The sequence below is a fragment of the Pseudomonas sp. Pse79 genome (genome assembly GCF_024519615.1).
Lineage (GTDB): Bacteria > Pseudomonadota > Gammaproteobacteria > Pseudomonadales > Pseudomonadaceae > Aquipseudomonas > Aquipseudomonas veronii.
This window is the reverse complement of sequence record NZ_JALJRR010000015.1, coordinates 1-56,542: the sequence shown is the minus strand read 5'-3', so window position 1 is coordinate 56,542 and position 56,542 is coordinate 1. Positions and strand designations below refer to the sequence as shown.

Annotated in this window: 57 protein-coding genes (1 of these 57 cut by a window edge); 31 read left to right on the top strand and 26 right to left on the bottom strand. The window is 60.8% G+C overall.

Features of this window, described 5'->3' with window-relative positions; translation table 11 throughout:
* The 3 genes from mpl to NR164_RS19340 all read right to left on the bottom strand — a co-directional run.
* Window positions 1-1,272: the 5' portion of a UDP-N-acetylmuramate:L-alanyl-gamma-D-glutamyl-meso-diaminopimelate ligase gene (gene mpl, locus NR164_RS19350; protein WP_017848358.1), read on the bottom strand. Its footprint begins 78 nt before the window's first position; only the first 1,272 of its 1,350 coding nucleotides appear in the window; the start codon lies at window positions 1,270-1,272; the stop codon falls past the left edge of the window.
* Window positions 1,273-1,481: 209 nt separating this feature from the next.
* Entirely contained in the window at window positions 1,482-2,558 is a 1,077-nt protein-coding gene (locus NR164_RS19345; protein ID WP_128191675.1) for a hypothetical protein, read from the bottom strand.
* Between the two features lie 211 nt (window positions 2,559-2,769).
* Window positions 2,770-4,695: a sigma-54-dependent Fis family transcriptional regulator gene (locus NR164_RS19340; protein ID WP_177032036.1), complete on the bottom strand. Its 1,926-nt coding sequence runs from the start codon at window positions 4,693-4,695 to the stop codon at window positions 2,770-2,772.
* 274 nt (window positions 4,696-4,969) lie between these two features.
* Between NR164_RS19340 and NR164_RS19335 the strand changes: the two genes are divergently transcribed.
* The 9 genes from NR164_RS19335 (at window position 4,970) to NR164_RS19290 (ending at window position 14,358) form a co-directional block, all read left to right on the top strand.
* Window positions 4,970-6,490, top strand: a complete 1,521-nt coding sequence (locus NR164_RS19335; protein WP_017848361.1) for an aldehyde dehydrogenase family protein — start codon at window positions 4,970-4,972, stop codon at window positions 6,488-6,490.
* Window positions 6,491-6,674: 184 nt separating this feature from the next.
* Complete coding sequence (eat, locus tag NR164_RS19325) at window positions 6,675-8,108, top strand: ethanolamine permease (protein ID WP_232590919.1); 1,434 nt, start codon at window positions 6,675-6,677, stop codon at window positions 8,106-8,108.
* Window positions 8,109-8,171: 63 nt separating this feature from the next.
* Window positions 8,172-9,566, top strand: coding sequence for an ethanolamine ammonia-lyase subunit EutB (locus tag NR164_RS19320; RefSeq protein WP_017848363.1), 1,395 nt, complete (start codon window positions 8,172-8,174; stop codon window positions 9,564-9,566).
* Entirely contained in the window at window positions 9,563-10,396 is an 834-nt protein-coding gene (gene eutC, locus NR164_RS19315) for an ethanolamine ammonia-lyase subunit EutC (protein ID WP_017848364.1), read from the top strand. Before NR164_RS19320 ends, eutC begins: the two co-directional genes overlap by 4 nt.
* Before the next feature lie 92 nt (window positions 10,397-10,488).
* Window positions 10,489-10,947: an N-acetyltransferase gene (locus tag NR164_RS19310; RefSeq protein WP_017848365.1), complete on the top strand. Its 459-nt coding sequence runs from the start codon at window positions 10,489-10,491 to the stop codon at window positions 10,945-10,947.
* A 309-nt stretch (window positions 10,948-11,256) separates the two neighbouring features.
* A complete protein-coding gene (locus tag NR164_RS19305; protein WP_079444784.1) occupies window positions 11,257-11,913 on the top strand; it encodes a DedA family protein in 657 nt (218 codons plus the stop codon).
* A 6-nt stretch (window positions 11,914-11,919) separates the two neighbouring features.
* Window positions 11,920-12,735, top strand: a complete 816-nt coding sequence (locus tag NR164_RS19300; RefSeq protein ID WP_256823130.1) for a zinc-dependent peptidase — start codon at window positions 11,920-11,922, stop codon at window positions 12,733-12,735.
* 107 nt (window positions 12,736-12,842) lie between these two features.
* Complete coding sequence (gene ppa, locus NR164_RS19295) at window positions 12,843-13,370, top strand: inorganic diphosphatase (protein WP_003176323.1); 528 nt, start codon at window positions 12,843-12,845, stop codon at window positions 13,368-13,370.
* A gap of 214 nt (window positions 13,371-13,584) precedes the next feature.
* The gene (locus NR164_RS19290; protein WP_046381915.1) at window positions 13,585-14,358 is read left to right on the top strand and encodes a S24 family peptidase; all 774 of its coding nucleotides are present in this window, start codon (window positions 13,585-13,587) and stop codon (window positions 14,356-14,358) included.
* Between the two features lie 340 nt (window positions 14,359-14,698).
* Here NR164_RS19290 and NR164_RS19285 read toward each other — a convergent pair whose 3' ends face one another.
* The 7 genes from NR164_RS19285 to NR164_RS19255 all read right to left on the bottom strand — a co-directional run bounded on the left by NR164_RS19285 (window position 14,699) and on the right by NR164_RS19255 (window position 24,330).
* Window positions 14,699-15,832 carry an ABC transporter permease gene (locus NR164_RS19285; RefSeq protein ID WP_046381914.1) on the bottom strand — a complete coding sequence of 378 codons (1,134 nt, stop codon included), beginning with the start codon at window positions 15,830-15,832 and terminating at the stop codon, window positions 14,699-14,701.
* A gap of 1 nt (window position 15,833) precedes the next feature.
* Window positions 15,834-18,569, bottom strand: coding sequence for a ribosome-associated ATPase/putative transporter RbbA (gene rbbA, locus NR164_RS19280; RefSeq protein WP_057005493.1), 2,736 nt, complete (start codon window positions 18,567-18,569; stop codon window positions 15,834-15,836).
* On the bottom strand, window positions 18,566-19,639 hold the full coding sequence (locus NR164_RS19275; RefSeq protein ID WP_046381912.1) for an HlyD family secretion protein: 1,074 nt from the start codon (window positions 19,637-19,639) through the stop codon (window positions 18,566-18,568). The genes rbbA and NR164_RS19275 overlap by 4 nt, the downstream gene beginning before the upstream one ends.
* Window positions 19,640-19,646: 7 nt before the next feature.
* On the bottom strand, window positions 19,647-21,119 hold the full coding sequence (locus NR164_RS19270) for an efflux transporter outer membrane subunit (RefSeq protein ID WP_256823129.1): 1,473 nt from the start codon (window positions 21,117-21,119) through the stop codon (window positions 19,647-19,649).
* A gap of 342 nt (window positions 21,120-21,461) precedes the next feature.
* The gene (locus tag NR164_RS19265; protein WP_079444793.1) at window positions 21,462-22,313 is read right to left on the bottom strand and encodes a MipA/OmpV family protein; all 852 of its coding nucleotides are present in this window, start codon (window positions 22,311-22,313) and stop codon (window positions 21,462-21,464) included.
* Window positions 22,314-22,459: 146 nt separating this feature from the next.
* Window positions 22,460-23,635: a cell wall metabolism sensor histidine kinase WalK gene (locus NR164_RS19260; protein WP_046381910.1), complete on the bottom strand. Its 1,176-nt coding sequence runs from the start codon at window positions 23,633-23,635 to the stop codon at window positions 22,460-22,462.
* The gene (locus tag NR164_RS19255) at window positions 23,632-24,330 is read right to left on the bottom strand and encodes a response regulator (protein ID WP_046381909.1); all 699 of its coding nucleotides are present in this window, start codon (window positions 24,328-24,330) and stop codon (window positions 23,632-23,634) included. Before NR164_RS19255 ends, NR164_RS19260 begins: the two co-directional genes overlap by 4 nt.
* Before the next feature lie 202 nt (window positions 24,331-24,532).
* Here NR164_RS19255 and NR164_RS19250 point away from each other — a divergent pair, with 202 nt between their 5' ends.
* The 4 genes from NR164_RS19250 (at window position 24,533) to ycaC (ending at window position 29,035) form a co-directional block, all read left to right on the top strand.
* Window positions 24,533-25,798 (top strand): pyridoxal phosphate-dependent aminotransferase family protein, encoded by a 1,266-nt coding sequence (locus tag NR164_RS19250; RefSeq protein WP_046381908.1) that lies wholly within the window; start codon window positions 24,533-24,535, stop codon window positions 25,796-25,798.
* Window positions 25,799-25,813: 15 nt separating this feature from the next.
* Complete coding sequence (locus NR164_RS19245; RefSeq protein ID WP_079444794.1) at window positions 25,814-26,938, top strand: GNAT family N-acetyltransferase; 1,125 nt, start codon at window positions 25,814-25,816, stop codon at window positions 26,936-26,938.
* Window positions 26,935-28,155, top strand: coding sequence for an MFS transporter (locus tag NR164_RS19240; protein WP_169865502.1), 1,221 nt, complete (start codon window positions 26,935-26,937; stop codon window positions 28,153-28,155). Before NR164_RS19245 ends, NR164_RS19240 begins: the two co-directional genes overlap by 4 nt.
* 247 nt (window positions 28,156-28,402) lie before the next feature.
* Window positions 28,403-29,035: an isochorismate family cysteine hydrolase YcaC gene (gene ycaC / locus NR164_RS19235; RefSeq protein ID WP_046381905.1), complete on the top strand. Its 633-nt coding sequence runs from the start codon at window positions 28,403-28,405 to the stop codon at window positions 29,033-29,035.
* An 88-nt stretch (window positions 29,036-29,123) separates the two neighbouring features.
* Here ycaC and NR164_RS19230 read toward each other — a convergent pair whose 3' ends face one another.
* The 5 genes from NR164_RS19230 to NR164_RS19210 all read right to left on the bottom strand — a co-directional run bounded on the left by NR164_RS19230 (window position 29,124) and on the right by NR164_RS19210 (window position 33,000).
* Window positions 29,124-29,843 carry a hypothetical protein gene (locus NR164_RS19230; protein WP_046381904.1) on the bottom strand — a complete coding sequence of 240 codons (720 nt, stop codon included), beginning with the start codon at window positions 29,841-29,843 and terminating at the stop codon, window positions 29,124-29,126.
* Between the two features lie 68 nt (window positions 29,844-29,911).
* Window positions 29,912-30,139 carry a GTPase gene (locus tag NR164_RS19225; protein WP_177029857.1) on the bottom strand — a complete coding sequence of 76 codons (228 nt, stop codon included), beginning with the start codon at window positions 30,137-30,139 and terminating at the stop codon, window positions 29,912-29,914.
* Window positions 30,140-30,180: 41 nt separating this feature from the next.
* Window positions 30,181-31,308, bottom strand: coding sequence for a GTPase (locus NR164_RS19220; RefSeq protein ID WP_079444797.1), 1,128 nt, complete (start codon window positions 31,306-31,308; stop codon window positions 30,181-30,183).
* 94 nt (window positions 31,309-31,402) lie between these two features.
* Window positions 31,403-32,533, bottom strand: coding sequence for a YcjF family protein (locus NR164_RS19215; protein WP_256823128.1), 1,131 nt, complete (start codon window positions 32,531-32,533; stop codon window positions 31,403-31,405).
* 206 nt (window positions 32,534-32,739) lie between these two features.
* Complete coding sequence (locus NR164_RS19210; protein ID WP_046381900.1) at window positions 32,740-33,000, bottom strand: hypothetical protein; 261 nt, start codon at window positions 32,998-33,000, stop codon at window positions 32,740-32,742.
* Window positions 33,001-33,128: 128 nt separating this feature from the next.
* Here NR164_RS19210 and NR164_RS19205 point away from each other — a divergent pair, with 128 nt between their 5' ends.
* The 9 genes from NR164_RS19205 to NR164_RS19160 all read left to right on the top strand — a co-directional run bounded on the left by NR164_RS19205 (window position 33,129) and on the right by NR164_RS19160 (window position 41,457).
* Window positions 33,129-33,407, top strand: a complete 279-nt coding sequence (locus NR164_RS19205; RefSeq protein WP_256823127.1) for a hypothetical protein — start codon at window positions 33,129-33,131, stop codon at window positions 33,405-33,407.
* Window positions 33,408-33,509: 102 nt separating this feature from the next.
* On the top strand, window positions 33,510-34,154 hold the full coding sequence (locus NR164_RS19200) for an NAD(P)H-dependent oxidoreductase (RefSeq protein WP_046381898.1): 645 nt from the start codon (window positions 33,510-33,512) through the stop codon (window positions 34,152-34,154).
* A complete protein-coding gene (locus tag NR164_RS19195; RefSeq protein WP_057005484.1) occupies window positions 34,093-34,464 on the top strand; it encodes a MerR family transcriptional regulator in 372 nt (123 codons plus the stop codon). The genes NR164_RS19200 and NR164_RS19195 overlap by 62 nt, the downstream gene beginning before the upstream one ends.
* Before the next feature lie 120 nt (window positions 34,465-34,584).
* Window positions 34,585-35,553 carry an ornithine cyclodeaminase gene (locus NR164_RS19190; protein ID WP_256823126.1) on the top strand — a complete coding sequence of 323 codons (969 nt, stop codon included), beginning with the start codon at window positions 34,585-34,587 and terminating at the stop codon, window positions 35,551-35,553.
* 58 nt (window positions 35,554-35,611) lie between these two features.
* Window positions 35,612-36,223 carry a transcriptional regulator gene (locus tag NR164_RS19185; protein WP_017849568.1) on the top strand — a complete coding sequence of 204 codons (612 nt, stop codon included), beginning with the start codon at window positions 35,612-35,614 and terminating at the stop codon, window positions 36,221-36,223.
* A 99-nt stretch (window positions 36,224-36,322) separates the two neighbouring features.
* Entirely contained in the window at window positions 36,323-36,565 is a 243-nt protein-coding gene (locus tag NR164_RS19180) for an exodeoxyribonuclease VII small subunit (RefSeq protein ID WP_003176346.1), read from the top strand.
* Window positions 36,562-37,449 (top strand): (2E,6E)-farnesyl diphosphate synthase, encoded by an 888-nt coding sequence (gene ispA / locus NR164_RS19175; RefSeq protein WP_017849569.1) that lies wholly within the window; start codon window positions 36,562-36,564, stop codon window positions 37,447-37,449. Before NR164_RS19180 ends, ispA begins: the two co-directional genes overlap by 4 nt.
* Before the next feature lie 110 nt (window positions 37,450-37,559).
* The gene (dxs, locus tag NR164_RS19170; RefSeq protein ID WP_046381896.1) at window positions 37,560-39,458 is read left to right on the top strand and encodes a 1-deoxy-D-xylulose-5-phosphate synthase; all 1,899 of its coding nucleotides are present in this window, start codon (window positions 37,560-37,562) and stop codon (window positions 39,456-39,458) included.
* Between the two features lie 133 nt (window positions 39,459-39,591).
* Window positions 39,592-41,457: a TonB-dependent receptor domain-containing protein gene (locus NR164_RS19160; protein ID WP_256823125.1), complete on the top strand. Its 1,866-nt coding sequence runs from the start codon at window positions 39,592-39,594 to the stop codon at window positions 41,455-41,457.
* A 28-nt stretch (window positions 41,458-41,485) separates the two neighbouring features.
* Here the strand turns inward: NR164_RS19160 and NR164_RS19155 are convergent, their stop codons facing one another.
* The 10 genes from NR164_RS19155 to nrdR all read right to left on the bottom strand — a co-directional run bounded on the left by NR164_RS19155 (window position 41,486) and on the right by nrdR (window position 48,934).
* Entirely contained in the window at window positions 41,486-42,286 is an 801-nt protein-coding gene (locus tag NR164_RS19155; protein WP_256823124.1) for a cobalamin-binding protein, read from the bottom strand.
* Entirely contained in the window at window positions 42,283-42,702 is a 420-nt protein-coding gene (locus NR164_RS19150) for a nuclear fragile X mental retardation-interacting protein 1 (protein ID WP_026140360.1), read from the bottom strand. Before NR164_RS19150 ends, NR164_RS19155 begins: the two co-directional genes overlap by 4 nt.
* Window positions 42,699-43,316: a GTP cyclohydrolase II gene (gene ribA / locus NR164_RS19145; RefSeq protein ID WP_017849574.1), complete on the bottom strand. Its 618-nt coding sequence runs from the start codon at window positions 43,314-43,316 to the stop codon at window positions 42,699-42,701. Before ribA ends, NR164_RS19150 begins: the two co-directional genes overlap by 4 nt.
* A 142-nt stretch (window positions 43,317-43,458) precedes the next feature.
* Window positions 43,459-44,424, bottom strand: coding sequence for a thiamine-phosphate kinase (gene thiL, locus NR164_RS19140; RefSeq protein ID WP_079444802.1), 966 nt, complete (start codon window positions 44,422-44,424; stop codon window positions 43,459-43,461).
* An 18-nt stretch (window positions 44,425-44,442) separates the two neighbouring features.
* Entirely contained in the window at window positions 44,443-44,943 is a 501-nt protein-coding gene (gene nusB / locus NR164_RS19135) for a transcription antitermination factor NusB (RefSeq protein WP_017849576.1), read from the bottom strand.
* Entirely contained in the window at window positions 44,940-45,416 is a 477-nt protein-coding gene (ribE, locus tag NR164_RS19130; protein ID WP_017849577.1) for a 6,7-dimethyl-8-ribityllumazine synthase, read from the bottom strand. The genes nusB and ribE overlap by 4 nt, the downstream gene beginning before the upstream one ends.
* An 88-nt stretch (window positions 45,417-45,504) precedes the next feature.
* The gene (ribBA, locus tag NR164_RS19125) at window positions 45,505-46,596 is read right to left on the bottom strand and encodes a bifunctional 3,4-dihydroxy-2-butanone-4-phosphate synthase/GTP cyclohydrolase II (RefSeq protein ID WP_017849578.1); all 1,092 of its coding nucleotides are present in this window, start codon (window positions 46,594-46,596) and stop codon (window positions 45,505-45,507) included.
* 15 nt (window positions 46,597-46,611) lie between these two features.
* Window positions 46,612-47,289 carry a riboflavin synthase gene (locus NR164_RS19120; protein ID WP_017849579.1) on the bottom strand — a complete coding sequence of 226 codons (678 nt, stop codon included), beginning with the start codon at window positions 47,287-47,289 and terminating at the stop codon, window positions 46,612-46,614.
* A gap of 47 nt (window positions 47,290-47,336) precedes the next feature.
* Window positions 47,337-48,473, bottom strand: coding sequence for a bifunctional diaminohydroxyphosphoribosylaminopyrimidine deaminase/5-amino-6-(5-phosphoribosylamino)uracil reductase RibD (gene ribD, locus NR164_RS19115; protein WP_046381891.1), 1,137 nt, complete (start codon window positions 48,471-48,473; stop codon window positions 47,337-47,339).
* Window positions 48,470-48,934, bottom strand: a complete 465-nt coding sequence (nrdR, locus tag NR164_RS19110; protein WP_026140361.1) for a transcriptional regulator NrdR — start codon at window positions 48,932-48,934, stop codon at window positions 48,470-48,472. Before nrdR ends, ribD begins: the two co-directional genes overlap by 4 nt.
* A 139-nt stretch (window positions 48,935-49,073) precedes the next feature.
* On the opposite strand from nrdR, the gene NR164_RS19105 reads away from it, so the two are divergent.
* The 4 genes from NR164_RS19105 to trxA all read left to right on the top strand — a co-directional run bounded on the left by NR164_RS19105 (window position 49,074) and on the right by trxA (window position 51,889).
* Window positions 49,074-49,529, top strand: a complete 456-nt coding sequence (locus NR164_RS19105) for a YbaY family lipoprotein (protein WP_017849582.1) — start codon at window positions 49,074-49,076, stop codon at window positions 49,527-49,529.
* Complete coding sequence (locus tag NR164_RS19100) at window positions 49,526-50,179, top strand: methyltransferase (protein WP_256823123.1); 654 nt, start codon at window positions 49,526-49,528, stop codon at window positions 50,177-50,179. The genes NR164_RS19105 and NR164_RS19100 overlap by 4 nt, the downstream gene beginning before the upstream one ends.
* A gap of 345 nt (window positions 50,180-50,524) precedes the next feature.
* Entirely contained in the window at window positions 50,525-50,965 is a 441-nt protein-coding gene (locus NR164_RS19095; RefSeq protein WP_256823122.1) for an Abi family protein, read from the top strand.
* A 51-nt stretch (window positions 50,966-51,016) separates the two neighbouring features.
* Window positions 51,017-51,889 (top strand): thioredoxin, encoded by an 873-nt coding sequence (gene trxA, locus NR164_RS19090; protein WP_177029849.1) that lies wholly within the window; start codon window positions 51,017-51,019, stop codon window positions 51,887-51,889.
* 101 nt (window positions 51,890-51,990) lie between these two features.
* Here the strand turns inward: trxA and NR164_RS19085 are convergent, their stop codons facing one another.
* Entirely contained in the window at window positions 51,991-52,341 is a 351-nt protein-coding gene (locus NR164_RS19085) for a hypothetical protein (RefSeq protein ID WP_256823121.1), read from the bottom strand.
* A 132-nt stretch (window positions 52,342-52,473) separates the two neighbouring features.
* Between NR164_RS19085 and NR164_RS19080 the strand changes: the two genes are divergently transcribed.
* From NR164_RS19080 to NR164_RS19060, 5 genes are all read left to right on the top strand, one after another.
* Window positions 52,474-53,079, top strand: coding sequence for a DUF2796 domain-containing protein (locus NR164_RS19080; protein WP_079444804.1), 606 nt, complete (start codon window positions 52,474-52,476; stop codon window positions 53,077-53,079).
* A 6-nt stretch (window positions 53,080-53,085) separates the two neighbouring features.
* Window positions 53,086-53,796: an ABC transporter ATP-binding protein gene (locus NR164_RS19075; protein WP_256823120.1), complete on the top strand. Its 711-nt coding sequence runs from the start codon at window positions 53,086-53,088 to the stop codon at window positions 53,794-53,796.
* A gap of 1 nt (window position 53,797) precedes the next feature.
* Window positions 53,798-55,063, top strand: a complete 1,266-nt coding sequence (locus NR164_RS19070; protein ID WP_256823119.1) for an ABC transporter permease — start codon at window positions 53,798-53,800, stop codon at window positions 55,061-55,063.
* Between the two features lie 11 nt (window positions 55,064-55,074).
* Window positions 55,075-55,596, top strand: a complete 522-nt coding sequence (locus NR164_RS19065; RefSeq protein WP_046482555.1) for a DUF3299 domain-containing protein — start codon at window positions 55,075-55,077, stop codon at window positions 55,594-55,596.
* 94 nt (window positions 55,597-55,690) lie between these two features.
* Entirely contained in the window at window positions 55,691-56,392 is a 702-nt protein-coding gene (locus tag NR164_RS19060; RefSeq protein ID WP_079444805.1) for an OmpW family protein, read from the top strand.
* Window positions 56,393-56,542: the final 150 nt, after the last annotated feature.

The window sequence follows — 56,542 nt, the reverse complement described above, 5'->3', positions numbered from 1 at the left end:
CGTGGCCTGTTGCTTGACGTGTTCAATGATGCCTTCGATCGAATCGCAGACCGTCGACGGCACGTGACACAGCGCCGCAATGGCGGGCAGGTCCCAGCCCAGGTTGGCCGGTGCGTACCAGACCACTTGGTCCGCATCATTGACGCTCTCCGGCAAGCCATCGCGGTGCGCGCCGAGCTTCATGGAGTTGGAGCGCGGTTCGATAATCGCAATGATCGGCGCATCACCGACCCGCTTGCGCAGGCCATCAAGGGTGGTGGCAATCGCCGTCGGGTGGTGGGCAAAGTCGTCGTAGATGGTAATCCCATTCACATCGGCAACCTTTTCCATGCGTCGTTTCACACTTTTGAACGCACTCAGGGCCGCGATGCCCATGGAAGGCACCACGCCAACATGCCGTGCCGCCGCCAAGGTGACCAGGGCGTTGGCAACGTTGTGCTGGCCGGTCATGTCCCAGTCGACCACACCCTGGGCCTCGCCTTCGAACAGCACTTCAAATGTCGAACCGTCTTCACTGAGCAACCTGACCTGCCACTGCCCGCCCGCGCCGGTGGTTTGCACCGGCGTCCAGCAGCCCATGTCGATGACGCGCTGCAAGGCCGGCTCGGTGGTCGGGTGGATCACCAGGCCCTCACTCGGGATGGTGCGTACCAAATGGTGGAACTGCCGCTCGATGGCCGCCAGATCGGGGAAGATATCCGCGTGATCGAACTCCAGGTTATTCAGGATCGCCGTGCGCGGGCGGTAGTGGACAAACTTGGAGCGTTTGTCGAAGAACGCGCTGTCGTATTCATCGGCTTCGATCACGAAGAACGGCGTATCGCCCAGGCGCGCCGACACCGAGAAGTTCTGCGGTACGCCGCCGATCAGGAAACCCGGGCTCATGCCCGCGTGCTCCAGCACCCAGGCCAGCATGCTGCTGGTGGTGGTCTTGCCGTGCGTACCAGCCACCGCCAGCACCCAGCGCCCTTGCAGCACATGGTCGGCCAGCCATTGGGGGCCGGACACATACGGCAAACCTTTGTTCAGTACGTATTCGACCGCCGGGTTGCCCCGAGACATGGCGTTGCCGATCACCACCAGGTCGGGGACCGGATCGAATTGGGATGGATCATAGCCCTGGGTCAATTCGATGCCCTGGGCTTGCAGTTGCGTACTCATGGGCGGATAGACGTTGGCATCGGAACCCGTCACATGGTGGCCCAACTCCTTGGCCAGAACCGCCATCGAGCCCATGAAAGTACCGCAAATACCGAGAATATGAATGTGCATGGTCGACCTCGTAAAACATCGAGGCAGGTTAGCGCAGGGAGGGGGAAATCGCACTCTTTTAGCGGTACACGCCAGTTCAATCGTCTGAATTCGGCCGGCAGTGCGGTCGTTGAGCCCGGTGCCGGCACCCGCCGTGACTGCACCGGACTCAGCGTATACGAGGGGTCACTATGGGGTGTCAATTAACGGCCTCCCCTGCATAACCCGCATCAGACAAACTGCATCGAGGATGGCGGCCCCTTCGGCTCCAACACCGTATTGATACGGGAGATCTGGTTTAAAACAGCCTGATTGCGTCGATCCAATGTTTCAAGGCGGCGCACAGGGTCTTTCTCGGTGGCGGCGGTATCACTTTTAAAGGGCCTGAATATAAAATCATTTTCCTTAGCGATTAATTCCAAGTTCGACTCGACGGTGTTGTATTGCTTTTCCAACATATCAAGTCGGGCAGTTGTCTCGGTTGGCCAATCGGGGCTTTTATCCAAGGCTTGACCCTCGCTCCCTTCGGTATAGGCCTGGATCGTATTACTGACCAAGAGCAGTTTTAATTCTGCATTGTCCAAGTGCAACGCCAGGTCTTGCGGCGATGAAGGACTCGGCGCCGATCCCGCCACACCGTTCTGTTGACTCGGCGCGGGCTGGTGCGCGGGAGGAAGTAAGGGGGTATTGGCGCTGAACGCCCCCTTGATCTGCTCGCCACTCCATACGGAGCCTGCGTAAGTACCAATACTCAATGGCGTACTGACCAAGCCGTTGACTGCGGCATTCACGAAAGCGTCCCGTGTCACGGTTTTCAGATCTGGCCCGGTCTTGAACACGCCAGCCTTGACCAGGCGATCGGCAGTGACGAGGTTTTGCGCCACCTCGCCAAACGTCTTGGGAACGGGGTGAGACCTGGAAGGAAGGGTAGAGCCCCCGAACCGGTTGTTATTAATCAGATCTCGAAAGGGCTTATTAGATGCATGAGTGGAAGGTGGGTTTGAGAAAAACGGTCCCTTATTAACCTGATTATATTGACCGGGCGTCCCAGACGGCACGCGGGAAGTGCTATGCGTCGGCCTGCGGAAAAAACGTCCGAAATCAATTCCCCTTTTGCTACGAACCTGCGTGTCCGAGTTCAAACGTTCAGCATCATAAGTAAGCTCGGAGCGATCATTTTGCCAAGTAGCCGAAGCGGCGTTGCGCGGGTTACCGGTCGATCCAGTATTATTGGCAGCTTGAGTAACATCAGCTGAAACGTCACTGGACGGTACTGTAGTATAAGTTGGAACACCTGTAACATTCATAATCATCACCTTAGTCAGTCAATAAAAACTTGCATTCACTGGGTGACAAAAATATCTATCTCAGTTCCACCGAAACAACATTACATGCATTTACTTCCGCGCCAGCCAGGACATACTTTTTCAACAATTAACCCACAAAAGTAAAAACAGTAAATCCCCCTACAACCAACAATTAAAAACCGCCCCCACACACTCGACAACAACTTACGAATTACAACGCCGAACGCAGTTCAATGCCATGTTTGCGTAACTTTCGATATAACGTATTGCGGCTCACCCCCAACCGTTCAGCCACAAGGGTCATATGCCAGCGCTGCTGCGTCAGGACCTTCAACAATGCCAGGCGCTCGGCATCCTCAAGCAGCGACAGCGGGGGGACATCCGCAGCAGGCGTAGTCAAGGACGCCGGGCGGATCATCGGCGGCAAATCATCGACACCGATCAACGCGCCGTCACACAGTGCAACCAGGGTACGCAACACCGTGCGCAACTGCCGCACATTGCCCGGCCAGGCGAACGCCAGCAATGCCTGACGCGCGCCGGCATCGAGCGTTATCGTCTGCTCCCCGGCTTCCTGGGCCAGCAGAAAATCCAGCAATTGCGGCTTATCACTGCGCTCGCGCAACGGCGGCAAGCCGATTTCGAGGCCATTGAGTCGGTAGTACAAATCTTCACGAAAGCTGCCGGCCTGCACACGCTGCAACAAATCACGGTGGGTGGCGCTGATGACTCTAACGTTTACCGCCTGGGGCTCGCCGCCGATGGGCACCACCAGGCGATCCTCCAGCACCCTCAAGAGCCGGGTTTGCAAAGCCAGGGGCATGTCGCCGATTTCATCCAGGAACAACGTGCCCCCATCTGCCTGTTGCAGCTTGCCGCGCATGCCTTCCTTGCGGGCACCGGTGAAACTGCCGCCGCGATAGCCGAACAGTTCGCTTTCGATCAGGCTTTCCGGGATGGCGGCGCAGTTGAGCGCAACAAAAGCCTTGTCCGCACGCTGGCTGGCCTGGTGTACGGCCTTGGCGAAGGCCTCTTTGCCGGAACCGGTTTCACCGTTGACCAGCAGCGGCACATCACGTTCGAACACGCGCAACGCCTTGCGAAAATCGCTTTGCAACGCGGAATCGCCCAGGCAGATACCGAGCAGACGCTCGGGCTTGGCGGCAACCACCGGCTGCGACTGTACGGGCACCGGCACACTGCGCGGCTGGCCGCGCAACGCGGCAAACAGATGTCGACCGTCCCGCGTCCGCAGCGGCCAACTCGCTGTGGCATTGGCGCTGGCGCGGCCCAGCAGTTGATCCAGGGTGCATTCGAAAAGCGCTTCCACAGGCTGCCCCAGCAAGCCACCACGCATCTGCCCCAACAGGTTCAGGGCACTTTGGTTGACTGCGCAAATGCGCCCTTCGCCGTCGAACGCCAGCAGCCCTTCACTGAACAAGCCCACGGACTCCGCCTGCAAGTGAAAACGCAGCAGCCAGTGGTGTTCAAAGTGACGCAGGAAGTAACAACTCTCGATCATCTTCGCCGACAGGTTGACCAGCGCCATGGTGTGGAACTGGCTCTGACGCGACACCGCTTCCCGCGCCGACGACACGTCCAGCACCGCCAGCAACTCACCATGGGGATCGAACACCGGGCTCGCCGAACAGGTCAGCCCGGTGTGGCGCCCGCGAAAATGCTCATCGCGGTGAATGGTCAACGACTGGCGCTCCACCAGGCAGGTGCCGATGCCATTGGTGCCTTCGCAGGCCTCGCTCCAGTCGGCGCCGAGCCACAACCCGGCGCGCTCGAAAATCTTGCGCTCGGACGGCGCGGTGACGCAGTTGAGGATCACCCCGCGCGCGTCGGTGAGCAGCACGGCGTGACCGGCGCCCGAAAGTTGCTGATGCAGGCTGTTCATCTCGCCGCCAGCGATGTGCAGCACCTGCTGCAGGCGCTCGCGGCTTTCCAGCAGACGGCCATGTTCGAGCACGGTGGGGGCGATGCTCAGCGCAGGGTCGAGGTGATAATCCTCCAGGCAACGCAGCCAGGAGCGGGCGATGGACGGGTCGCTGCCAGGGCCCTGGGAAAGGTCTTGCCCACGGGTCACGGTCAAGACTTGCTGGGCATGGCGACTGAAATGATCGTGATGCATGTTCTTATTATTCTCCCTGCGTGAGAACGTCCAGCATCCCCCAGCCACCCGGCCATTGCAATCCCGCGCCGACCCACCGGTCACAGGTTGTACCGTGCATGGCACAAACTGTCACACAGACTGTACCAAGGCTGGCACAGCCGCACTTTTTGGCTCTCGCCAACCCCCTGATTTAACTGGCTTGCAAGGCAGTGGCCCGACCTTTGCTCTACGCTTTATCAAGCGCTTGCCGCGCTGCACTCCAATAAACATAAAAAGCCAGGAGATACCCACCATGCGTTACGCACACCCCGGTACTGAAGGCGCCATCGTTTCGTTCAAGGCCAAGTACGGCAACTACATCGGCGGCGAATTCGTGGCGCCGATCGATGGCAACTACTTCACCAACACTTCCCCGGTCAACGGCAAGCCCATCGCCGAATTCCCGCGTTCCACCGCCAAAGACATCGACAAGGCGCTGGACGCCGCGCATGCCGCCGCCGACGCCTGGGGCAAAACCTCTGCCCAGGACCGCTCGCTGGTGCTGCTGAAGATCGCCGACCGCATCGAACAGAACCTCGAACTGCTGGCCATCACCGAAACCTGGGACAACGGCAAGGCCGTGCGTGAAACCCTCAACGCCGACATCCCGCTGGCCGCCGACCACTTCCGCTACTTCGCCGGTTGCATCCGCGCTCAGGAAGGCAGCAGCGCCGAAATCAACGAACACACCGCCGCCTATCACTTCCATGAGCCCCTGGGCGTGGTCGGCCAGATCATCCCGTGGAACTTCCCGCTGCTGATGGCCGCCTGGAAACTCGCCCCGGCCCTGGCCGCCGGCAACTGCGTGGTGCTCAAGCCGGCCGAGCAAACCCCGCTGGGCATCAACGTGCTGATGGAAGTCATCGGCGACCTGCTGCCGCCGGGCGTGCTGAACGTGGTCCACGGTTTCGGCAAAGAAGCCGGCGAAGCCCTGGCCACCAGCAAGCGCATCGCCAAGATCGCCTTCACCGGCTCTACCCCGGTGGGCGCGCACATCATGCATTGCGCCGCCGAGAACATTATTCCGTCCACCGTTGAATTGGGTGGCAAGTCGCCGAACATCTTCTTCGCCGACATCATGAAAGCCGAACCGCAATTCATCGAGAAAGCCGCCGAAGGCTTGGTGCTGGCGTTCTTCAACCAGGGCGAAGTGTGTACCTGCCCATCCCGCGCGCTGGTGGAAGAGTCGATCTACGACGACTTCATGAAAGTGGTGATGAAGAAGGTCGCGTCGATCAAGCGTGGCGACCCGCTGGACACCGACACCATGGTCGGCGCCCAGGCGTCCGAGCAGCAGTTCGACAAGATCCTGTCGTACCTGGAAATCGCCAAGGGCGAAGGCGCCGAGTTGCTGGCCGGCGGCAAGGTCGAGAAGCTGACAGGTGATCTGGCCACCGGCTATTACATCCAGCCGACCCTGCTCAAGGGCACCAACAAGATGCGGGTGTTCCAGGAAGAAATCTTCGGCCCGGTGGTGAGCATTACCACCTTCAAGGATGAAGCCGAAGCTCTGGCGATCGCCAACGACACCGAGTTCGGCCTCGGCGCCGGCCTGTGGACCCGCGACATCAACCGCGCCTACCGCATGGGCCGGGCGATCAAGGCGGGCCGCGTGTGGACCAACTGCTACCACCTGTACCCGGCACATGCCGCGTTTGGCGGTTACAAGAAGTCCGGCGTCGGTCGTGAAACCCACAAGATGATGTTGGATCACTACCAGCAGACCAAGAACCTGCTGGTGAGCTACGACATCAATCCATTGGGCTTCTTCTAACCCAACACCGCCGGGGCGATAACCGCCCCCGTAGGAGCGAGCTTGCTCGCGAAGAACCTCAACGATTACGCGGATAGCCTGGCTCTGCGCGGTGCTCTGAAGTTTTTCGCGAGCAAGCTCGCTCCTACATTACCCGGCGACAACTTGTCGGGACCAAAACAATAAGAATGAAAGGTACTTTCCCATGCCTAGCGAACCCACTGGATCCTCCGTCGACTTCGAAAAAGTCGATTCCCAATACTTCCAACAACGCGAACTGAAAAAAGGCGCCGCCGGCTGGGTGCTGCTGGTCGGCCTTGGCGTTGCCTACGTGATCTCCGGCGACTACGCCGGCTGGAACTTCGGCCTGGCCCAGGGTGGCTGGGGCGGCATGTTCCTCGCCACATTGCTGATGGCCACCATGTACCTGTGCATGTGCTTTTCCCTGGCCGAACTGTCTTCCATGATCCCTACTGCCGGCGGTGGCTACGGTTTTGCCCGCAGCGCCTTTGGCCCTTGGGGCGGGTTCCTGACGGGCACCGCGATCCTGATCGAATACGCCATCGCCCCCGCCGCCATCGCGGTGTTCATCGGCGCCTATTGCGAGTCGTTGTTCGGTATCGGCGGCTGGATGATTTACCTGGCGTTCTACATCATCTTCATCGGCATCCATATCTTTGGCGTGGGTGAAGCCTTGAAGCTGATGTTTGTCATCACCGCCGTCGCCGCCATTGCACTGGGCGTGTTCCTGGTGTCGATGGTGCCGCACTTCAACGTCGCCAACCTGCTCGACATCCCGGTGACCGACGCCAAGGGCGCCAGCACCTTCCTGCCATTCGGCTACGTCGGCGTGTGGGCAGCGATTCCCTATGCGATCTGGTTCTTCCTGGCGGTAGAAGGCGTGCCGCTGGCGGCCGAAGAAACCAAGAACCCGAAGCGCGACCTGCCTCGCGGCCTGATCGGCGCCATTGTGGTGCTGACCAGTTTTGCCCTGCTGATCCTGGTGATTGCACCGGGCGGCGCTGGCACCTACGCGCTGATCAAGTCCGGCAACCCGCTGGTTGAAGCGTTGGCGCTGTCTTACGGCGGCTCGACCTGGATGGGCAGCTTCGTCAACCTGGTCGGCCTGGCGGGCTTGATCGCCAGCTTTTTCTCGATTATCTACGCCTATTCGCGACAGATCTTCGCCTTGTCCCGCGCCGGCTACCTGCCGCGCAAACTGTCCCAGACCAACAAAAGCAAGGCGCCGGTCCTGGCGCTGGTGATCCCCGGCATTATCGGTTTCGGCCTGTCGCTGACCGGCCAGGGCGACCTGCTGATTCTGGTGGCGGTGTTTGGCGCGACCATTTCCTACGTGCTGATGATGGCCGCGCACATCACCCTGCGCATCCGTCGCCCCAAAATGGATCGTCCGTACCGCACGCCGGGCGGCATCTTTACCTCCGGCGTGGCCCTGATATTGGCCTGCGTGGCCGTGGTGGCGGGCTTTCTGGTCGACCCGCGAGTGGTGATTGGCGCTGCAATCATCTATGGAGTATTAATTGCTTACTTTGCTTTCTACAGCCGGCATCACTTGGTAGCAGGCACGCCGGAAGAAGAGTTCGCGGCGATCCAGGCCGCAGAGGCCGCCTTGCACTGACTGCCGTAAACCTCGACGCGGGCGCCTTACCCATATTTGCCCGCGTCATCAAGGAGACACTGTATGGCAAGTTTTTCCCACGCGGTGGGTGCATCGACCTACCGCTTCGACAGCCTCAAGGACGTGATGGCCAAGGCCAGCCCCGCCCGTTCAGGCGACTTCCTCGCTGGCGTCGCCGCACAGAACGATGGCGAGCGGGTGGCGGCGCAAATGGCCTTGGCGAATATCCCGCTGAAGCACTTCCTGCAAGAGGCGCTGATTCCCTATGAAAGCGACGAAGTCACCCGACTGATCATCGACACCCACGATAAACAGGCGTTTACCGCCGTCAGCCACCTGACCGTCGGCGGCCTGCGCGACTGGCTGCTCAGTGACGCAGCCGATGAACAATCCCTACGCGCCTTGGCGCCAGGGCTGACACCAGAAATGGCCGCCGCCGTGTCGAAGATCATGCGCGTGCAAGACCTGGTGCTGGTCGCGCAGAAGATCCGCGTGGTCACCCGGTTTCGCGGCACCATGGGCCTGCGCGGCCGCTTGTCGACCCGCCTGCAACCCAACCACCCCACCGACGAACCGGCGGGCATCGCGGCGAGCATTCTCGACGGCCTGTTGTACGGCAACGGCGACGCCATGATCGGCATCAACCCGGCCACCGACAGCATCGCCTCGATCTGCGCCATGCTGGAGATGCTCGACGCGATCATCCAGCGTTACGAAATCCCCACCCAGGCCTGCGTGCTGACCCACGTCACCACCTCCATCGAAGCCATCAACCGTGGCGTGCCGCTGGACCTGGTGTTCCAGTCGATCGCCGGCACCGAGGCGGCCAACGCCAGTTTCGGCATCAGCCTGAGCGTGCTGCAGGAAGGCTACGAAGCAGGCCTGAGCCTGAACCGTGGCACCCTCGGGCAGAACCTGATGTATTTCGAAACCGGCCAGGGCAGCGCCTTGTCGGCCAACGCGCACTTCGGCGTCGACCAGCAAACCTGTGAAACCCGCGCCTACGCCGTGGCCCGGCACTTCAAGCCGTTCCTGGTGAACACCGTGGTCGGTTTTATCGGCCCCGAGTACCTGTACAACGGCAAACAGATCATCCGCGCCGGCCTCGAAGACCACTTCTGCGGCAAGCTGCTGGGGGTGCCGATGGGTTGCGACATCTGCTACACCAACCACGCCGAAGCCGACCAGGACGACATGGACACCCTGCTGACCCTGCTGGGCGTGGCCGGGATCAACTTCATCATGGGCATTCCCGGTTCGGACGACATCATGCTCAACTACCAGACCACCTCGTTCCACGACGCCCTGTACGCCCGCCAGACATTGGGTTTAAAGCCGGCGCCGGAGTTTGAACAGTGGCTGGCGAACATGGGCATTTTCACGCAAGCCGACGGCAAAGTGCGCTTCGGCAACAGCCTGCCACCGGCGTTTCGCCACGCCTTGGCGCAATTGGGATGAAGGAGCCGCCCGTGCAACCAGACTTACCCGAAAACCCGTGGCTGGAACTGCGTCGCCTGACCCCGGCGCGCATCGCCCTGGGCCGTACTGGCACCAGCATCCCCACCAGCGCACAGTTGGACTTCCAATTTGCCCACGCCCAGGCGCGGGACGCGGTCCACCTGCCCTTCGACCACGTCGGCCTCAGCACTCAGCTCGCCGAACGCGGGCGTGACAGCCTGTTGCTGCACAGCGCCGCCGTCGACCGCCACAGCTACCTGCAACGCCCGGACCTGGGGCGGCGTCTGAGCGATGAGTCGGCCCAGGCGCTGCGCGACCATGCTGCGGCCAACCCGGGCGGCATCGACCTGGCCGTGGTGGTGGCCGATGGTCTGTCGGCGTTGGCGGTGCATAAACACACGTTGCCGTTTCTCACGCGCATGGAGGAACAGACCCACGCCGAAGGCTGGTCCTTGTCGCCGGTGATCCTGGTGGAACAGGGCCGCGTCGCGGTGGCCGATGAGATTGGCCAGCTACTCGGCGCCAAGATGGTGGTGATCCTCATCGGTGAACGACCGGGGCTCAGTTCGCCGGACAGCCTGGGCCTGTATTTCACCTACAACCCCAAGGTTGGCCTCACCGACGCGTACCGCAACTGCATCTCCAACGTGCGCCTGGAGGGTTTGAGTTATGGCATGGCGGCCCATCGCCTGCTGTACTTGATGCGGGAGGCCTGCCGTCGGCAGTTGTCGGGGGTCAACCTCAAGGATGAGGCGCAGGTTCAGACCATCGAGTCAGATGACCCGGACTTGGTGAAAGGCAATTTCCTGCTCAGCCCGCCCACCGACTGATCCCCGCACGATTGCGCTTTTTCACGTCTTTAGGCAGCATCGAGTCACGGCCGCTCGCGTGGTCATATACCATCTGGAAGTTGAGGCCTGGCATGCGGATCACTCAAGCGACCCTGGAACACCTGGACCTGTTGACCCCGTTATTCGTCAAATACCGCGAGTTCTACGGGGCGCTGCCGTTCCCGGACTCTTCGCGGGCGTTCCTGGAAAAACGCCTGCGCCGCAAGGAATCGGTGATCTACCTGGCCCTGGCCGATGACGACGACAAGCGCTTGCTCGGGTTCTGTCAGCTGTACCCGAGCTTTTCTTCGTTGTCGCTCAAACGGGTGTGGATCCTCAACGACATCTACGTCGCCGAAGACGCGCGCCGGCAATTGGTAGCCGACAACCTGATGCGCGCGGCGAAGAAGATGGCCAAGGAAACCCATGCAGTGCGGCTGCGGGTGTCGACCAGCAGCAACAATAACGTGGCGCAGAAGACGTATGAGTCGATGGGTTTTCGCGAAGACAGCGAGTTCAAGAACTACGTGTTGCCGATCAGCGAAGACTGACCCCATCTCCCAAGCCCCCCAAAATTCCTGTGGGAGGAGCTTGCTCCCGATAGCCGTGGACCCGTCAGACTATTTATAACTGACACGCGCCCATCGGGGGCAAGCCCCCTCCCACATTTGGTTCTGTGGTGCTCTGGGAGCAGAGTGCCATGACATCCCCCGCTACAAAACCCACACACTCTTTTCACTTCTCAATCCGTATAATGCCGACCTTTCAGGATTGTAAGAAGCGCGACAAATACTTGTAGCCTTATTACCCGAGCCTCCGCACAGGCCTGCTGAGTCGGGCCATTCACACAGGTGCCATCCATGGATTTCAACCCGCTTGACCTTATCCTGCATCTCGACGTCTACCTCGACCTGCTGGTAAAAAATTACGGTCTGTGGATCTACGCCATTCTGTTCCTTGTAATCTTTTGCGAAACCGGCCTGGTGGTCATGCCGTTCCTGCCGGGTGATTCATTACTGTTCATTGCCGGCGCGGTGGCGGCGGGTGGCGGCATGGACCCGGTCTTGCTCGCCGGTCTATTGATGTTGGCGGCGATCCTCGGCGACAGCACCAACTACGTGATCGGGCGAACAGCCGGCGAACGCCTGTTCAGCAACCCGAACTCGAAAATCTTCCGCCGCGACTACCTGCAAAAAACCCACGACTTCTACGACAAGCACGGCGGCAAAACCGTGACCCTGGCGCGCTTCCTGCCGATCCTGCGCACCTTTGCGCCGTTCGTCGCCGGTATCGCGAAAATGCCCTACCCGCGCTTCTTCGGCTTCAGTGTGCTGGGCACCGTCTTCTGGGTCGGCGGCCTGGTAACCCTGGGCTACTTCTTCGGCAACGTGCCGTTCATCAAGAAAAACCTCTCGCTGCTGGTGGTGTTCATCATCCTGCTGTCGCTGGTGCCGATGATCATCAGCGTGTTCCGCAGCCGCTTTGGTCGCACGTCTTCCGAAGCCAAGTCGCAGTAACCTGCGATGTGGTCCCTCAGCGCCTGGCGTCGCCGGCGCCTGCTGACCAAGCACCCGATTGCCGATGACACCTGGCAGCGGGTGCGCGAGCACCTGACCTTCCTCGACGGCATCAGCGCCGAGCAAGACCAGTGGCTGCGCGAAGCCTGCGTGGTGTTTCTCGCCGAAAAACACCTCACCGCCCTGCCCGGCGTCGAGCTGCACCAGGAACAACGCCTGCTGCTCGCCGCCCAGGCGCAACTGCCACTGATGAACCTCGGCGACCTCGACTGGTATCAGGGCTTCCACGAGATCGTGCTGTACCCCGACGACTTCCTCAGCCCGCAACGTCATCGCGATGCCAGTGGCGTCGAGCACGAGTGGGACGGCGAGCACAGCGGCGAAGCCTGGCAACAAGGCCCGGTGATCCTCGCCTGGCCCGGCGTGCTGGCCAGCGGCAACTGGGAAGGCTACAACCTGGTGATCCACGAACTGGCGCACAAGCTCGACATGCTCAACGGCGACGCCAACGGCCTGCCGCCCCTGCACCACGACATGCGCGTGCAAGACTGGGCCCGCGTGATGCAAGGCGCCTACGATGAGCTTAACCGCCAGTTGGACGCCAACCCCGACGCCGAAACCGCCATCGACCCCTACGCCGCCGAAAACCCGGCAGAATTTTTCGCGGTCACCAGCGAATATTTTTTCAGCGCGCCAGATTTATTGGTGGAAAGTTATCCACAGGTGTACGCCCAACTCCGTCATTTTTACCGCCAGGACCCTCTGGCCCGCCTCGCGCAGCTGCAAGCGCACGACCCGCGTTATCAGCCACAAGGCGAATGACTGTACGACGTCTGGTGCATGGCATCGGCGTCAGAATATGCCTATAATCGCCGCCACTTTTAGGCCAATCCGGCCATGTACATGGCCAACTACGGGGGCAACGCCCAATGAGCTACAGCAAGATTCCGGCTGGCAAAGACCTGCCGAACGACATCTACGTCGCCATCGAGATTCCGGCCAACCACGCGCCGATCAAATACGAAATCGACAAAGACAGCGACTGCCTGTTCGTTGACCGGTTCATGGCCACCCCGATGTTCTACCCGGCCAACTACGGTTTCATCCCCAACACCCTGGCTGACGACGGCGACCCCCTCGACGTGCTGGTCGTAACCCCTTACCCGGTTACTCCAGGCTCGGTTATCCGCGCGCGTCCAGTCGGCATCCTGAACATGACCGACGACGGCGGCGGCGATGCCAAAGTCATCGCAGTGCCCCACGACAAACTGTCCCAGCTGTACGTGGACGTGAAGGAATACACCGATCTGCCGCCACTGCTGCTGGAACAGATCAAGCACTTCTTCGAGAACTACAAAGACCTCGAAAAAGGCAAATGGGTGAAGATCGACGGTTGGGGCAACGCAGATGCCGCCCGCGCCGAGATCATGAAGTCGGTCGCCGCCTACAAAGGCTGATACCGACTCCTCATTGCCCCGGCAATCAAAAAAGCCCCGATCATTCGGGGCTTTTTTTGTGGAAAAAATTAAACGCCAAGTTCAATTATTAACACTCTATGTTGAACTAAGCAGCGCCAACGAAAGATCAGGCTACAACTAAGTAAAAACCTACACCGGCAATTGAACGCATAGTTTATTTGATCTATTTTCCCGGCCAGTAAACTCAGCGTTTATGAATACATCAGGTGATCGCTTAAAAGCGTTATTACGGGAAGTTCATCTTTCCGCTTCCGACTTCGCCAAGAACCGCGGCGTCACGCCTCAGCACGTGAACAACTGGTTCAAACGCGGTGTTCCCATGGGCCGACTCAACGAAATCGCAGAACTGTTGTGCGTCTCCAGCCGCTGGCTGCACGCCGGTGTAGGCCCTAAACACCCACCGGCCAACTTCCTGTTGGACGCTCAAGATGCAAGGAAAGCATTGCCCACCCGCGAAGAAAGCGGCAAATACCTCACAGGCCCGGCCCGTTCCCCGGAAACAATCGATGTGGAGATCACCCTCCATCCGTCCTTCACCTCAACCGAACGCATCCGCCTCTCCCGTCACACCCTCGAGACCTTAAACGTAAACCCCGACCGCGCCCTCGGCGCCTACATGGTCGATAACAGCATGGTCGACATCATCCAACAAGGCGCCACGCTCGCCATCGACCGCGGCCGCACCCAAATCATCGACGGCGAAATCTACGCCGTCGAACACGACGACATGCTGCGCATCAAATACCTCTACAACCGCCCCGGCGGCGGCCTGCGCATGCGCAGCCACAACGCCGGCGAACACCCCGACGAATACCTGACCTTCGATCAACGCTTCGAACAGAACTTCCAGATCGTCGGCTGGGTGTTCTGGTGGTCCACCCTCAACAACCGCCGCCCACCCGTGCCGCTGGATGAACACCTGCTGGGCTGGGAAGGCTCTAAATCGGATACGGAGGTGGGCAACTGAGGTGAATGTGGGTATCATGCGCCGCACATTTGGCAGGGGCTGGTTTTAGGCCATTCACCCTGCCAGGCGATGCGGAAAAACTCCCGCGGATGCCCTGACTATTCAGCCAGACGCGATGTTGGCTGAGCGATTTGAAGGCTGGTGAGGTTTGTCAAAAACAAGCTGAGGCGGTCCCCGAGAAGCCGGCCACAAGCCGGCTTTTTAATTGTCCGAAACAAGCCTATCCATTCTGAGAAATCAACTGATAGCGTCTCTATTCAGAGGCCATAAGGTATTTCTCTGTCCAATGGGGTTTAACGCCACCTAACCTCATCCGGCGATGTGATGGGCGAGGCATCAATCAGCCTCCATCCATCTGCGCAAGCATCCGGCGAAAACGCTGCAACGAAAGTGCGAACAGCACGCTGCCGATGAGTAGTAGCGCAAGAAGTTGAACCCACACCACGTCCAGCCCCGCGCCGCGGTACAGCACGCCTTCTCCCAACTGCACCAAGTGGGTGGTGGGTGCGGCCAGCATCAGGTACTGCACCAGCGTGGGCATGCTTTCGCGCGGAGTGGCGCCGCCGGAGAGCAGGATCAACGGCAACAGCACCAGCATCAGCAACAGGCCGAACTGCGGCATGCTGCGGGCCACGGTGGCCAGATAGATGCCCAGGGCGGTGTTGGCGAACAAGCTCAGCGCGGCGCCGACCAGGAACAGCCAGATCGAGCCTTCGATGGGTACGGCGAGCAACCCGCGTACCACGAACTGCAACGACAACGCCGCCGCCACCAGCACCACCGTGCCCATCGCCAGGACCTTGGCCAGCATGATCTGCGTGGGGGTGACCGGCATCACCAACAGGTGTTCGATAGTGCCGTGCTCACGTTCGCGGATCAGCGCGGCTCCGGTCAGAATGATCGCCAGCATGGTGATGTTGTCGATGATCTGCAGCAGGCTGCTGAACCAAGTCTTGTCCAACGCCGGGTTGAAACGTGCGCGCAGCGCCAGTTCCACCGACGGGGCCGAATTGCCGCGATAACGCTGCACGAAGGTCTTGACCTCATCGGTAACGATCTGCTCGACATAGGCGCTGCCGCTGAAGGCTTGATCCATGCGTGTGGCATCGACGTTGAGCTGCACCTGCGCGGGACGACCCGCCAGAACATCGCGCTGCAGGTTGGGCGGCATGTACAGCACGAAGGTATAGCGGCCGGAGTCCAGACCGGCGTCCATCTCGGCAACACTGATGTGCTCTGGTTGCGTGAACTGAGGCGGGTAGAAAGCGGTGGCGATGCGCTGCGACAGGGGCGAATCATCTTCGTCGACGAAGGCGATCGGTGCGTTGTTCAGGGTATCTGGAATGGCCGAGGCGGCCGTGTAGACCATCGCCGTGAAGCTGAAGACGATCAGCAGCAGCATGACCGGATCGCGCCACAGACTGCGAAGCTCCTTGACGCCCAGTTGCCAGATATTGGAAAAAGTACGTTTCATCTCAGCGCTCCTGTTTGTGCAGCATCGCAATCGCCAGCCCCATCACCAGCGGTAGGGCCACCAACAAGGCAATGAAGGACTGCTGCAGATCAGCCAGCCCCAAAGCCTTCGCGAATACGCCACGGCTGATGAGAAACATGTGGGTGGCCGGGTAGGCTTCGCCGATCAGCTTGCCGATGCCCTCCAACGAGGAAACGGGTGTAGTCAGCCCGGCGAACTGGGTGGCAGGCACCAGCGTGCCGATCAGCGCAGCGAACATCGCGGCGATCTGACTGCGCGTGACGGCCGATGCGACCAGCCCCATGCCGGTGGAGATCACCAGAAACACCAGGGTGGCCAGCGCCAGGGTGGCAAAGCTGCCCTTCATGGGCACGTCCAGTACGGTCACCGCCAGCACGCTCATCAACAGGAAGTTCAGCATTCCCAGCGCCACATAGGGCAGTTGCTTGCCAAGCAGGAACTCGGTGCGGGTGACAGGGGTGACGTAGAAGTTGATGATCGCGCCCAGTTCCTTCTCGCGCACCACGGCTAGCGCGGTCAGCATCGCCGGCAGCATCAACAGCAGCAATGGCACCACCGCCGGGACGATGGCGGGCAGGCTCTTGATGTCCGGGTTGTAGCGAAAGCGCGTCTGCACTTCGACCGGGTTGGTGTAGGTTTTGCCGTTCAATCGCTGGGATTTTTGCGTGAGCCAGAGCAGGTGCATGCCCTGCACATAGCCTTGCACGGTTTCGGCGCGGCTGGGCATGGCGCCGTTGATCCAGGCACCGACCTGGGCGTTGTGCCCCAGCGTCGCGTCGCGGGCAAAGCCGGACGGGATCTCGATGACCAGACTCAGTTCGCCGGTCTGCATGCGTCGGTCCAGCTCTGCGTAACTGTGCAACGGCGGGCGCTCAAGAAAATACGGCGAACCGGAGAGCGCCAGGGTGTAGTCATGGCTCAGGCCGGTCTGATCACGGTCAAGCACGGCGTAGCGCAGGTCATTGACGTCAGTGCTGATGCCATAGCCGATAACAAACATCAGCAGCAGCGATCCCAGTAGCGCCAGTGTGGCGCGTACCGGATCGCGCCGCAGTTCCAGCGACTCGCGCCAGGCGTAGCTGAGTAGACGCTGCAGGCTGAACGACTGAGCCTGTTCGGCTGCTGTTGCGGCCGTGCCGTGCTGTGTGGGAGCGCTCTCATCCGGCACATGCGCGGCATTGTTATCGGCCTCGATCAGATAACCGATAAAGGCCTCTTCCAGGCTGGCGGCACCGCGTTTTTCCACCAACTGCATTGGCGCATCACTGTCGAGCACCTTGCCCGCATGCATCATCGACATGCGGTCGCAGCGCTCGGCCTCGTTCATGAAGTGGGTGGAGATGAAGATGGTCACGTGGTCGCGCCGCGACAGTTGCACCAACAAGCGCCAGAACTTGTCGCGCGCCACCGGATCGACGCCCGAAGTCGGCTCGTCCAGAATAAGCAGTTCGGGCTTGTGAACCATCGCCACGGCCAGCGATAGGCGCTGGCGCATGCCCATGGGGATGCTAGGCGGCAGGCTATCCATGACGTCCAGCAATTCAAAACGCCCGGCCATTTGCTGCACGCGAGCGTCGATCTCTGTGGCGGGCACATGGAATAGTTTGGCATGCAGGACCAGGTTCTGCTTTACCGTCAATTCGTTATAGAGCGAGAACGATTGCGACATGTAGCCTACGCGACTGCGTGTGGCAAGGTCGTGAGAGTCGATCTCCTTGCCGAACAGCCAGGCACGGCCTTCGCTGGCGGGTAGCAGGCCGGTGAGCATTTTCATCGTAGTGCTCTTGCCGCAGCCGTTGGAGCCGAGAAACCCGAAGATTTCTCCGCGACGGATGCGAAAGCTCACGTGATCCACGGCCGTGAAGTCGCCGAAGCGCATTGTCAGCCCCTGGGCTTGGATGGCGATATCATCCGGGTCGGTCTGCAAGGGAGGAATGACCACGGGCTCATGGTCTTGCTTTTTCTCGTCCGGCAGCAAACTGATGAAGGCCGATTCCAACGAATCGCAATGGGTGCGTGCGAGCAGTTCGGCAGGCGTGCCGGTGGCCCGCACCCGACCTTCGTCCATGACTGCCAGCCAGTCAAAGCCTTGTGCTTCATCCATGTAGGCGGTGGCGACGATCACGCTCATGCCGACTCGCTGGCGACGGATACGGGCGATCAGTTCCCAGAACTGCGCGCGCGCCAGCGGATCGACACCCGTAGTGGGTTCGTCGAGGATCAGCAGGTCGGGATCATGGATCAGAGCGCAGCACAGGCTCAGTTTCTGCTTCATGCCTCCCGAAAGCTTCCCGGCGGGTCGCGCAAGAAATGGATACATGCCGGTGCTACGGGTCAAATCGTCGATGCGTCGGCGCCGTTCGCTGGCGTTTTGACTGAACAACCGTGCGATGAACTGCAGGTTTTCTTCCACTGACAGTGTGGGGTACAGGTTCTTCCCCAGGCCTTGGGGCATGTAGGCAATACGCGGGCAGATCTGGTCGCGGTGGGCCTTGCTGGCGATGTCGGCGCCCAGCACCTCTACTGTGCCTTGCTGTACCCGACGCGCGCCGGAGAGCAACGACAGCAGACTGGACTTCCCTACGCCATCCGGGCCGATCAGCCCTACCATGCAACCGCCAGGGATGTCCTGGGTGATGCCCGACAGCGCCTGGGTCTTGCCGTAGTGCAGGCTTACGTCCCGCAGGCGAACCACGGGCTCAGCGAGGCTGTTCATGGCAAGTCCCTAAGCTGCAAGGCTTCAGGCCATTGGGCCTGTGGATCGGTCCTGATCCAGGCAACGCCGGGCAGGCCGGACTTTACATAATCCTGGTACTTGCTCAGCAATGCTTTGTCGATCCGAGCCTTGACCCGGAACATCAGCTTCTGCCGCTCATTGGCTGTCTCCACGAATTTGGGGGTGAACTGGGCCTGGCGCGAGACAAAGGTGACCGTGGCGGGTATCGGCAAGTGCGGCGCGGTGTCCAGCACGACGCGCACTTCACTGCCCAGGGCCACTTGCCCGGCGGCTTCGGTGGGCAAGAAGAAGCTCATGTAGACATCTGACAGGTCGATCAGGTTAAGCACCTTGCCGCCATCGCTGAGCATTTCGCCGGGCTGGGCCAGGCGATACTGCACGCGGCCACTGCGCGGGGCCTTGAGAGTGCTGTCGTCCAACTCGGACTGGATGCGCTCGACCGTGGCCTGCGCTGCCGCGACGGTCGATGTTGCGCCGGTGACTTCGGCGTCGCTGGCTTCGATGGCCGATCTGGCGGCGTTAGCCTGCGCGCGCGCGGCATTGAGCGCAGCGCCGGTATTCGCCACTCTGGCGCGGTCATCGTCCAACTCCTGGCCTGTTGTGGCGCCGTCCTTGACCAATACCTCGGTGCGTACCAGTCGACGCTGGGCGGCATTCAGTTCCGTATGGCGCTGAACCACGACAGCCTCGGCGGCGGCCTGCTCGCTGCGGCGCATGCTCACCTGCGCCTGAGTGGCCTTCACGGCATGTTCTGCCCGCTGCAATTGCGCCTGGGCCTCGCGCATCTGGGCCAGCAGCGAATCGATATGCATGTGTGCCAACACCTGCCCAGCCTGCACCTCGTCACCTTCATCGGCCAGGATCTGCGCGACGCGCCCACTAAATTTGGCGGCCACGTCCACCTCCGTGGCTTCAATGCGTCCATTGCTGACCATCAGACCGTCCGGCACAGCGCGTTGATCGAACCAGTCCCAGCCGATCCAGGTCGCACCGGCAATGGCCGCCACGATGGCAACTGCGGTGATTTTCTTCTTGATGGAGGCGCTCATGGCTGGGTTATTCCTCTGCAATATCTGAAAACAGGGTGGATGACGGCTGGTCGAGTAACGGGGCGTTCGGCACATGCCGTGAGCCGCCACCCAGTGCGGCATACAGCGCCACCCGGTTGCGTAGCAGTGCGTGTTGCGCTTGTACCTCTTGTTGCTGGGCCTGCAGACGATCACGTTCGGCGTCAAGCACCTCCAGGAAACTGGAGCGGCCACGGTCATGGCTCAGGAGCGCCAGCCGACTGCGTTCCTCCTGGATCTCGACGGCTTGCTGCTGCACTGATAGTTGCTGTTGCAGCCAGTGCTGGTTGGCCAGGGCATCCGCTACGTCGCGAAAGGCGCTCTGGATGGTTTGCTCGTACTCAACGACGGCAAGGTGTTTGCGCACATTCGCCAAATCCAGGTTGGCCTGGTTCAGTCCGCCATCGAAGACCGGCAACGACAGGCTTGGCGCGAAGTTCCAGGCACGGCTGCTTGCGCTGAATAAGTCACTCAGTTCTGCGCTGGCCAGGCCGCCGAAAGCGGTCAAGCTAATGCGCGGGAAGAAGGCCGCGCGGGCCGCGCCGATATGGGCATTGGCGGCACGCAGGCGATGCTCTGCTGCGACGATGTCCGGGCGGTTGATCAGCAGGTCGGATGGCAGGCCGGCATCCAGGGGCTGGACCAGGGTCTGATCGGCGACAGGCCTGTAGTTGGCATCGACGAGGTCAACCTGTCCGACCAGCAGATTCACGGCATTGTGTTGCAGGTCACGTTGCTGTTGCAGTTGCAGCGTCAACGCCTCGGCCTGGGTCAGCAGCGTCTGCACCTGGGTCAGTTCCAGCTTGGTCACTGACCCCATCTCGAACCGACGTGTGAAGATGCGCAGCGATTCGCTCTGGTTGGCCAGAGCGACATTAGCCAGGTGCAGGCGCTTATCCAGCTCGCGGAGGCTAATCCAGGCGTCGGCCACCTGCGCCACCAGACTGATCGTCACTGCCTGATGCCCGGCCTGGGTCGCCAGGAATTGCTGCAAGGCTTCTTCGTTCAGGCTGGTGATACGTCCCCAGAAGTCGATCTCCCAACTGCTGATACCCACACCTGCCTTGAATTCGTTGCCCGTCGAGGTCTGACCGATTTCCGTCAGATCTGCAGGCGTGCGCGAGCGTTTCGCATCGACTCCCAGGGCAACCGTGGGCGTCAGGGCGCTGCGCTCGATGCGGTAGGCCGCCTGTGCTTGCCGAACCCGCAAAGCGGCACTGCGCAGGTCGTGGTTGTGAAGCAGCGCCTGGCGGATCAAAGCCTGTAGATGAGGATCGGGAAAATAGCTCTGCCAGGTTTTATCGGCCGCCGAGGTTAGTGCGGCATCCTCGGATTTTTTACCGCTCCCTTGCTGGTAATGCGCAGGCAAGGTGCTGTTGTCGGGGGTTGTATACGGCGGTATTAGCGTAGTGCAGCCTGATAGCAGCACCACCACAAATGCTGCATTGCACTGTCGTGACATGGTGTGAAGTTTCCGATCCAGAGGAGGCATGGAGGGAAGTGTGCTCTTCACGCGTCAATCGTCTTTCAAGGTTTAATCAAGATTTCATCAAGTGCGGCCAAATACCGGTCTGCGGAACAGACGCCCACGGCGCAACCTTGCCTTGAGCGTCTGAGATTATTTTGGAGGCTGTAGCGGTGTCGTCAGCACTGAAATGGGCGGCTCGCTCATGAGCAGCCAAGCGCCCGCCACCAATAACAAGACTGCCGCCACGGTGCAGGCCAACCAAATCAGTTTCCGGCACCCTGGCCTCCGCGCCGGGATGAGCTGTCTACGTAAGCGCACGGTGGATGTCTATTCGCCTCAGAATGAATAGTGCAATGAGGCAAAACTGGTGACGCCGGTTTTTTCTTCCACCACAGGACTTTTGTTCGCCTCTTCGCGGAACTCCATGACATTCAACCCGACCAACATCGCCCAATGCTGATTGAATTTATGTTGCCAGTCCGCTGACAACGAGTAGGCATAGACGCCGGAGTCGGCATCGAAACGAGAGAACCGGGAAGCCTGGGCCTGGGCATCGCTCACCCCGAAGTAGGTGCGGTTGTAGCGCTTATCCCCGGCATGCACGTTCATACCAAGGGTAATCACATCACCTGCCGTTTTCAGTACGGTGCTTTCCAGGCCCAACCGGTAACGATTACCACGCTTATAACCAGCAACGCGCAGCTCTGCTTCACCCTTGATCGACAGCCAGGAGGTCAGATCCTGTGCCAGCTGAAACGTGGCAGTGGTCGCGCCTGTGACTTCACCCATCCCCTGGAGTCGCTTGGAACCCGGGCGCCAAACGCTGTCTTCATCAGTACGGCCAAAGTCGTAGCCGATTGCCACGCTGGAGTAAAACCCGCTCTGAGTCAGGTATTCCGCACCAAGGCCGCGCATGGAATCGGCAAAGAAAATGCCGCGATAAATACTCAGTGTCGGCACCAGCATGGCTCGCGATTGTTTTGCGCCCAGATAGCGAGGGGTATAGGCGGCACCCAGTCCCACCGTGACCTCGGTTTTTTCGCCAAACAAGCGGGTGGATACGTCAGCGACTTGCTGCTGGGCCTGGCTTTTCAGCGGAATCAGCAAGCAGAGGCTGCCGGTAATGAAAACCGAGACAGCGCTGGTCATGTGTCGCTTGTGTTTGTATCGAGAAACGGGCTTGCTCATGGCGGTTCATCCTTTGAGGTTCAGTACCCCGGTAGTGAGCCGCCTTCGATTCAAGGTCGCGCCAAGAAACGGTGAAGACTTCGTCAAGGACAACGGACCAGGTTTTGCCTGCGCCCGCTTTCGGCTGGCGCAGCCTTCGCCTTGAGTCAGCCTGGCAACTCGATATGGATGCGACCGCCGCCCTCGGCACGATTATGGACACTCAGCTTGCCACTATGGGCTTGGCAGATAGCGACTGCCACCGACAGCCCCAGCCCGCTGCCGCCTGCATGGCGAGAGCGCGAATGTTCGGCACGCCAGAAACGGTCGCACGAGCGCTCGATATGCTCCGGTGCGAAGCCCGGGCCAGCATCCTCGACGTCGAGCAGCACCCGGTCTTGCCGCTTGCTGGCCCGCAGCGCCAGATACCCCCCGGATGCGGCGTAGCACAGGGCATTGTCGAGCAGGATCGACAGTACCTGGCCTAAGCGGTCGCGATCGGCGATCAACATCAAACCGTCCGGACAGTCGAGGACGATGTTCACCGGTTGCTGTTGCAAGCGTGGCGCCGCCCAAGCCACTCGCTCTTCCATCAGGGACTTGAGTGCAAAGCTTGAGGGCATCAGCTGCAACTGGTCGGCTGTGGCCAGCGACAATAAGTACAGATCATCAATGAGCCGATTGAGCTGATCAAGCTGTCGCATGATCATGACCAACTGTTGCGGCGAGGCCTCGAATACGCCATCGATCAGACCCTGTAGCCGCCCCTTGGCAGCGGTGAGGGGCGTGCGCAGCTCGTGGGCGATGGCGGCGCTGGATGCCTGTAATTCCCGCTCCTGCCGCTCCAGGCGCTCAGCCATGTGGTTGAAATCGGCCATCAGGCTATACAGCGCTGCGGGGGCATCGCGCACGTTGCCTGCTCGTGACCGGAAGTCTCCGCCAGCGATGTGCATTGCCGAGATCGCAACGGCGCTGAGTTGGCGCGACAGGCGCAACGAGACCCAGATGCCGCCGCCGATAATCAGGGGGAGCGCAATCAGCGCCAGCCCGCTGAACCACAGCAGATCCGCCCGGAGGACCTCTGGCGTGAAGTAATCGCCATAGAGGTATTGCCCATAGATTTCACGCAGGCGCTCGGCATTGGCGGCATGGTCGACTTCCAGGACCTTGAGTTCCTGGCGCACGGCCTCGGGCAGTGCGTTTCGCAGTTTGGTTTCCCACGAGAAGAAGCGTAACCACATGCCAGCCCCCACCACCAGCATGGCCGCCAGTGCCAGGCCGATCATGCGCAGGCTGATCCAGTACCAGAGTTGGCGGGAGAGTCCGTTCTTTGCCGTGCTCATGCCGGATTGCTGAAGCGATACCCCAGCCCCCGCACCGTCAGAACGACATCGTGAATGCCTACTCGCTCCAGCTTGCGTCGCAGGTTGTACAGGTGGGCATCGACCACTCGCTCCATCGCATCACTTTCGGGCAGGCAGTTGGCGAGCAGCTCGGCACGTGTGTACATGCGCGATGGCGCGGCCATCATCATGGACAGTAGATTGAACTCGGTGCGCGTCAACTCCAGGGGTTGATTGGTGCCATTGATTTCAATGGTCGCCAGTGCCGCATTCAAATCAATGACCAAGTGATTATGCCGTAGCAAGGTCGACTGACCCTGGCCACCCCCACGCCAACGCCGCAGCACCGCATGCACGCGAGCAACCACTTCCCCTGGGTTGTAGGGTTTGACCACATAGTCATCAGCACCGTACAGCAGGGAGTTGATGCGGCTGGGTTCGTGCCCAACAGCGGTCACCATAATGACTGGGGTCGCTGAGTGTTGGCGAATGGCAGTCAAAACCTCGTTGCCGCTGAGTCCCGGCAACATGATGTCCAGCAGCACCAGATCCGGCCGCCAACGCGCGTGGTAGTCCAAGGCTTTATGGCCATCTGCTGCATGTCGCGTCTGGAATCCATCCCGGCCAAGATAGGCCTCCAGTACTTCAGCCCCATCGAAATCATCCTCGACGATCAGTACTCGTCCTAAACTCACAGGTCACTCCTTCATGCGATCTTGATGGCTTGTTGATCGTTACTTGATATTTCGGTGCAACGATAATTGCGCTTCTGAATGCGGCCGTAAATCGTTGAGACGACTAAACGCTACCACTTGAAACAAAATCGACAAGCTTATTTTTTGCAATTTGTCAAGTTCTATCAAGTGTTGGCAATCAGGATGAATGGAGGAGGGACATATGGAAATATCACCAAATGTGGATCGCTGGGGTTTTCAGCGCTTCGTTGAGTCGTCGGTGTCAGAAGGGTTCCTGCGCGAGCCGGTCCTGATGGAAGGAATGTCTGGTTCGCGCATCACGCGCAATGGCCTGCCGTATGTGAATTTTTCGGGGATCAACTACCTCGGCTGGCAACAGGACCCGCAAGTGCTCGATGCGTTCTGTGAGTCGGTCAAGCGCTATGGGCTTTCCACCGGTGGGTCGCGGGCGACGCAGGGTGTCTGCGAGCCACATTTCCGATTGGAAACGTTGCTCAGCGAGCATCATGGCAAAGACAAAACACTCACGTTTGCCTCAGGCATGCTGGCCAACCTTGGCTTCATCAATGCCATGACAGCGAAGTTCAATTTCTCCCCCAGCAGCGGCATTGACAACCGCGATGCCGTGCTGATCTTTGACCGTGATTGCCACTGGAGTCTCTGGAAAGCCGCCGCGCACCTTAAGTACGGCGAATCGCTGCTGTCGTTCAAGCATAACGATGTGGCCGACCTTGAACGTGTTCTGCAAAATATCGGAGATCGAAAGGCCATTGTGGTTTTCGAAAGTGTCTACTCCTCCGACGGGAGCGTGGCGCCTATCGGTACGATCCTGGATCTGTGTGAACGATTCAATGCCCTGAGTTATATCGACGACGCCAATGGTTTCATGGTGTATGGCGAGCCGCAGCGCAATTTCTACGAAGAGTTCCAGCACCTTCGCCGCGCCGATTTCATCATGATCTCATTATCGAAATCAGTAGGCCTGGAAGGCGGTGCGATCAGCGCCAACGCGGAGTACATCGACGCCTTTGAAGTACTGAGTGGAACGTCGATCTTCACAGCCGCCATTCAACCGCCAACGGCAGACGCAGCGGCATCCATCATCGAGCGCCTCAAGCGCGACCCTTCCATCATGGATGACTTCCTGCGCAGAAGCCTGGCGTTTCGCCTGCGATTGCTTGACGGTGGACTGCAGCTCAATAGCACACCGTCTTACATCACCTCCGTGTTGATCGGCAAGGACAGCAAGGCCGAGCAAGTTCGGGAGCAGTTGGAGCAACAAGGCTTCTGCGTGCCGATCTTCCGCTATCCGGCGGTCAAGCCCAATCAGGCACTGATACGGCTGATCTTGCACCGGCACCACACCGACGCGGAAATCGAGAGGTTTGCCCAAAGCCTGGAAAATCTGCTCGGTTGCGATGATTCATCCAGTCGATTGGGCGAGAGCCTGCTAGCGGCAGCGAACTAGGTCAGGAAGTCGCATATGACACGCATGGAACAGGTGGTGCGGGTCGGCTTGCCGGCCAGCACAAATGACACCACTTGGGCGGCGGAACATATTGAAATCAAGGACTCGATTGCGACGATTGACCGAACGTCCTGGAATCAACTGTGCAAGCCTCATCAGTTTTGCAGCCATGAGTATATGGCTGCCCTGGAGGCCAGCGGCCTGGAATGCCAGTACCTTTATGCGCTGGCCATTTCAAACGGTGAACTGGTCGGCGCTGCTGTAGCCACCCTATGGCGGATTCATCTGCCATATGGGATGTCATTGCGCGTCACAACCCTGGGAACGCCGGTCAATACGGGGTTGCCGCTGATGTTAGCGGTGACTGCGAATTCCATAAGCCTGCGATATGGTCTGGTGGCTGCGCTGGAGCGGGCGTCAATCAAGCGCGGCGTCCGACTGTTCGTCGGGCGGGATTTTCCGACAGCCGACTACCTCCACAAGCAGGCGCTCGACAAGCTCTACAGCTGCGCGCATTTGGAGCTGCCCTGGACAGACTTTGAGCAGTATCTGGAGCAGCACCCCAAGCGCAAAAGCATACGCCGTGATCTGCGATCGCTTGAAAAGGCAGGCTATTGTCTCGACATTCGCGAGGGTCAGGCACTGTCGACTGATGAAGCGCAGCGCTTGCACGCCTTATGGTTACAGCTGTATCGCAAACATCACTCGCCTGACCAGATCATGGTCACCGAAGATTTCTTTCTGCAAATGAGCCAGCTCGACCATGCGGTGTGGTTGCTGCTGCGCAAGGAAGGACGCATTGATGCGTTCGACCTCTGTTTTGTTCTGGGCGACCATCTGGAATCCACCTATTGCGGCGTGGATCTGGAGGCAACGAGTCGCCTGTCCATCCACCGCGCAATGGGCTACCACATCGTTCGCCACGCCATCGGCAAAGGACTGCGCAGCATTAACTTTGGTATTTCCAACGAGCAGGGCAAAGTCGAAATGGGCTGTCGCCTGCAAGCCTGTTACGCCTGGATGCAAGCCAATCCCAAGTGGCTCGGGCGACTGCTTCGCATGATCCTGCATCGATTTGTGCTCAAGCACGACCAGGACAAGCTCGCGCAGGAAAACCTGACTGTGGAAGACCAGCGGTGAAGCGGCTGCTACACAAACATGGCGCCGGTCTTTTGCTCTTGACCGGTCTGCAATGGGTGATTTCGGTGGCGGATTGGATGCTGATCGTACTGCTGCAGATCGTGGTATTCGATCTGACCCAGTCGGCGTTCAACATCATGTTGCTGGTCATATGCGAGTTGATCCCGATGCTGCTGTTCGGCGCATGGGCCGGTGCAGTGGCCGATCGCACCGATCTCAAACGGGTACTGGTCTGGGCCTGTGTGGCGCGTCTGTTCATCATCCTGGCACTCTTGCTGCCGGCGATGCGTGGGCAGCTTATCCCGATCCTTGCCATTGCTGCCCTGGCGGCGACATGCAACCGGTTCTTCGTGCCGGGTGCCAGTGCCTTGTTACCCAGCCTGGTTTCGGCAGATAGGCTACCCGCTGCCAACGCCATCATCATGGCCGCGCGCATGTCAGGGATGGCCATCGGTACGCTGTTGGCTGGCGTGCTGGCCAGCCACTACGGGCATGTGCTGGCGGTTGTGGTAATTGGCGTGCTGCTGCTCATCGCCAGTGTCTTGTGTGTGTTGTTGCCCTCGTCCCATGTCAAGCGGGAGCAGGCCGATGAAGTAGGTATCTGGCGCGATTTGCGCACGGCGGTTTCACGCTATGGAGCCAGCCTGATACTGCCCATGACGGCCAGTATGCTGGTGATGCTGGCCCTTGGCAGTTTTGAGATTCTTGCGCTTGTCTATGTGGTCCAGGTGCTGGAGCGCCCACCGGCCGATGTCGGGTTGCTGTTCGGCGCCTATGGTGTCGGCATGCTGGCTGGACTTGCTTTGTCGTCATGGCCCCGTGTCGGGCAGCAATATGGCGCATGGATGTTGATCAGTCTGACCCTGATATGTGCCTCTATCTGGGTTGTATCGAAAGTCGACAGCCTCGGTTTGGCATTGCCGTTGGTGGCTGTGACGGGGCTGGCGGAGGGGCTGGTCATTACCCTGAGCCTGTTACGCATCTATCAGCAGGTTGCTGGGGATTTCTATGCCCGTGTGATTGCATTGCTGGATACCGGCACAGGCGCGGCCTTTCTTGTTTCGGTCATGCTGACAGGCGTCGTGGCCGATAAGGTACCGGCAAACATCTTGCTGCAAGGGCTCGCCATGACGCTCACCGGCTTGCTGCTGTTGGGGGTCATTGTGATGAAGGTGAGTACAGCCTGGCTTCACCTGAAAAAGGTGGAGCTCGAATAGAACACCGTTAATCACGCAGAGCACTGACGCCCGCTCTTTTGAAGAACACCCTCATACCGCTCCTGGAGTTCTCTAGGAAACATCCCGCAAGTGAAAAGGACCGATACTGCGAGTAGCTCAACCAATTGTCCCTTTTAAGTTGACAGTAAGACGCCTCCCAGCCGATTTATCCCCCACGTCCCGCCCATTAATCTGTGCCCATGTTGAACGCAACGCCCAACCCACTTAAACAAAAAAGGATTCAACCATGAGCACGCCAACCTACAACCGCTTGAACAAAGACGACGCCGTAGTCCTGCTGGTCGACCACCAGACCGGTCTGATCTCCCTGGTGCAGGACTTCTCGCCCAACGAGTTCAAGAACAACGTGCTGGCCCTGGCGGACCTGGCCAAGTTCTTCAACCTGCCGACGATCCTCACCACCAGCTTCGAGCAAGGCCCTAACGGCCCGCTGGTGCCGGAGTTGAAGGAGATGTTCCCGGACGCGCCGTACATCGCTCGCCCTGGCCAGATCAATGCGTGGGACAACGAAGACTTCGTCAAGGCGATCAAGGCCACCGGGCGTAAGCAGATCATCATTGCCGGCGTGGTGACGGATGTGTGCGTGGCGTTCCCGACGTTGTCGGCGCTGGCGGAGGGGTTTGATGTATTTGTGGTGACGGATGCGTCGGGCACCTTCAATACCACGGTGCAACAGGCGGCGTGGAGCCGGATGACGCAGGCCGGTGCGCAGATGATGAACTGGTTTTCGGTGGCGTGTGAGCTGCATCGCGACTGGCGCAACGATATCGAAGGCCTGGGCAATCTGTTGTCCCAGCGTATTCCGAACTATCGCAACTTGATGAATGGTTATGCGGCGCTGACGGCGCAGCAGAAGTAAGAAAACTGCCGTCAACGATAAGCCTGCTTGAAAAAGCAGGCTTGCTTCGTTAGGTGCTGCGATGGACGGTGCGGCGCCCGCACTTTACTCAGTAGAAATAGTTGGACTCGGCTTTTTTATCGAGCCCCACCAAAACACTCTGAGCAATTCGGCAGGCCGTCGGCGCGGCGTTGGGGCCCCAGTGCTGGCAGTAGTAACGACCTTCGTTCACCGATTTACCCTCCTCGGTGAAGACTTCGATCACTGCATTCCAGAGTGACACCCGTGGGGCGTCACTGGTGGGGTCGAGGCACAGCAGGTGGGTGATTTGTAATTCATCGTCATCGTTTGCCTGGTAACCCTGATAGCCGATAACCAGCAGCCAATGCGCCGCCAGGCCGTCGTCCCAATCGACACAGACGATCGGGATTTTGCGGTTGTCGACGGCGTCGGCAATATTGCGGATGGTCGTCTGTCGTCGCGGCGCTGCATCCAGCACTTCGGTCACAACCCCGGCGTGCTTGAACACATCAACCAGCCAGCTCACATCGAAATCGTCGGTGCCTTCCGACACCAGGGCGCCAAAGGCCAGCAGGCTTTCGCGAAAGCGACCCAGTCGGGTTCGGCCATCGTAACTGTCGAGTGATTGAGCCTGCTCGCGGGACATAACGCCCAATGCGATCAAGGTCATCGCCACGCAGTAAGGTCCACAGGCACCATCCATTTCGCCTTGGCGTAAATGAACATAGTCATGTGCGCGGGGGTGAGCACAGGTCACCGGGCCGTTGGGGGATACCGACAACCAAGGGCTTACAAACATTCGATTCATGCAGCGTCATTCCTTTGCAAAAAAAAGCAGCCGCCCAGCATGAGCGGCGTCACGATAAGAAGACAGGTTCAACTCAGGCGTTCAGGCTCGACGTAGCTCAATACGGTGGTTTCCCGAGCATCCGACACGGCGGACTGCTCGCGCGCCACGAGGGCGTTGAGCAAGGAGCTCTTGCCATGGTTGTATTTGCCGATCACCGAAACCACCGGCAGCCGTGCGTCAGCCAACAAGTACTGCAAGCGGCTTATCTCGGCCGCGTGGTCTGGCAGCACCGCATAAATCGAATCGAAGCCCATGGTTAATGCTCTTCCTTAAATAGCGCTGATGCAGCCCGTGCTTAGAAAATGCCGAACAGTTTGGGCCTGATGAAGACGCGTCCCGTTAGATGACTGGCGAAGAAGTTGTCGTCCTCGGCATATTTGACGAAGAGCCTGTCGAGTTCTGCGTGGACACGGCCAAAACCGTCATCCAGCCATTCAATCATGGTCGATTTAAGGGTCAGGATGATTTTTGCCGCCTCATAGAGCGCGCCCACCTTGCGCAGGAAGCTATCGGACTCGAACCCGTCTTCGATCTCTTTGAAGCGGCCCTCCATCTCTCGCTGGAAGTCGTCAAACACACGGGTCACTGCGTTTTCCAGCTCATCGCTGGTCTCCCAGTCCCCCATGAAACCAAAGGATGAGAGGTAGTCATCGAAGCCTTTCAGATCGGAAAACACCTCATCAAAATCGGGCAACTCGATTTCCGTATCCAGATCGAGGTCCGCGATTCTAAAGATGCTGAGGTCTGCCTTTTCGATCTTGGCAACGACCGTATCGCGCATTTGGCGAAGCACACCTTTGAAGTTCAAGCAGCTCATCGCAGCCAGACGCTTGCTGAGAAAGGCATGCGACTGTTCCAGGTAGAGCGAAAGCACTTCATCGCGACCAAAGGCTTGCGTCGACTGACCACCACGCCTACGTACCGATACCGAACACAGCGGCGTCACCGATACACCCGGGCATAGTTGGTGAATTTCTCGCTCGAGGGCCTCGACCTTATCGCCCGCAACGTCGGCATTGGTCAGGATGACTTGCAGGGGAATCCTGGCATCCAGTCCAAGCCGTTTGATCAGATTCACATCCACCGGTTCCAGCCGTGCGGAGCTGGCGTTGATCACATAGAAGGCACCATGAATCCAGGTTTCCGGTTCCATCGGGCGCGCACGATGTTGCTGCATGAAACGGTCGAACTGTTGGAGCCATCGCTCATAGTTGTCAGCTTCCAGGCCAACGCTGTCGAACACATTCAACAGGTGCCCCTGGTGCTCGAAGGTGTGCGACTGAAAATTTTTCTCCCAGGAGGTGACGGGCTTGCCACTTCCCGTCTCAAACAAACCCACCTGGTCAAAAAGATAGTTGCAGAAGCTGCTTTTGCCGACGCCGCTTTTACCCAGCACGATGATGTTGATCGCGAACTGATCCATGTCTCTCTAAACCCTGAACCGCTGAAAGGGGATGAAGGCCTGCCTAGAAACAGATCTGTCTCTCGCCACGGCCTTCAGAGTGCGCCAAGTGGCTTCAAGCTTTTTGATTGCCCCATTTCCCCAGCGCAATCTTGAATGCCTGCATGAACTGCTCGTTAGAAAAGAGGCGAGCCCAGTCCGGTGACTTGCCTGTCTTCAGGTAGCCGTCCACGGCGCGTTCATAGACCTCGACCAGGGCCAAGCCCAGCGCTCCGGTGATCGCCCCGGCAACAGCGGCGTTAATGATCTGCCCAAGCACGGGGATCATCTTGGTCAGGCTGGCTGCCAACTGACGCCCCACCAGGCTGAGGATCTGGCCCTTGAGCAGGCTGACGGCCATTTCACCCATCGAGCCAAACCCGTAGAGCTTGGCCAGCGATGCCGCCATCGCCATCTGCTGAGGCACAATGAGTAACGCGTCCGACATCGGCACCGGGTTAAGTCCGGCGCTGGCGGCGGTGGTGCCGCTGTAGGTCATGATGATGGTCATCGCCTCGCTGCGTTTGGCTGGTAGCGACGCGATCTGGGCAGCCACGAAGGACTGGCGTAGCGCATCGTTCTTGAGTGATGCACTCGACCAGGCGATTAACTTTTCGAGGTCCAGTTTCAGCTCTGGATCGTGGCTGGGGTTATTTGCACAGGTCTCGAAAACCTCACAATGAATACCGTGCTCGCGCAGCACGTTGCGAAACGCCCGGGAAGTCTCACCGTTGCCGTCATCGTCAATGGGTTCGGCATCGCACTGGGTGAGTACCACAGCCACCGGAATATCCAGTTCACCGGTAATCAATCGCAAGTTGTCCAGGTCAAAATCAGTAACCCGGTGGTTGGCTACGCTGAGGCAGTACCAAATGAGATGGATCTGTTCATCCAGCGCCTTGAACTTGCGCTGTTTGATCTCCGGGATGATTTTTTCCCGAAAGTTGCCTGTCGAGGGTTTGCCTTCCGTCACCTCATAACCTTCGGTATCAAAGATGACCAAAGGGATGTTGGCGTCTTCGTAGCGATGACAACCCCGAGTGACAGGCTGCCCGGTACCGACCTTGGCAATCGTTTTGCCGAAGATATGATTGATCAGGCTGCTCTTTCCAACACCGGTGCCGCCAACAATCATCAGGTTCGGGCGTTTGACCGACGCCATTTCCTTATCGAACTGCTCTTCCAGTTGAGCTTCCATACTTGCCATTGTTCTATTCTCCGTCGCTACGCGGCGCTCAAAAGAGGGCGCGCTAAAAAAAGGTTATCGCCCCGGCCCCAAAATCCTAAAGCCTCAATCGCACTTTGCCACTATCCCTGTCAAGCGCAGCGGTTGGGAGGATAGGCTCCAACGGGTATTGTTTTTGACGCTCCTGCTCTCGTCTGAAAAGTGATCAGCGAGACATCCTTCTCTACCTATTCCTCCTGCGCAGTCACCCCCCCTTGCAAAAGCCCGACTTTCCTCTGCAACTGCTTGATATGCGCCTTCTCAGCGCGCAGCGCAGAACGCAACTCCCGGTTCTCAGCCTCATAGATCCGCCCCCAGCGCGCGTTCCGGCGGCAGGTAAGCGCCATTTTCCAGAGTTCACGCAGCCTCAAGTATTGCAGCAGGAGCACCAGCAGGATGCTCCCCAACACTACCAATGCCCCTGTCGACACTGCTTCTGCCATAGTCATGCGTACTTCCTTGCGTGTACTCGATTTGTTTAAACGACAGCCACACGATATGTAGCAATAGACGACAGGTCTAGAATGTAGACTTATACAGGTAAAGTATTCGCACACGTCACGAGGGGATGGAACCCATGCATTGCATTGAACAGGTTTGCTCGGGACTGGCACTTCGCCACTGCTTGATCGAGATTGTCGCCCGGCAGGAGGGCCGGCAGACCACGGGGCACGTGATCCAGAGCGTTGGTAGCAAACGCCGGCAGGCGGCCAACGACATCAATATGCACATCACCGAACATACGCCTCAAAACCTTACACATGACAAAAAAATAACCGGCTACGTGCCAAGCAAAACGTTCCAGCCGCTGTTCATCGGTGACGAATCTCAAGCACTTGAGACCGGGGTTTTATGAGTAACGGGGCAAAACGTGGGGCAAGCCGCATCGCGCTATTCCCCTTGACTCTCCCCTATACGGCAGCCCCTACCCTGCAACCCCGTTTCAGGACTCATCCCCATGGCTCAGCGCATTCTGGTCATCCTCGGTCATCCCTCCAGCACCAGTTTCTGTTCGGCACTGGCGGACACCTACATCCAATCGGCCAAAAACGCCGACCATGAAGTACGCGTCCTACGGCTGGGCACGCTGGCTTTCGACCCGGTGCTGCATCACGGTTACACCGACATTCAAGCCCTGGAAGCCGATTTGCTCGGTGCCCAGGCAGATATCCTGTGGGCCACCCATTTGGCGTTTGTCTTGCCGATTTGGTGGGGTGGTATTCCGGCGTTGATGAAGGGCTTTATCGATAGAGTTTTCCTACCCGGCTTCGCCTTCAAGTACCGTGCAGGCAAGGCATTTCCTGACAAGCTGCTGCATGGCCGAACCGCGCACTTGCTGGTGACGCTCGATACGCCGCCATGGTATTACCGCTGGTTCTACCGCATGCCGGGCATTCATCAGATGCGCAAGACGACGCTGGCGTTTTGCGGCATAACGGTGACCAAGACCTTGTTGCTCGGGCCGGTGCTGGGTTCCACGCCCGCGCAACGCGCTCGTTGGCTGACGCGGGCCGGCGGATTATTTGGAAAAGGGCGTTTTCATGTTCATCGGCAAAGCGGCGCAACTGTCGGGCACGACCATCAAGGCGATTCGTCACTATGAAGCGATCGGCCTGCTTCCCAGCCCGCAGAGAGCGGGGCGGTATCGGGTCTATTCGGCGCAGAGTGTCGAGCTGCTGATGTTGATCAAGTGTGCTCAGCAACTGGGTTTCAAGCTCAAGGAGTTACAGGCCATTTTGCACGGGCACCAGGGCGACGCGCTGCCCTGGGCGCGCGCGAGCCAGGCGATTGCCCGCAAGCAGGAGGAGCTGGCGCTGCAGATGGCGGCACTGCAGAAGATGCAGGCCGGGCTGGTCGAGTTTGACGCGATGCTTAAACACTCAAACCAGAATTGTACGATAAGTACAAATTAGACAATAAATATAAATCAGGTTAGTGTCGCGCTTTCGTCCCGTTGATATTCAGGAGCGCGCCATGACCACACTCTCGGACTTCAAGCTTAAAACCTGCTTTCCCCCGCAGGAGCGTGCGTGATGAGCGCGGTGCCACTGGCGGTTTACGAACTCAGTGCATTGCGCGCCACGCTGTCGCGCCAAGACATGCTGCACGCGGTGGAACAGGCATTGATCAGTCACGCCGACGGCCGCATCGTGGCCCCGCCGCCGGGGGTGTTGTTGTTTGAAAACCCGCCGGGGGACTGTCATATCAAGTCCGGCTACGCGAAAGACGGTTCGGTGTTTGTGGTCAAGCTGGCCATGGGCTTTTATGAGAATCCTTCCCGCGGCCTGGAGACCAATAATGGCCTGGTGCTGGTGTTCGATTCTCACACCGGCAAGACCCGCGCCATCCTCAACGACGAAGGCTGGCTGACCAGTTGCCGCACTGCCGCCGCCGGTGCCTTGGCCGCACGGGCCGGGGCGCCCGCACGGGTGAGCGCGCTAGGCATTCTCGGCAGCGGGCATCAGGCGCAACTGCAGGCGCGCTGGACCTGCGAACTGCTCGGAATCGAGCGTGTGGTGATCTGGGGACGCGCTCCCGAGCGGGCACAACACCTCGCCAACGCACTGCAGCAAGCTGGGTTGAAAGCCCAAGCAGCCGACAGCGTTGAGGCTGTTTTCGCACAGTGCAATCTGGTGATTACCTGCACGCCGTCGACCCAGGCAATCGTACCGGCCGACGTGGTGCGTAAAGGCACTCATATTGTCGCCCTGGGCGCAGACAGCCCAGGCAAACAGGAGCTGGACCCGTTGCTGCTGCAAAGGGCACGGGTGCTCATGACCGATGACCGGGCCCAATGCCTGGACCATGGCGAAATGAGCCACGCAGTACGGGCCCATTTGATCAGCGACCAGGCCGACGTTTCCCTCGGCCATGTGCTGGCCGGTAAGGCACGCGGGCGTTTCCGCGACGATGACCTGACCATCGCCGACCTGACCGGCCTGGCCGCTCAGGACATCGCACTGGCGACCCTCGCGGTGCAGCGCATGCAGGCCGTGGACTGACAACTGTTCGGACGCCTGCGTACAATCACCGTTCCTTTTTCCAGTGCCCGGTTAACCCATGGTCGATATCGCATTCATCAAGGCAACCGCCGACGGCATCGCCGCCCTGCTCTATCCGGACCTGGAAGCCGTGGTACACGACCTGCACACCGGGCGTATTGCCCACATCGCCAATGGCTTTTCCCGACGTCAGGTCGGGGATGAATCGCTGATCACTGACCTGGCTGAGTTGGCTGCCGGACCCGACACCGTCGGGCCGTATGAAAAGACCGGGATCAACAGCCGTCAGTTGCGTTCGATCTCCCTCGTCGCCCGTGCCGCCAACGGTGAACCCTGCGCCTTGCTGTGCCTGAACTTCGATGTGACCGCCCTGGCCCAAGTGCAGAAACTGATCAGCGGCTTTGCCGTGGGCCAGCAGTCCCAGGGGCGCCCAGAATCGCTGTTCAGCGGCGATTGGCGGGAAAAACTCAATGAGATCATCGAAACCCTCGCCGCCGAAAATCATTTGAAACCCGCCGATTTCGGCCGTAGCGAAATCATCCAGGTGCTGGTGCAGGCGCGGGAGCACGGCCTGCTGGATGTGCGTAACTTTGTCGACTACGTCGGCGACTACTTCAAGATTTCCCGGGCCAGTGTGTATAACTATTTGCGCGCCGCGGCGGCGCAGTAACAGGCGACCGCGCAATCGGCTCAGTCGCCCCGTTCATTTGCCCCCATCCCCCATGTCTGCTAGTGTCGCGCCGGTTTACCGTCTACCGGAATAGCCGCCATGGCCCGCAAAAAAGTTGCACTCGATTTCGAACAATCCCTCGCCGACCTGCAAACCCTGGTCGAGCGTCTGGAGAACGGCGAGTTGTCGCTGGAAGACTCGCTGACGGCGTTTGAACAAGGCATCGGCCTGACCCGCGACTGCCAGAGCGCGTTGGCGCAGGCAGAGCAGAAGGTTCAGGTGTTGCTCGAACGCGACGGGGAGTTGGCCGAAGAACCTTTCGATGCGGAACAGCCCGAATGATCGACGCGTATCAGGCCAGTAGCCAAGCCCGGGTCAATGCGGCGCTGGAGCCCTTGTTTGTTGCGCCAAGCCCGGAAATGAAACGGCTCTACGAGGCCATGCGCTACAGCGTGATGAATGGCGGCAAGCGGGTGCGTCCGTTGCTGGCCTATGCGGCCTGCGAAGCCCTCGGCGCGCCTGCCGAACAGGCCAACGGCGCGGCCTGCGCGGTGGAGTTGATTCACGCCTATTCCCTGGTGCATGACGATTTGCCGGCGATGGACGACGATGACCTGCGTCGCGGCCAGCCGACCACCCATAAAGCCTTTGACGAAGCCTGCGCGATCCTCGCCGGCGATGGCCTGCAAAGCCTGGCGTTCAGCGCATTGCTCGACCCGAGTTTGAGCAGCGTGAATGCCGAGATCCGCTTGCGCATGGTCACCACCCTGGCGGTGGCCGCAGGCCCCGCCGGGATGGTCGGTGGCCAGGCCATCGATCTCGGCTCGGTGGGCCAGAAGCTCGATCAACAGGCCCTCGAACACATGCATCGGCATAAGACCGGCGCCCTGATCGAAGCCGCAGTCCACCTGGGCGCCCTGGCCAGTGGGCGTGCCGAAGCCGCGCAATTGGCGGCCTTGCAGGTCTATTCCGGAGCCATCGGCCTGGCGTTCCAGGTGCAGGACGACATTCTCGACGTAGAAAGTGACACCGCCACCCTGGGCAAACGTCAGGGCGCCGATATCGCACGGGACAAACCGACTTATCCTGCGCTGCTCGGGCTGGATGCCGCCAAGGCCTATGCCCTGGAACTGCGCGACCAGGCCCTGGCCGCCCTGCGACCTTTCGACGCAGCGGCCGAGCCCCTGCGAGACCTGGCGCGGTACATCGTCGAACGTCGTCACTGATAACCGCGGCCATTACAGCCACATATCGGTCAAGTTCGGTGCTCTGCGTGGGCAGTTTGCGATGCTTGAGGTAAACTGCCGCCTCTTCTATACCTATAACGATTCGCCTGATGCCCACGACGTTTCAAGAGATTCCCCGCAAACGCCCGTCCACGCCTCTGCTCGACCGTGCTGTCACGCCGGACGGCCTGCGTCGTCTGGGTGAAGCCGAGCTGGTAACCCTGGCCGATGAATTGCGCCTGGAATTGCTCTACACGGTCGGCCAGACCGGTGGGCATTTCGGTGCCGGCCTGGGCGTCATCGAGCTGACCATCGCGCTGCATTACGTGTTCGACACCCCGGACGACCGGCTGGTGTGGGACGTAGGCCATCAGGCGTATCCGCATAAAATCCTCACCGGCCGTCGCGAGCGCATGAGCACCCTGCGCCAGAAGGACGGCATCGCCGCCTTCCCGCGTCGCTCGGAGAGCGAGTACGACACCTTTGGCGTCGGCCACTCCAGCACCTCGATCAGTGCCGCGCTAGGCATGGCGATTGCCTCGCGCCTGCAAGGCAGCGATCGCAAGGCGATTGCGGTGATCGGTGACGGCGCGCTGACCGCCGGCATGGCTTTCGAAGCGCTGAACCATGCGCCGGAAGTGGACGCCAACATGCTGGTGATCCTCAACGACAACGACATGTCGATCTCGCGCAATGTCGGCGGCCTGTCCAACTACCTGGCGAAGATCCTTTCCAGCCGGACCTACGCCAGCATGCGCGAAGGCAGTAAGAAAGTGCTGTCGCGCTTGCCCGGCGCGTGGGAAATTGCCCGCCGCACCGAAGAATATGCCAAAGGCATGCTGGTGCCCGGCACGCTGTTCGAAGAGCTGGGCTGGAACTACATCGGCCCCATCGACGGCCACGACCTGCCGACCCTGATCGCCACGCTGCGCAACATGCGTGACCTCAAAGGCCCGCAGTTCCTGCACATCGTCACCAAGAAAGGCAAAGGCTTCGCCCCGGCGGAAGTCGACCCGATCGGTTACCACGCGATCACCAAGCTCGACCCCCTGGACGCCCCCGCCGCCGCGCCGAAAAAAGCCAGCGGGCCAAAGTACTCCGGTGTGTTCGGCGAATGGCTGTGCGACATGGCCGCCGCCGACCCGCGCCTGGTGGGGATTACCCCGGCGATGAAGGAAGGTTCCGACCTGGTGGCGTTCAGCGAGCGTTTCCCGCTGCGCTACTTCGACGTCGCCATCGCTGAGCAGCACGCGGTGACATTCGCCGCAGGCATGGCCTGCGAAGGCGCCAAGCCGGTGGTGGCGATCTACTCCACCTTCCTGCAGCGCGCTTATGACCAGTTGGTGCATGACGTCGCGGTGCAGCACCTCGACGTACTGTTCGCCATCGACCGCGCCGGACTGGTCGGCGAAGACGGCCCGACCCACGCCGGCAGCTTCGACCTGTCCTACCTGCGTTGCATCCCCGGCATGCTGGTGATGACGCCGAGCGACGAAAACGAACTGCGCAAGATGCTCAGCACCGGCCACCTCTACAACGGCCCGGCCGCCGTGCGCTACCCGCGCGGCACCGGCCCGAACGCGGTGATCGAAAAAGACCTGGCGCCGATCGAAATCGGCAAGGGCATTGTGCGACGCCAAGGCAGCAAGACCGCGTTCCTGGTGTTCGGCGTGCAACTGGCCGAAGCCCTGAAAGTCGCCGAGAAGATCGACGCCACCGTGGTCGACATGCGTTTCGTCAAACCGCTGGATGAAGCGCTGGTGCGCGAGATCGCCGCCGGCCACGAACTGCTGGTGACGGTCGAAGAAAACGCCATCATGGGCGGTGCCGGTGCGGCGGTCAGCGAGTTCCTGGCGCGCGAGAACATCCTCAAGTCGGTGCTGCACCTGGGCTTGCCGGATGTGTACGTCGAACACGCCAAGCCGGCGCAGATGCTCGCCGAGTGCGGGCTCGACGAGGCGGGTATCGAGGCGTCGGTCCGCGAACGCATGACACTCCTGGGTTTATAACCCCCCGAGACTTCTGTAGGAGCGAGCTTGCTCGCGAAAAACGTCAACGATGACGCGTGCACTCTGTATGCACGCGGCGTCCTCAGGTTTTTCGCGAGCAAGCTCGCTCCTACAAAAAGCTATGGACCGCTCTATGAATCACCTGCGCCTTGCCCTGCCCTTGCTGCTTCTGCCAGCCCACGACCTGCTCGCCGACACCCGCGACGCCGCGCTGAAACTCCCCGACGTGGTCATCAGCGCCAACCGCCAGGTCCAGGCGCGCAACGACAGCAGCGCCGCCAACACCGTCTTCACCCGCGACGACATCGACCGCCTGCAACCCACCAGCCTGACCGACCTGCTCAGCCGCGTGCCCGGTGTGCAAGTGGCGCCCACCGGCGGCCGTGGTAGTTTGCCGGGCATCTACCTGCGCGGCACCAAGTCCGCGCAAAGCCTGGTGCTGGTGGACGGCCAGCGCATCGCCAACGCCACCTCCGGCGACAGCGGCCTGCAATACCTGAATGTGGACCAGATCGAGCGCGTCGAAGTGCTGCGCGGCTCGCGCTCGGTGATCTACGGCAGCGATGCGATTGGCGGGGTGATCCAGGTGTTTACCCGGCGCAACGCCGAACAGGGCCTGCAACCGCGCCTGCGGTTGGGCTTCGGCAGCCACCAGAGCTGGGAGCGTAGCCTCGGGCTGTCCGGCGGCGACGAACACACGCGCTTCAACCTGGGCGCAAGCCTGGATGAAAGCGCCGGCATCAACTCGACACACACCTCGTTTCCCAGCGATGGCGACCATGATGCCTACCGCAACCAGTCCGTCAGCCTGAACCTCAGCCACAGTTTCAGTGACGCGTTGGAAGCCGGTTTCAACCTGCTGGATAGCCGCGGCAAGTCGGAGTACGACGTCAGCTTCGGCCAGAAACCCTACACCGACTACGCCGTGAGCAGCGCCAGCAGCTATGTCGACGCGAGCCTCACCGAGCGCTGGCAATCGCGCCTGGAGCTGGGCCACAGCGAGAACCGCGATACCAAGCGCGATACGCTCAGCGATGACTTCAGCGTGTTCAACACCTACCGCGACTCGCTCAACTGGCAGAACGACCTGACGCTAAATGACCGCAACAGCCTGATCCTCGGCGGTGACTGGTACGAAGACCGCTTCCACGGCTCCACCACCTTCACCGAAAACAGCCGCTGGAACCGCGCCGCGTTTGTGCAGCATCGTTTCCACAGCGAATGGTTTTCCACCGAACTGGGCCTGCGCCATGACCAGAACCAACAGTTCGGTAGCCAGAACAGCTGGAGCGGCACCCTCACCGTGCCGATCAATCCCGACAATGATGTGCTGCTGAGCTACAGCGAAGGCTTCCGTGCGCCGACCTTCAATGACCTCTATTACCCGGAAACGCAGTACAGCAACAGCAACCCGAATCTTCAGCCCGAGACCTCCAAGAGTTACGAGCTGCAATGGCGCAGCCAGCTCGGCGACCACACGCGCCTGGAAACCTCGCTGTACCGCACCGACTTGAGCGACGCGATCATTCTCGACGGCGACAAACCGCAGAACGTCGCCTCGGCGCGTATCAATGGTTTTGAAGCCGCGCTCAAGCACGAGCTGTTCGGCTGGCAGGGCAACCTGGGCGTTTCGCTGATCGACCCGCGCGACCGCGACAGCGGCCACACCCTCGCCCGCCGTGCGCGGCGCACCCTGAACCTGGACCTGGATCGGCAATTCGATCAACTCGGCGTCGGTGCGAGCTGGCAGGCGATCAGCAGCAGCTACGACGACGAAGCCAATCGCAATCGCCTGGGCGGTTATGCCTTGCTCGGGCTGCGCAGCAGTTGGGCGCTCAGCCGGGAAGTGGCGCTGTCGCTGAAAGTCGATAACGTGCTGGACAAGACTTACGCTCGGGCACGTTACAGCTATGACGATCCGGCGTTCCTGAACAATCAGGACTATCGGGAAGAAGGTCGGGTGTGGAGGGTTGGCGTGACCTGGACGCCGACGCTCTGATAGAAACGTCGGCGTGCCTGCGATTGCGTCAGCGGTTCGGCGCAATCACCTGACACAACCGCGCCAAGGCTTCCAACATCTGCCCGCTCGGCCGTTCCAGGCCTTTGTCCGGCACCAACAGCAAACGCCCCTGCGCCACCGCCGCCAGCTGCGGCCAGGCTTTCCAGGCATCCAACTGCGGTTGATCCGCCGCCAGAATCACCTCGGGGTTGCGCTGCAGCACCGACTCGACGCTGACCTGCGGCGCAGGCAGCGTGAGGTCGTCGAACACATTGCGCGCGCCGCACACACTCAGCGCATCGCTGATGATCTGCCCACCGCCCACGGTGTACAAAGGCGGGCTCCACACTTGGTAAAACACCCGCAAGGGTTCGGCGCGCTGATAGCGCTGGCGCAACCCGGCCAGGCGTTGGCGCAACTGCGCAGACAATTGCCGGCCGGCGTCGGCGCGCCCCAGTTGCTCGGCGATGGCCTGGACCTGCTGGGTCAGTTGTTCGAGGTTATGGGGTTCGGCGACGTAGACCGGGATATTCAGGCGCTGCAGCTGTTCACGCTGGGCCGGGCCGACGCTGCCGGGCCAGAGCAGGATCAGGTCGGGCTTGAGGCTGAGCAAGCGCTCGATGTTCAATTGCCCATAGCGCCCGACCGACGCGACCTTCGCCAGCGCCGCTGGCCGTTCGCCGCCGTCGAGCACGCCCACCAACAGGTCGGCAGCGCCCAGTTCAACCACGATTTCCGACAGCGACGGCGCCAGGCTGACCACCCGCTCGACCGCCAGGGCCTGGGCAGCGAACGCCAGCAGCAGGAGCGCCAGCCAGCGAGGCTTCATCCCAATTGACGCGGGATGCGGTAGAGGTAAAACAACACCAGGGTCGACAACGCCAGCAGGAACAACGGCACCGCTTCCAGGCCGACGAATACCGCCAGCGCACCGATCCAGGCCGGCACGGAGGCAATCAGCAACGCCGTGCGCCGACGGGCGGCAAGGGTGATCCAGGCCGCCGGCTCTTCTGCGGTGTCGAGGGCTTTAGAGGTGGCGATCAACGCATGTTTATAGCCATGAAAATAGCGCAGGCTGAGAAACATCGAGGCCACGCCGGCAATGAAGAACGGCATGGCCAGCACCGGCAACAGCGGTTCGGCCTGAGCGAACACCAGGTTGATCACGAACAATGGCAGCAACGCCAGCGCCAGGTACTGCCACCAATTGAAGGACAGTCGCCGTTTCACCTGGCCTCGAGTCACGCGCGGTCGACCTCGCCCTGGTGTTCGTTGCCCATCATGTGGTCGAGCTTGCTGGCTTTGGTCGCCAGGTAGAGCTTGTTGTGCGGGTTGTGCCCGGTGTGCAGCGGCACGCGCTCGGCGACGGTGATGCCCATCTCGGTCAAGGCTTTGACCTTGCGCGGGTTGTTGGTCATCAGGCGCAGGGATTTCACGCCCAGGTGCTCCAGCATCGGCAGGCAGATGCCGTAATCACGCTGGTCGGCGGCAAAGCCCAGGCGCTCGTTGGCTTCAACGGTGTCGGCGCCGCCGTCCTGCAACTCGTAGGCGCGGATTTTATTCAGCAGGCCAATGCCACGACCTTCCTGGCGCAAGTACAGCAAGATGCCACGACCTTCATGGGCGATGGCGCGCATCGCCGCTTCCAGTTGCGAACCACAGTCGCAGCGCTGGCTGAACAGCGCGTCGCCGGTCAGGCACTCGGAGTGGATGCGGCCCAGTACCGGCGCGCCATCGGCGATATCGCCCAGGCTGAGCACGACGTGCTCGCGCCCGTTGGCTTCTTCGAGGAAGCCATGCATGGTGAACATGGCAAAAGGGGTAGGCAGCTTGGAAGCAGCGACGAAAACGACGGGCACCGTGTGCTCCTGATTTCAGATTTCACAGAGGCGGGCATTGTAACAGCACGTTCCTACAGACGCTTAAGCTGAATTATCGTTGATAAAGATCAATCGGCTCGATTGGCCTTCGTCTCGGTTCTATGCAGGTCTGAATGCTAACTCAGGGCGTCTCGCGAAAATGTTGATAACCGCGAACGGCCGGGGTGATGTCGCGCCCGTTCGCGTCGAGCAGCGTCACCCCCTGCCCCGCCTCGACCCGGCCGATCACATGCACCGGCCAGCCGCCCGCCAGCAACGGTGCCAGCGCGGCCGGTGGCAGGGTGAACACCAACACATAGTCGTCGCCGCCACTCAAGGCCGCCACCCGCGCCGCGTCATCGCCGACAAATGCGAGCAAGGCTTTGGATAACGGCAGTCGCTGGCGCTCGACCAGCAGGCTGACAGCCGATGCCTTGGCGATATGCCCACAATCGGCCAGGAGCCCGTCGGAAATATCCATTGCAGACGTCGCCTTGCCCCGAAGGGCAACGCCCAGGGCCAACTGCGGTTGCGGCGACCAGTAATGCGCCAGCAGCGGGTCGGCGATGCCGGCCTCGGCGCTGCGCTGGCCCAGCACCAACGGCAGCGCTCCCGCCGCGTTGCCCAATTCCCCGCCCACACACAGCAAGTCACCCGGCCGCGCACCGCTGCGGGTCAACGCTTGCCCGGCCGGTACACGGCCGAACACGGTCATGGTCAGGCTCAGCGGCCCGCGCGTGGTGTCGCCGCCGACCAGGCCCACGCGGCAGCTCTGCGCCATGGCGTTCAAACCCTGGGCATAGCGTTGCAGCCAATCGGCATCGACGGTGGGTGTTGTGAGGGCCAGGGTAAACGCGATGGGGTCGGCGCCCATGGCGGCCAGATCGCTCACCGCCACGGCCAGCGAGCGCTGGCCGAGCAGGAACGGATCACAGGGGTCGGCGAAATGCACGCCGGCCACCAAGGTATCGGTGGAGATTGCCAACTGCTCCCCGGCGGGGAGCGCCAGCAAGGCGCAGTCATCGCCGATCCCCAGGGCAATGCCCTCGCCGCCCTGCGCACAAGGCGCGGCGGCGAAGTATTTGCGGATCAGCTCAAACTCGCCCATCGGGAACTCAAGCGCGGATCAGCGCTTGTGTTCCTTCACTTCGGCTTCGCGCAGGCGCGGGGCCAGCTTGTCGAGCACGCCGTTGACGAACTTGTGACCGTCGGTCGAACCGTAGACTTTCGCCAGTTCGATGCCTTCGTTGATCACCACGCGGTACGGCACGTCGACGCGCTTGAGCAGTTCCCAGGTGGACAGGCGCAGTACGGCCAGTTCAACCGGGTCCAGCTCGTCGAGGGTCAGGTCCAGGCACGGTGCCAGCGCGATGTCGATCTCGGTCTTATTGGCCGGGACGCCGTGCAGGATGTCGTGGAAGTAGCTGGCATCGACGTCGCTGAAATCGTTATCGACGCGAAATTGCGCTTCGATTTCGTTCAGCGAGGTTTTCGCCATGTGCCACTGATACAGCGCCTGGGTCGCAAGCTGACGCGCTTCGCGACGCTTGACGCTCTTGGACGGCTTGCCGGCGTCGGCTGGGCGTGGGTCGCGCGGGTTGAAACGATCGCTCTCGTCGGAAATCACTTGGCCTCCAACTGCGCCAGCAGGCTGACCATTTCCAGGGCGGACAGGGCAGCTTCAGCACCTTTGTTACCGGCCTTGGTGCCGGAACGTTCGATGGCTTGTTCGATCGAATCCACGGTCAGCACGCCGAATGCAACCGGTACGCCGAACTCCATGGACACCTGGGCCAGGCCCTTGGTGCATTCGCCAGCCACGTATTCGAAGTGCGGAGTACCGCCACGAATGACCGCGCCCAGGGCGACGATCGCCGCGTATTCACCCCGTTGCGCAACTTTTTGCGCAACCAGTGGAATTTCGAAGGCGCCAGGGGCACGGATGATGGTGATGTCGCTCTCGCTCACACCGTGGCGAACCAGGGCGTCCACGGCACCGCTTACCAGGCTTTCAACCACGAAGCTGTTGAAGCGGCCAACCACCAGGGCATAGCGGCCTTTGGGGGCGATGAAGGTACCTTCGATGGTCTTCAGGGTCATTCGACAAATCTCTTAAAGAGCCGGGACGCGAAAAGTGCGTCCCTCAGTGATGATTTAACCGCGAACAAGGGGCGAAAATCGCCAGCCTTTATTCGGAGGGCACGTATTCTACAACTTCCAGGTCGAAACCGGATATCGCATTAAATTTCATCGGTGCGCTCATCAGGCGCATTTTGCGCACGCCGAGGTCACGCAGGATCTGCGAACCGGCACCGACGATGCTGTAGGTGGTCGGCGTTTTGACCTGCGCCTGCTCGGCGGTTTCACGGATATGCGCAAGCAATACGTCGCCATCCACCGGGTTGCCCAACAGCAATACCACCCCGCTGCCGGCCTCGGACACCGCGGCCATCGCGGCGCGCAGGCTCCAGCGCCCGGGTTGCTTGACCATCAACAGGTCGCGCAGCGGGTCCATGTTATGCACGCGCACCAGGGTCGGTTCGTCGGCGCAGATGGTGCCCAGGGTCAGCGCCATGTGAACGTCGCCTTCCACCGAATCACGGTAGGTCACCAGGTTGAATTGGCCCAGTTCGCTGTCCAGCGGCTGCTCGGCAATCCGCTGAACGGTACGTTCGTGGATCATCCGGTAGTGAATCAGGTCGGCAATCGTGCCGATCTTGAGGTTGTGTTGGGCGGCAAAGGTTTCGAGTTCGCTACGACGGGCCATGGTGCCGTCGTCGTTCATCACTTCGCAGATCACCCCGCTCGGCTCGAAACCGGCCATGCGCGCCAGGTCGCAGGCGGCTTCGGTGTGGCCGGCGCGGGCCAGGGTGCCGCCCGGCTGGGCCATCAGCGGGAAGATGTGGCCCGGGCTGACGATGTCTTCGGCCTTGGCGTCTTTCGCGGCGGCCGCTTGCACGGTGCGCGCACGGTCGGCGGCGGAGATCCCGGTGGTCACGCCGGTGGTGGCCTCGATCGATACGGTGAACTTGGTGCCGAACCCGGAACCGTTGCGCGGCGCCATCAGCGGCAGCTTGAGCAACTCGCAGCGTTCGCGGCTCATGGGCATGCAGATCAACCCACGGGCATGCTTGGCCATGAAGTTGATGTGCTCCGGCTTGCACGCCTCGGCGGCCATGATGATGTCGCCTTCGTTCTCACGGTCTTCGTCATCCATCAGGATGACCATCTTGCCTTGGCGGATATCTTCAACCAGTTCTTCGATGCTATTGAGCGCCACAGGGCACCCCCTTGGTCAGGATTTCAGGTAGCCATTAGCGGCCAGAAAACTTTCGGTGATGTTACTGGCAGGCTTTTGTCGAGAGTCAGACTCTGCGGCCTTATCGCCCATAAGCAGGCGCTCCAGGTAACGGGCAAGCAAGTCGACTTCCAGGTTCACCCGGCGACCTGGCTGGTACGACGCCATGATGGTTTCGCTCAGGGTGTGGGGAATGATGGTCAGTGCGAATTCGGCGCCATCCACGGCGTTCACGGTCAGGCTGGTGCCATCGACGGTGATCGAGCCTTTGTGGGCGATGTATTTGGCCAACTCCTTGGGCGCGCGGATGCGGAACTCCACGGCGCGGGCGTTTTCGCTGCGCGCCACTACTTCGCCGACGCCGTCGACATGGCCGCTGACCAGATGACCGCCCAGGCGCGTGGTCGGGGTCAGGGCTTTTTCCAGGTTGACCGGGCTGCCGGCCTTGAGGTCGCTCATCGCCGTGCAGTCCAGGGTTTCCCGGCTGACATCGGCGGCAAAGCCGTTGCCCGGCAAGTCGACGACGGTCAGGCACACGCCGCTGACGGCGATGCTGTCGCCCAGCTTGACGTCGCCCAGGTCGAGCTTGCCGGTGTCAACCAGCAGGCGCACGTCGCCGCCCTTGGGGGTCATGGCACGGATGCTGCCGATGGATTCGATAATGCCGGTGAACATGGCCTTCTCCTGGAAAACGGTGCGGGCGTTTGAGCGCCCGGTCAGAATTATACGCTCGCTGCTGGCACAGGGATGGCAGTGACTCGCCAGTCATCGCCCACAGCGCGCATTTCAGTGATCTTGAGTTGGGGCGCGTCGGCCAGTTTCTCAAGCGGCCAGTCCAGCAAAGGCCGGGCTGCGGAGCCGAGGAACTTGCCGGCGACGAAAATCACGTATTCGTCCACCAGGCCCTGCTGGGCGAACGCGCCCGCCAGGCTTGGCCCGGCTTCCACCAGCACGTCGTTGACGCCACGGGCCGCCAACGCCACCAGCGCCGAGCGCAGGTCGACCTGGCCATCGACACCGGGCACCACCAGGCACTCGGGGCCACGGGGGAACTGGTTTTCCGCAGTGACACAGGTGATGACCAGCGCCGGGCCGGCCTTGAAGAACGGCGCATTGAGCGGCACCCGCAGGCGGCCGTCGATCAATACGCGCAGCGGCGGACGCGACATGGCCAGCGCGGTGGTTTCTGCGTCCAGGCCGAGTTCGGCGGCGCGCACGGTCAGGCGCGCACCATCGGCCAGCACGGTGTCGGCGCCGGTCAGCACTACGCTGGCCTCGGCGCGCAGGCGCTGCACGGCGGCGCGGGCGGCGGGGCCGGTGATCCATTGGCTCTCGCCGCTGGCCATCGCGGTGCGGCCGTCCAGGCTCATCGCCAGCTTGACCCGCACAAACGGCAGGCCGTGTTCCATGCGCTTGAGGAAACCTTTATTGAGCGCCCGCGCTTCCACTTCGAGCACACCGCTGCGCACTTCGATGCCGGCCTGGGCCAAGCGCTGCATACCGCGCCCGGCGACGTCCGGGTTGGGGTCCTGCATCGCCGCGACCACCCGCGCCACCCCGGCACTCACCAGCGCATCGGCGCACGGCGGGGTATGGCCGTAATGGCTGCAGGGTTCCAGGGTGACGTAGGCCGTGGCGCCACGGGCTTTGTCAGCGGCCGCGCGCAAGGCATGCACTTCTGCATGGGGCTCGCCGGTACGTACATGCCAACCTTCGCCGACGATCTGCCCATCGCGCACAATCACGCAACCCACACGCGGGTTGGGATGGGTGGTGTACAGGCCGTTGCGCGCCAGTTCGAGGGCGCGGGCCATGTAATGGGCGTCGAGGATGGCCTGTTCAGCAGACGGTGGGTTCATTTTTTGATCGGCTCACGGGCCAGGCGGTCGATCTCTTCGCGGAACTCATTGAGGTCCTGGAAACGTCGATACACCGAAGCGAAACGGATATAGGCGACTTCGTCGAGCTTTTGCAGCTCGCCCATCACCAGCTCTCCAACCACCAGGGACTTGACCTCGCGCTCGCCGGTCGCGCGCAACTTGTGCTTGATATGCGCCAGCGCCGCCTCCAGCCGCTCGACACTCACCGGGCGTTTTTCCAGGGCGCGCTGCATACCGGCGCGCAATTTGTCTTCGTCGAAAGGCTGGCGGCTGCCGTCGGATTTGATCAGGCGCGGCAATACCAGTTCGGCGGTTTCGAAGGTGGTGAAACGTTCACCGCAGGCCAGGCATTCGCGCCGGCGACGCACTTGATCGCCCTCGGCGACCAGACGCGAGTCAATGACCTTGGTGTCGTTGGCACCGCAGAAGGGACAGTGCATGGTGGCAGGCAACAAAAAAAGGGAGGGCCATGGTAGCGCATCCCCGTGGCAAGACAAGCCATAGCCTTTACGGTATATAGGCTGACGATTATGTTTCCTGTTTTTTAAGCCACGGATTTTGTCCTTTCTGGAGCCGTACATGCAGTTACGACCACTCGTTTTACTCACCTTGTTCGGTTTTCTGGTCGCCTGCAGCAGCGAAGCCCCAAAACCTTCGACGCCGCAGCCTCAGCCGGCGCAAGAGAAAAAAGTCCCCGGCATCGAAGACCTCGGCCCGCTGCCGGCCTACCAGCGTGAGATCAACGGCAGCCTGACCAACGTGCCCGCCGGCGCCGAAGTCGAAATGGCGCTGTTGGTGATCGACGACCGCAGCCGCCCGCAACAACTGCTCGCCAGCAGCGTGCTGAGCGGCAACGGCAAGCCCCTGGCCTTCCGCCTGCGCTTCAGCCCCGACGCGTTCCCGGCCGGTGCGCGGGTCGAACTGCGCGGGCGCGCCAGCCAGTCCGGCCAACTGATCCTGCACCTGCCCGCAGTACGCATCACCCAGGCCATCACCCAGACCACCGGCCCCCTGCAACTCGTCAAGGCACCATGACGCCACCGCTCGACCTGCAACGGGCGCTGAGCGCCCTGATCGGCGACGCACAGCTGGTGCCCTGCCCGTTGCCGGGCACCGACCTGGCGTTGTGGCTGCTCGACGCCGACAACATGGACCGCGCCTTCAGCCCCGAAGAAACCCGGCGCATCCTGCATGAGCCGCCCTACTGGAGTTTTTGCTGGGCCAGCGGCCTGGCACTCGCACGCTACCTGGCGGCGAACCCGGAATGGGTCGCGGGCAAGCGCGTGCTGGATTTCGGCGCCGGCTCCGGCGTCGCCGGGATTGCCGCGGTCAAGGCCGGCGCGCTGGAAGTGGTGGCCTGCGACCTGGACCCACTGGCATTGGCGTCCTGCCGTGCGAATGCCGAACTCAACGGGGTTGAACTGGGCTATTCGACGGACTTTTTCGCCGAGGCCGACCGCTTCGACCTGATCCTGGTGGCCGACGTGCTCTACGACCGCGCCAACCTGCCGCTGCTCGACCAATTCCTCACGCGCGGGCGTGAAGCACTGGTGGCGGACTCGCGGGTGCGGGACTTTCAGCATCCGGATTATCAGCGCCTGGCGATACTCGATGCCCTGACATTGCCGGACTTGGCCGAGCCTTGGGAGTTTCGCAAAGTGAGCCTGTACCATTCGCGGCGTTAAACCTCTGCGTTACACATTTTCAGCAATGGATTGGTTGAGACAGCAAAAGGCGAGGCATGGAAAATGCCCTCCTTTCGCACGCGGCTTGGACAATCGACCTGCATGCTTTTCCAAACAATTCCATTCATTGCTGGCCATGCAAAAGTCTTGCAAAAAGTCGGGCGGCTACCTAACCTTCGCCGTAATACACCCGCCATGCCTCTGGTTGCGTCAGTAGCCAAGCACAAATTGTGCGGGTTTTTTATGACCGGTACTTTTTGGGCATGAGGCGGTTCAGCAAGCCCGCCATTGACGTTCCTGCCCAATTGGAACTACTCAAGCGCCGCGGGTTGACGATTCAGGACGTTGGGTGATTTATCCCATTTATATAAAGGGCTGGCCAAAGACATGGATAAAAAGGCCATCGCCAGGCGCCTTGGGCTGGCGGCACCACTGATGCAATCCTGGCTGCACACACTGACCACTATCCGAAACATCTGCGCCCATCATTCGCGAATGTGGAATCGAGAACTGGGGATTCGTCCCGAGCTGCCGAAGAAAGCCATTTTTCCGTGGCCCACACATCTGGTTCAACCAGGACCGCATGCCCGTATTTTTTCAGTACTGTGCATTCTTAATCATCTGATGCATCAGGTGAGCCCTCACACTCGTTGGGGAGAGCGCCTGTATCACTTGCTCAGAGAGTTTCCCGACGTCAGCTTGCAAGCGATGGGGTTTCCTCGCGACTGGTATCAGGACCCTTTTTGGCATATGTCTCGCGGCGAAGCGCCATGCGGCTTCCGATAGCCTGCGCCAGCCCTTATAGTTGCCCCATTCCCGCTTTATTCGAGACGCCCCATGAGTGAGCCCACGCCGTATATCTTCGACGCCACCACCGCCACGTTCGACCAGGCGGTGATCCAGAACTCCTTCGAAAAGCCCGTGCTCGTGGACTTCTGGGCCGAGTGGTGCGCGCCGTGCAAGGCGTTGATGCCGATGCTGGCGAAGATCGCCGAGAGTTATCAGGGCCAATTGCTGCTGGCCAAGGTCGATTGCGAGGCCGAGCAGGACATCGTTGCGCGCTTTGGTATTCGCAACCTGCCGACGGTGGTGCTGTTCAAGGACGGCCAACCGGTGGACGGGTTTGCCGGGGCGCAGCCGGAGTCGGCGGTGCGGGCGATGCTCGAACCTCACGTGCAGATGCCGCCGCCGGCTGCGGCGGACCCGCTGGAGCAGGCTCAGGCGCTGTTTGCCGAGGGCCGTATCAGTGAAGCCGAAGCCGTGCTGGTCGCGCTGCTGGGCGAAGACAACAGCAACGCCGGCGCGCTGATTCTGTACGCGCGCTGCCTGGCCGAACGCGGTGAATTGGGCGAAGCCCAGGCCGTTCTCGACGCCGTCAAGAGCGACGAGCACAAGGCCGCCCTCGCTGGCGCCAAGGCGCAAATCACCTTCCTGCGCCAGGCCGCCGACCTGCCCGACCCCGCCGACCTGAAAAGCCGCCTGGCGCAAAACCCGCAGGACGACGAAGCGGCCTATCAGTTGACCATTCAGCAACTGGCACGCCAGCAGTACGATGCCGCGCTGGAAGGCTTGCTCAAACTGTTCATCCGCAACCGCAGCTACAGCGAAGGCTTGCCGCACAAGACCTTGCTGCAGGTGTTCGAACTGCTGGGCAACGATCACCCGCTGGTGACCGCGTACCGCCGCAAGCTGTTCGCCGCGCTGTACTAATCGCCCTGTAGGAGCGAGCTTGCTCGCGAAAAACTCAAGGACACCGCATTCATTCAGGATGGGCGCGTTGTGGTTGACGCTCTTCGCAAGCAAGCTCGCTCCTACAACGGGTCAATCCAGGTATAGAGCGGCGTATCACCGCCGCTGCTGACCTTGACCTGGCCGCTATGGCGCAGGCGCACCAGCAGGCGCTTGCCCGCCGCGGCGTCGCCGGCCAGTCCTTCCAGTTGATCGAGCAATTCCAGCCCGTTGAGCTGGCCGGCGGCGCGCAACAGGTCCTGGGCGTTCTGCCACAGGTCATCGTTCTGCTTGACCGCAACAACCGGCGCAGCGGTGGCGCTGGGCACCGGCGGCGTCTGCAACTGCGCGCGCAGGCGTGCCCAATCAGCGTCATCCAGCTCCAGAGTCAAGTCCACCGGCAGGTCGCCGACAGTTCCACGAATCCGCAACATCGTCCCTACTCCTGCATTTTTTCCGACGGGCATGCTCCCATGCGGCTTGCGCAACGCCAAGCGGACGGTCAAACTCTCGACACTATTGTTATAAGATCACATAACATAAATTTCATGTTCTGGAGCTTCCCCATGCGCCGTCTGCTGCTTGCTTTGCCGTTTGCCCTGCTGCCACTGGCTATCGCCCACGCCGCTGACGAGCATGATCATGAGCATGCCAGTCTGGGAGCCCATGAACACGGGGTCGGCCGTCTCAACGCAGTGCTCGACGGCCAGGCCCTGGAGCTTGAGCTGGACAGCCCGGCGATGAACCTGGTGGGGTTCGAACACCCGGCCACCAGCGCCACCGACAAAGCCAAGGTCGCCGCCGTGCGCAAACAGCTGGAAAACCCAGCCGCCCTGTTCAACCTGCCCAAGGCCGCCGGTTGCGTGGTCAGCACCCAGGAACTCAACAGCCCGCTGTTCGGCGACAAGCCCGAAGCCGAGCATGATGACGACGATGACGACCACGCCACCGCCGACAAAGACGCGGCCGCCCACGAGCATCATCACGACCACAGCGAAATCCACGCCCACTACCAGTTCACCTGCGCCACGCCGACGGCCTTGAGCAACCTCGACCTGAGCCAGGTGTTCAAGACCTTCCCCGCCACCCAGAAAATTCAGGTACAACTGATCGGCCCGAGCGGCCAGCAAGGTGTGGAAGCGACGGTCACAGCAGCCACCCTGAAGTTCTGAGTAGCCATGAGCCACGCATTGATCGAACTGTCCGACCTGGGCTTCAACTGGCCCGGACACCCGCCGTTGCTGGAGATCCCCGCGTTCCGCCTGGAACCGGGGGAGACCCTGTTTCTCAAGGGCCCCAGCGGCAGTGGCAAGACCACCCTGCTCGGCCTGCTGGGCGGCGTGCAGACACCCGGCCGGGGCAGCATCCGTCTGCTCGGCCAGGAACTGACCGAACTCTCGGCCAGTGCCCGCGACCGTTTTCGCGTCGACCATACCGGCTACATCTTCCAGCAGTTCAACCTGCTGCCGTTCCTGTCGGTGCGCGAAAACGTCGAGTTGCCGTGCCACTTTTCCAAGCTGCGCGCGCAGCGGGCCAAGCAGCGCCACGGCAGTGTCGACCAGGCCGCCGCGGCGTTGCTGGCGCACCTGGGGTTGAAGGACAGCGCCCTGCTGGAGCGCCGCGCCGACTCGCTGTCGATCGGCCAGCAACAACGGGTGGCCGCCGCCCGTGCGCTGATCGGCCAGCCGGAGCTGGTGATCGCCGACGAGCCCACCTCGGCGCTGGACTACGACGCCCGCGAAGCCTTCCTGCAACTGTTGTTCGCCGAATGCCGCGAGGCCGGCGCCAGCCTGTTGTTTGTCAGCCATGACCAGAGCCTGGCCCCGCTGTTCGACCGTCACCTGTCGCTGGCCGAACTCAATCGCGCCGCCACGCCCGCAGAGGTTTGAGATGTATCTGTTCCGTCTAGCCATGGCCAGCCTGGCTAACCGCCGCTTTACCGCGATCCTCACCGCCTTCGCCATCGCCCTCTCGGTGTGCCTGCTGCTGGCGGTGGAGCGGGTGCGCGTTGAAGCGCGCAACAGTTTCGCCAGCACCATCAGCGGCACCGACCTGATCGTCGGTGCGCGTTCCGGCTCGGTCAACCTGCTGCTGTATTCGGTGTTCCGCATCGGCAACGCCACCAACAATATCCGTTGGGACAGCTACGAACACTTCGCCGCCAACCCGCAGGTGAAATGGGCGATTCCGATCTCCCTCGGCGACTCCCATCGCGGCTACCGGGTGATGGGCACCAACGAATCCTATTTCGAGCACTACCAGTACGGCCGCAAGCAACAACTCGAACTGGCCAGCGGCCGCGCCTTCGCCACCGATCCGTTCGAAGTGGTACTCGGCGCCGAAGTGGCCGAAGCGCTGCACTACAAGCTCGGCGACCAGTTGGTGCTGGCCCATGGCGTGGCGGTGGTGAGCCTGGTCAAGCACGATGACAAACCGTTCACCGTGGTCGGCATCCTCAAACGCACCGGCACCCCGGTGGACCGCACGCTGCATATCAGCCTCGGCGGCATGGAGGCGATCCATATCGACTGGCACAACGGCGTGCCGGCCCAGGGCAAAGGTCGCATCAGTGCCGATCAGGCGCGCAACATGGACCTGACCCCGCAGGCGATCACCGCCTTCATGCTCGGCTTGAACAACAAGATCTCCACCTTCGCCCTGCAACGCGAGATCAATGAATTCCGTGGCGAACCGATGCTGGCGATCCTGCCCGGCGTGGCGCTGCAAGAGCTGTGGAGCATGATGGGCACCGCGGAAAAAGCGCTGTTCGTGATCTCGCTGTTCGTGGTGCTGACCGGTTTGATCGGCATGCTCACCGCGATCCTCACCAGCCTCAACGAGCGCCGTCGCGAAATGGCGATCCTGCGTTCGGTGGGCGCGCGGCCGTGGCATATCGCGACGTTGCTGATCTTCGAAGCCTTTGCCCTGGCGCTGTCCGGTGTGATCGCCGGCGTGGGTCTGCTGTACGTGTGCATCGCCGCTTCACGCGGGTACCTGCAGGCCAACTACGGCCTGGACCTGCCGATGGCCTGGCCCAGCGAGTATGAATGGAGCTTGCTCGCCGGTATCCTCGCGGCGGCGCTGTTGATGGGCAGCGTGCCGGCGTGGCGGGCCTATCGACAATCCTTGGCCGATGGCCTGTCCATACGTTTATGAGGAAGGCTTCGATGCGTCGTGCCCTGTTTGCCCTGTTGTTGCTGCTGGCTGCGCCCGCCTGGGCGGAGGATCAGCCCAAGGATTTGTCCTGGCAGGAAATGATCCCGGCGGACGCGCCGCCGGAAATCCCCAATATGAAACCGCTGCACGACCTGTCGAAAATGGCCGATGCGTTGTCGGTGGAGGCCGCGCCAGCGGCCAAGCAGGACTTGCCCAACGCACCGGTGGTGCCAAGCCTCGATGGCCGGCATATCCGCCTGCCGGGCTACATCGTGCCGCTGGAAGTCAGTGAAGAAGGCCGTACCACCGAGTTCCTGTTGGTGCCGTATTTCGGCGCGTGCATTCACGTACCACCGCCGCCGTCGAACCAGATCGTGCATGTGAAAAGCGAAGTCGGCGTGAAGCTCGACGAGCTGTATCAGCCTTATTGGATCGAGGGCGTGATGCAGGTCAAACCGTCCTCCAGTGAGTTGGCCGACGCCGGCTATCAGATGGATGCCGAGAAGATTTACGTCTACGAATTGCCGGAATAGCGCTTATCACCCATTCATTGAGCTGCGTCAAAAGACCGAACGGAACGATCTTTACCATTGGATGTACAACCTTTAAACGTCCTCTGGAGCTCCCATGAACAATAAGTCTCTGCTCGGCGCGTCACTCTTCGCGCTCGCCCTCGCCGCCCCCGTTGCCCACGCTTACGAGGCCGGTGACATCCTGATTCGTGCCGGTGCGATTACCGTGAACCCGAACACAGACAGCGGTAACGTCAAAGTTGACCAGGGCCCATCGACCGGCGCCAACCTGGGCGGCAAGGCGACCTTGAGCAGCGACACGCAACTGGGTCTGAACTTCGCCTACATGTTCAGCAGCCACTGGGGTATCGAACTGCTGGCGGCCACCCCGTTCTCGCATGACGTGAAACTCAAGGGCACTTCCGTAAACGCAGCCAACGGTAAGCTCGGCTCCCTGAAACAACTGCCGCCAACCCTGAGCGTCGTGTACTACCCGCTGGACAGCGCCTCGAAGTTCCAACCGTATGTGGGTGCCGGTATCAACTACACCTGGATCTATGACGAGAGCCTCAGCGGCAGCGCGAAACAAAGCGGTTTCAGCAACTTCAAGGCCGACAACTCCTGGGGCTGGGCCGCACAGATCGGTGCTGACTACATGATCACCGACAAGTGGATGATCAACGGCCAGGTCCGTTATATCGACATCAGCACCACGGCCACCGTGGAAAACAACGGTCTGGGCCCAGGCACTCGCGCCAAGGTCAATGTTGACGTTGATCCATTCGTTTACATGGTTGGTATCGGCTACAAGTTCTAAGCGATATTTCACAAACACCGCAAAACCAATGTGGGAGGGGGCTTGCCCCCGATAGCGCGGCGTCAGTCAACAGATTCATTGACTGAGCCACCGCTATCGGGGTGTACAGACGGAGACATCCTTTACAAACGAGACCGGGGACATCCTTTA

Excerpts from the sequence above, each read along its gene's own strand:
- NR164_RS19345 (WP_128191675.1), bottom strand. The coding sequence starts at position 2,558 with ATGAATGTTACAGGTGTTCCAACTTATACTACAGTACCGTCCAGTGAC.
- NR164_RS19340 (WP_177032036.1), bottom strand. The coding sequence starts at position 4,695 with ATGCATCACGATCATTTCAGTCGCCATGCCCAGCAAGTCTTGACCGTG.
- NR164_RS19335 (WP_017848361.1), top strand. The coding sequence starts at position 4,970 with ATGCGTTACGCACACCCCGGTACTGAAGGCGCCATCGTTTCGTTCAAG.
- eat (WP_232590919.1), top strand. The coding sequence starts at position 6,675 with ATGCCTAGCGAACCCACTGGATCCTCCGTCGACTTCGAAAAAGTCGAT.
- NR164_RS19320 (WP_017848363.1), top strand. The coding sequence starts at position 8,172 with ATGGCAAGTTTTTCCCACGCGGTGGGTGCATCGACCTACCGCTTCGAC.
- eutC (WP_017848364.1), top strand. The coding sequence starts at position 9,563 with ATGAAGGAGCCGCCCGTGCAACCAGACTTACCCGAAAACCCGTGGCTG.
- NR164_RS19310 (WP_017848365.1), top strand. The coding sequence starts at position 10,489 with ATGCGGATCACTCAAGCGACCCTGGAACACCTGGACCTGTTGACCCCG.
- NR164_RS19305 (WP_079444784.1), top strand. The coding sequence starts at position 11,257 with ATGGATTTCAACCCGCTTGACCTTATCCTGCATCTCGACGTCTACCTC.
- NR164_RS19300 (WP_256823130.1), top strand. The coding sequence starts at position 11,920 with ATGTGGTCCCTCAGCGCCTGGCGTCGCCGGCGCCTGCTGACCAAGCAC.
- ppa (WP_003176323.1), top strand. The coding sequence starts at position 12,843 with ATGAGCTACAGCAAGATTCCGGCTGGCAAAGACCTGCCGAACGACATC.
- NR164_RS19290 (WP_046381915.1), top strand. The coding sequence starts at position 13,585 with ATGAATACATCAGGTGATCGCTTAAAAGCGTTATTACGGGAAGTTCAT.
- NR164_RS19285 (WP_046381914.1), bottom strand. The coding sequence starts at position 15,832 with ATGAAACGTACTTTTTCCAATATCTGGCAACTGGGCGTCAAGGAGCTT.
- rbbA (WP_057005493.1), bottom strand. The coding sequence starts at position 18,569 with ATGAACAGCCTCGCTGAGCCCGTGGTTCGCCTGCGGGACGTAAGCCTG.
- NR164_RS19275 (WP_046381912.1), bottom strand. The coding sequence starts at position 19,639 with ATGAGCGCCTCCATCAAGAAGAAAATCACCGCAGTTGCCATCGTGGCG.
- NR164_RS19270 (WP_256823129.1), bottom strand. The coding sequence starts at position 21,119 with ATGTCACGACAGTGCAATGCAGCATTTGTGGTGGTGCTGCTATCAGGC.
- NR164_RS19265 (WP_079444793.1), bottom strand. The coding sequence starts at position 22,313 with ATGAGCAAGCCCGTTTCTCGATACAAACACAAGCGACACATGACCAGC.
- NR164_RS19260 (WP_046381910.1), bottom strand. The coding sequence starts at position 23,635 with ATGAGCACGGCAAAGAACGGACTCTCCCGCCAACTCTGGTACTGGATC.
- NR164_RS19250 (WP_046381908.1), top strand. The coding sequence starts at position 24,533 with ATGGAAATATCACCAAATGTGGATCGCTGGGGTTTTCAGCGCTTCGTT.
- NR164_RS19245 (WP_079444794.1), top strand. The coding sequence starts at position 25,814 with ATGACACGCATGGAACAGGTGGTGCGGGTCGGCTTGCCGGCCAGCACA.
- ycaC (WP_046381905.1), top strand. The coding sequence starts at position 28,403 with ATGAGCACGCCAACCTACAACCGCTTGAACAAAGACGACGCCGTAGTC.
- NR164_RS19230 (WP_046381904.1), bottom strand. The coding sequence starts at position 29,843 with ATGAATCGAATGTTTGTAAGCCCTTGGTTGTCGGTATCCCCCAACGGC.
- NR164_RS19225 (WP_177029857.1), bottom strand. The coding sequence starts at position 30,139 with ATGGGCTTCGATTCGATTTATGCGGTGCTGCCAGACCACGCGGCCGAG.
- NR164_RS19220 (WP_079444797.1), bottom strand. The coding sequence starts at position 31,308 with ATGGATCAGTTCGCGATCAACATCATCGTGCTGGGTAAAAGCGGCGTC.
- NR164_RS19215 (WP_256823128.1), bottom strand. The coding sequence starts at position 32,533 with ATGGCAAGTATGGAAGCTCAACTGGAAGAGCAGTTCGATAAGGAAATG.
- NR164_RS19210 (WP_046381900.1), bottom strand. The coding sequence starts at position 33,000 with ATGACTATGGCAGAAGCAGTGTCGACAGGGGCATTGGTAGTGTTGGGG.
- NR164_RS19205 (WP_256823127.1), top strand. The coding sequence starts at position 33,129 with ATGCATTGCATTGAACAGGTTTGCTCGGGACTGGCACTTCGCCACTGC.
- NR164_RS19200 (WP_046381898.1), top strand. The coding sequence starts at position 33,510 with ATGGCTCAGCGCATTCTGGTCATCCTCGGTCATCCCTCCAGCACCAGT.
- NR164_RS19195 (WP_057005484.1), top strand. The coding sequence starts at position 34,093 with ATGTTCATCGGCAAAGCGGCGCAACTGTCGGGCACGACCATCAAGGCG.
- NR164_RS19190 (WP_256823126.1), top strand. The coding sequence starts at position 34,585 with ATGAGCGCGGTGCCACTGGCGGTTTACGAACTCAGTGCATTGCGCGCC.
- NR164_RS19185 (WP_017849568.1), top strand. The coding sequence starts at position 35,612 with ATGGTCGATATCGCATTCATCAAGGCAACCGCCGACGGCATCGCCGCC.
- NR164_RS19180 (WP_003176346.1), top strand. The coding sequence starts at position 36,323 with ATGGCCCGCAAAAAAGTTGCACTCGATTTCGAACAATCCCTCGCCGAC.
- ispA (WP_017849569.1), top strand. The coding sequence starts at position 36,562 with ATGATCGACGCGTATCAGGCCAGTAGCCAAGCCCGGGTCAATGCGGCG.
- dxs (WP_046381896.1), top strand. The coding sequence starts at position 37,560 with ATGCCCACGACGTTTCAAGAGATTCCCCGCAAACGCCCGTCCACGCCT.
- NR164_RS19160 (WP_256823125.1), top strand. The coding sequence starts at position 39,592 with ATGAATCACCTGCGCCTTGCCCTGCCCTTGCTGCTTCTGCCAGCCCAC.
- NR164_RS19155 (WP_256823124.1), bottom strand. The coding sequence starts at position 42,286 with ATGAAGCCTCGCTGGCTGGCGCTCCTGCTGCTGGCGTTCGCTGCCCAG.
- thiL (WP_079444802.1), bottom strand. The coding sequence starts at position 44,424 with ATGGGCGAGTTTGAGCTGATCCGCAAATACTTCGCCGCCGCGCCTTGT.
- ribE (WP_017849577.1), bottom strand. The coding sequence starts at position 45,416 with ATGACCCTGAAGACCATCGAAGGTACCTTCATCGCCCCCAAAGGCCGC.
- NR164_RS19120 (WP_017849579.1), bottom strand. The coding sequence starts at position 47,289 with ATGTTCACCGGCATTATCGAATCCATCGGCAGCATCCGTGCCATGACC.
- ribD (WP_046381891.1), bottom strand. The coding sequence starts at position 48,473 with ATGAACCCACCGTCTGCTGAACAGGCCATCCTCGACGCCCATTACATG.
- nrdR (WP_026140361.1), bottom strand. The coding sequence starts at position 48,934 with ATGCACTGTCCCTTCTGCGGTGCCAACGACACCAAGGTCATTGACTCG.
- NR164_RS19105 (WP_017849582.1), top strand. The coding sequence starts at position 49,074 with ATGCAGTTACGACCACTCGTTTTACTCACCTTGTTCGGTTTTCTGGTC.
- NR164_RS19100 (WP_256823123.1), top strand. The coding sequence starts at position 49,526 with ATGACGCCACCGCTCGACCTGCAACGGGCGCTGAGCGCCCTGATCGGC.
- trxA (WP_177029849.1), top strand. The coding sequence starts at position 51,017 with ATGAGTGAGCCCACGCCGTATATCTTCGACGCCACCACCGCCACGTTC.
- NR164_RS19085 (WP_256823121.1), bottom strand. The coding sequence starts at position 52,341 with ATGTTGCGGATTCGTGGAACTGTCGGCGACCTGCCGGTGGACTTGACT.
- NR164_RS19080 (WP_079444804.1), top strand. The coding sequence starts at position 52,474 with ATGCGCCGTCTGCTGCTTGCTTTGCCGTTTGCCCTGCTGCCACTGGCT.
- NR164_RS19075 (WP_256823120.1), top strand. The coding sequence starts at position 53,086 with ATGAGCCACGCATTGATCGAACTGTCCGACCTGGGCTTCAACTGGCCC.
- NR164_RS19070 (WP_256823119.1), top strand. The coding sequence starts at position 53,798 with ATGTATCTGTTCCGTCTAGCCATGGCCAGCCTGGCTAACCGCCGCTTT.
- NR164_RS19065 (WP_046482555.1), top strand. The coding sequence starts at position 55,075 with ATGCGTCGTGCCCTGTTTGCCCTGTTGTTGCTGCTGGCTGCGCCCGCC.
- NR164_RS19060 (WP_079444805.1), top strand. The coding sequence starts at position 55,691 with ATGAACAATAAGTCTCTGCTCGGCGCGTCACTCTTCGCGCTCGCCCTC.